The organism is Pseudomonas sp. NPDC087804 (genome assembly GCF_044742965.1).
Lineage (GTDB): Bacteria > Pseudomonadota > Gammaproteobacteria > Pseudomonadales > Pseudomonadaceae > Aquipseudomonas > Aquipseudomonas rustica.
The window spans coordinates 1-55,418 of sequence record NZ_JBIUVN010000018.1 but is presented as its reverse complement, the minus strand read 5'-3'; the positions used below and the strand labels follow the sequence as shown (position 1 = coordinate 55,418).

Here is a 55,418-nt window from a genome sequence, read left to right as displayed (position 1 = left end):
CTGCAGATACGGCGACAGAATCGGCGCCATGCCTTTGAGCACCTGCACGGGCAGCGCCGAGGTGAACTTGAAGTTCTCCGCCGAACGGCCCGGCACAAACGCCGTCAGCGTGCCGAAATGATGGTCGCCGATGTAGAACACGAAGGTCGCGGTGCGGTTGATTGATTTCGAGCTGAGAATCCGCCCGCCCGAGCCAATCGCTTCGATGCGGTTATCACCGGTGCCGGTCTTGCCGCCCATGACCAACGGCGTACCGTCGTCGGTTTTGAAACTGCCGGAAACCCGTTTGGCGGTGCCGGAGTCGACCACTTGCGAAAGCGCCTCGCGCATGGCCGTGGCGACTTCGGATGGCATCACTCGTTTACCGACGTGAGGGTCGTTGGTCACGAGGGTTTCGTACGGCGTGCCGGCGGCGAAATGCAGGCTGTCGATGCGCAAAGTCGGCATGCGCACGCCGTCGTTGAGGATGGTGCCGATCAATTCGGCCAGCGCCGCAGGACGGTCGCCGGAGCTGCCGATCGCGGTGGCCAGCGATGGCACCAGGTGGTCGAACGGGTAACCGACTTTCTGCCAGCGCTGGTGAATTTCAAGGAACGCTTCGATTTCGAGCATGGTGCGAATGCGGCTGTCGCGGGCGCCTTTGTGTTTGCTCTTGAACAGCCAGCTATAGACTTCCTGACGCTCGAACTGGCTGGCTTTGACGATCTGGCTGAAAGTCGCGTCCGGGTTGTGCAGCAGGTAACCCATCATCCACAGATCCAGCGGGTGCACCTTGGCGATGAAGCCCTGATCGGGCAAATCATAGCTGCCCGGGCCGTAGGAATCGTAGAGGCGGATCAAGCGATCATCGGTGAGTTTTTCGTTGAGCTTGGCGCCTTTGAGGTGAGCGCGGACGAAGGTGTTGAAGTCTTCCTGACTGGCATCCGGCAATAGATAACGGTGCACGGCGGCCATGCGGATCGGGGTCGGGCGCATGCTGTCGAGGAAGGTTTCGAGGCGCGCCTGGGTGTCCTTGTTTTTGTACTTTTTCCAGAACTTGAGCTGGAACGCGGTGCCTTCGCGGTCGGCGAAATTGGCCAGGTATTCCTGGCGCCGAGGGTCGCGGTCGTCCTTGAGCAATTCGGCGCTGCTGTTCGGGCCGGAGTAGGTGACGTAGCGCACCACATCGCGCATCAGGCGAATGAACGGCAGGTTGATCGACTCACGCAATGCATCGCGTAGGGTCGGCAGGCGGCCATTGTCTTCCTTGCGAAAGTTGTGGAAAAAGTGCAGCCCGCCGCCAGTGAAAAACGCTTCGCCGGGGCTCGCCGAGTATTTGCGATCAAGCGCGGCGCCGAGCATTTTCGACAGGTCGCGATCCTTGTTCTGCACCAGATAATCGATGACCCAGCGACTCAGGCGATCCTGATCCGGCACCTCGACTTTCTTCAATTCCGGTACCGACATGCCGGCGTATTTGTCGTGCAGCTCGGAGATGATTTGCAGGTAAGTGGTCAGCACGCGCATTTTCGCCGTCGAGCCGAGTTCGAGTTTGCTGCCTTCATTAATGTCGAACGGCTGATCGGTGCTGTCGGTCTGGATGCGCACGCGCGAGCCGTCCGGGGTCAGCTCGAACAGGGTGAAGCTGTAGCGAACCTGGGTGGTGCTGGTGGGCGTCAGCAGACGTTCGCCCATCAGGCCTATTTCGGCGGCGAAGGCCGGGTCGGCGAGTTTTTTCAGGTACTCGGTGGCCTGCATTTGCAGGTCGCCTTGCAGGGTGCTGGTGGCCGAGAGGTCAAGGCGATCGAGGTCGTACAGCGGACGGTTGAGCATGCTCGCCAAGCGGCTGCGGGCGACACTGATGCCTTTATTGGTTTCGATTGGCTGGATGGTCGGCTGAGTTTGCCAGTCGCGATAGGTGACCTTGCTGGCGAGTGCGGCATCGGCCAATGCGCTGTCGATCACGCCGTTCTGTTTAAGCAGACGCAGGTGGCTGTCGGTGAGGTCGGCGAGTTCTTCGCGGCCCTTGGTCAAGTAGTGCGAAGGACGGCGCTGGGCGATCATCAGCGAGAGCATTTCACGCAGGGCCAGACCTTTGTCGGCCATGGTTTTCGGGTCGGTGGCCGGGCTGTTCAGTTGTTCGTTGGCCTTGTTGAAATCGCTGCCGTACCAGACGCGCAAACCTTCGGCCATGCCGTGCACTTCACCGTGCCCCGGGACTGCCGACAGCGGCACACTGTTGAGGTAATCGCGGACGATGTTCTGCCGAGAACCCAAGGTGTCCGGGCCGTCCTGATAGGCGCGCACGCTGGCGGAAATCATCTGGCGGATCTTCTCTGCGCCCGACACGGTCAGGCCATCCGGCGAGTGGCGATATTTTTCCAATTGCGTGGCCAAGGTGCTGCCGCCGGCTGACTGGCCGGGCAGGTGCAGCAACTTCGCCACTTGCGACCACGCCGCCATGCCGAAGCGCGGCCAGTCCACCGCCGGGTTGGCACGGGGTTGTTTAGGGTCGAGCAGAAAGCGGTTTTCAATAAACAACAGACTGCTGACCACCACCGGCGGGATCGCCGCGAAGTTCGAGTAGAGCTGCTGCGGATAGTTGTATTTGTACAGCGGCGCAGCGCGGCAATCGGTGATGGTCAGGCCGGCCTGAATCTTTTCCGAATAGGGCACGAACAGGCCCTTGCCGGTGTAGCTGAGCAGAGCGGGGGAGAAACGGGTCTGCTCGGTGATCACGTAATTGCGCTTGAGCAGACGCGGCAGGAATTCATCGAGGGCGCTGTAACCCAGGCGCAAATCGAAAGGGCCGTTGCCGGGGTAGTGAATCGCTTCACTGGGGCCCGGTTCCAGTTTGTAGGTCAGCGAGGCGGCGAATTTGCTCAACTCACTCGACTGGAAACGCGAGGTGCGCATTTCCTTGGCCGCAGCCATTCCCACCACGATTGCAATAATCAGCAGCAATAACCAGAAAGCCTTCCAGCCATGCCGGGGACGGCGTGGTTTTTCGGGGACAGGCGCTTGATCCACACTCTCAGTCGGAACCACAGATTTACTCGAATCGGTTTGCCACAAAGCGCCCATAGTCGATTGATCCATTCACGCAGATTGATCGGACTTGTTTGAAGCTTAGACGGTGGTTGGCAGTGGTGAAAAAATTGTGACGGGTTGGGGGCGAGAGTTGCTGAATAAATCTGGAAGAGCGGCAGATGGCTGTGGGGTTGGAGATTTTGTGGCGAGGGGATTTATCCCCGTTGGGTGGCGAAGCCGCCCCAAAACCAGCCAATGCAGTTTTTCTGACACACCGCATTGATTGGTTTTGCGACTGCTGCGCAGCCGAGCGGGGATAAATCCCCTCGCCACAGGTTATCTAAACCAATTACAGCCAGCAGGCATCCCACAGTGGATAGTCGCCAATTTTGTTTACCAAACCAGCCCGCAATGGATTGGCCACGATGTACCGGGCGAACGGCAGCAAATCCTCATCATCACGAATCGCACGGTCGTGAAAGCCGCTTTGCCACAACGGCCCTTGTTTCCCGGTTTTCTGATTAACGGCCCGAGTACAGAGGGCCTTTATTCCGCCAATGACCTCCGCGAGCGAACCGCTTTGCAGCTGCACCAGCCAATGGAAATGGTCAGGCATCACCACCCAAGCAATGGACTCTACGCAGCCTTGGTCATGTGCCTTGCGAAGCTCTGCCACCAGCAATCGGCCTGTTTGCCAATCGGCGAAGACGGGTTGGCGCTGGTGAATGACTGAGGTGATGAAGTAGGCGCGACCGGGTTCGGAGAATCGGCCTTGGCGTAGGCGATGTGAGTTGGGTTGTACGGTCATATTGCTTCCTTGCATTGATTGATCACACATCAAGACTAGTGCCCGGTCGTCCGACTCGGATCTGCAATCCCTGAAGGAAATGTCTGAGATAAGTGAAGGACTTGTGGCGAGGGGATTTATCCCCGTTGGGCTGCAAAGCAGCCCCAAATCCAGACACCTCAATCCTTCTGTGAGAATGCATTTGCAGGTTTTGCGACTGCTGCGCAGCCGAACGGGGATAAATCCCCTCGCCACACGAAACCCCATCTGCTGACAGAGTGAACGAAGGCTGGAAATGGTCGGTATAGAGCTATCCAGCCGTCAATATTGCCAAAGCAGGGACATGACGATGCACCAATGCTGTGCAATACTCGGCGCCTTTTTCGGCGGCGAATATTCCTACGTGAAGCAGGGAATGCCTCTCCGCAAACCGGGCTTTTGCCGAGAGTTGTCGCTGAATGTTGTGGTTTATAGAGTGAAAAGCCCTGCCCAAGGCTTTTTATACTGCACGCCCCGCTGATCTTGCAGGTTTTGTCCTACAAGACGCGTTTGCCCACGAGGCCGACGCGGTTTCACGGCAGCCAAGGCTTACCGGCCGACGTTGCGACACTCGGTGGTCATATCCAATAACAAGACGAGGTTGTACCCCATGCCAGTCGGCAATCACCTGCCTCACGGCGAAACCGCTCAGGGCGGTCCGCTCAAACGCGAACTCGGCGAACGGCACATTCGCCTGATGGCGCTCGGTGCCTGTATCGGCGTCGGTCTGTTTTTAGGTTCGGCCAAGGCCATCGAAATGGCCGGCCCGGCGATCATGATTTCCTACATTCTTGGCGGCCTGGCGATCCTGGTGATCATGCGCGCCCTCGGCGAAATGGCCGTGCACAACCCGGTCGCCGGCTCGTTCAGCCGTTATGCGCAAGACTACCTCGGCCCATTGGCCGGCTTCCTTACTGGCTGGAATTACTGGTTCCTGTGGCTGGTGACCTGCGTCGCGGAGATCACCGCGGTGGCCGTGTACATGGGCATCTGGTTCCCCGATGTGCCGCGCTGGATCTGGGCCCTCGCGGCGTTGATCAGCATGGGCTCGATCAACCTGATCGCGGTAAAAGCCTTCGGTGAATTCGAATTCTGGTTCGCGCTGATCAAGATCGTCACCATCATTGCCATGGTCATCGGCGGCGTCGGCATCATCGCTTTCGGTTTCGGCAATGACGGCGTGGCGCTGGGCATTTCCAATCTGTGGGCCCACGGCGGCTTCATGCCTAACGGCGTGACCGGCGTATTGATGTCCCTGCAAATGGTCATGTTCGCTTATCTGGGCGTCGAGATGATCGGCCTGACCGCCGGTGAAGCGAAGAACCCGCAGAAGACCATTCCCGACGCGATCGGCTCGGTGTTCTGGCGGATTCTGTTGTTCTATGTGGGCGCGTTGTTCGTGATCCTGTCGATCTACCCGTGGAATGAAATCGGCACCCAGGGCAGCCCGTTTGTGATGACGTTTGAACGTCTGGGCATCAAAACCGCTGCCGGCATCATTAACTTCGTGGTGATCACCGCGGCGCTGTCGTCGTGCAACGGCGGCATCTTCAGCACCGGGCGCATGCTCTACAGCCTGGCGCAGAACGGTCAGGCCCCGGCCGGTTTCGCCAAGACGTCGAACAACGGTGTGCCGCGTCGTGCATTGCTGCTGTCGATTGCGGTGTTGCTCCTGGGCGTAATGCTCAACTATCTGGTGCCGGAAAAAGTCTTCGTCTGGGTGACCTCGATTGCGACCTTCGGCGCGATCTGGACCTGGGTGATGATCCTGCTGGCCCAACTGAAATTCCGCAAAGGCCTGAGCGCCAGCGAGCGTGCCGGCCTCAAGTACAAGATGTGGCTGTACCCCGTCAGCTCGTATTTTGCCCTGGCGTTTCTGGTGCTGGTGGTCGGCCTGATGGCGTACTTCCCGGACACCCGCGTGGCGCTGTATGTGGGGCCTGCGTTCCTGGTGCTGCTGACCGTGTTGTTCTACGTGTTCAAGCTGCAACCGACGCAAGTCACACAAGGTGCGGCGCGTTCGGCCTCCTGATTCATAGCCTCTGAAACAAAAGATCGCAGCCTTCGGCAGCTCCTACCTTGGAACGTGTTTCCTGTAGGAGCTGCCGGAGGCTGCGATCTTTTGCTTTCTATAAACGAGCCGCACGACCGATTGCCGCAGTAATGCGCCCGCACCGCTCGTCGAAAGAGGCGCCTTACCTGTAATTTCTGACAGTAGACCCCGCTCGATTCCTGACTTAGCGTGAATGCCTGTCAAATCATGGCAAGGAACGCTAATGAAAGGATTTTCAGCATTGATGGTCATCGGCCTGGCCGATGCGTTGATCCACTGGCAGGTATTTTTCGTCATGTGCAGTGCCGGTGGCTTGTCCCAGGCGGCCAGTAACTTCGCTGCGTTTTGCGTGGCGGCGGCGTTCACGCTGTACGTGAACATGCTTTACACCTTCGAGACTGGAACGTCATTGCTCAGCTATCTGCTGTTCATCTGTGTGATGGCTGGCGTGAGTGTGGGCATCGGCTTGATTGGCGATGCTCACGCGCTACACGGGCTGATCACAGTGGCGTCCTTTACCGTGCTGAATCTATTGCTCGGGTACTGTTTTTTCCGCTTTGTATTGTTTCGCGAGTATGAAATTTGAGGCGCCAGCCTGTGGTTAAGACTGGCGCATTCAACGTTATGCCGCCGCGATTTCATTCGGCTCAAAACTGTCCGCCCGCGCCATCTGCCACATCCGCGAATAGAATGCGCCGCTCACTTCGCCCGTGAGCAATTCACCGGGTTTCAAGAACACGTGCAGCTCGGAAAACAGCTTGATCTCGGTCGCCGACATGCGTCGCACCAGATGCTTGGCCGACAGTTGCGACGGATGCTCAAGCCCCGCCGCCGCGAGCATTTCCGCCAGCGCTTTCAGCGTGCTGCGATGGAAGTTGAACACCCGCTGTGCTTTGTCCGGAACCACCAGCGCACGTTGGCGCAAAGCGTCCTGTGTGGCGACGCCGGTCGGGCATTTATTGGTGTGGCAACTTTGCGACTGAATGCAGCCGATGGCGAACATAAAGCCGCGCGCCGAGTTGGCCCAGTCGGCGCCGATGGCCAGCACGCTGGCGATGTCGAAGGCGCTGACGATCTTGCCGCTGGCGCCGAGTTTGATCTTGTCGCGCAGGTTGAGGCCGACCAGGGTGTTGTGCACAAACAGCAGACCTTCGCGCATCGGCACGCCGATGTGGTCGGTGAATTCCACGGGCGCCGCGCCGGTGCCGCCTTCTTTACCGTCAACGACGATGAAGTCGGGGAGGATGCCGGTTTCCAGCATGGCTTTGGCGATGCCCATGAACTCCCACGGATGGCCGAGGCAGAACTTGAAGCCCACCGGTTTTCCGCCCGACAGTTCACGCAGTTGCTGGATGAAATGCATCATTTCGATCGGCGTGGAAAACGCGCTGTGACGCGATGGTGACACGCAGTCTTCGCCCATCATGATCCCACGGGTTTCAGCGATTTCTTTGGTGACTTTGTGTTTCGGCAGGATGCCGCCGTGGCCGGGTTTGGCGCCTTGGCTCATTTTGATTTCGATCATGCGTACTTGCGGGTTTTGAGCTTGGGTGGCGAAGCGTTCCGGGTCGAAACGGCCGTCGCTGGTGCGGCAGCCGAAGTAGCCGCTGCCCAGTTCCCAGGTCAGGTCGCCGCCGTTTTCCCGGTGATACGGGCTGATGCTGCCTTCGCCGGTGTCGTGGGCGAAGTTGCCGAGTTTCGCGCCTTGGTTCAACGCACGAATGGCGTTAGCGCTGAGCGAGCCGAAGCTCATCGCCGAGATGTTGAACACCGACGCCGAATACGGCTGCGAGCACTGCGGGCCGCCGACGGTAACGCGGAAACTGTTCGGGTCACTCAACGGCGCCGGGCGCATCGAGTGGCCGATGAATTCGAAGCCGGACTGGTAAACGTCAATCAGCGTGCCGAACGGTTTGTCGGCGGTTTCGTTCTTCGCTCGGGAATAAACCAGCGAGCGCTGGGCGCGGGAGAAGGGCAGGGCGTCGCTGTCGGATTCCAGCAAGTATTGGCGGATCTCCGGACGGATGCCTTCAACCAGGTAGCGGATGTTGCCGAGGATCGGGTAGTTGCGGCGCACGGCGTGCGGGGTCTGCAGCAGGTCGAACAGACCGATCAGGCTGAGGACGCCGGTGACGGCGGTGATCGGCCACAGCCAGTCGTGGTCGAGAAAAGGCAGGCTGGCGAGGGTGAAAATCACGCAGACGGCAAAGAAGGCGTAGCGGCTCAGGAGTGACAGGCTCATACGGTTTCCTTGGTTCGGACTCAGTGGATTGCAAACCTGTGCCAGCAGGCGGGCTAGCAGGTGGGCCTGCTGGTGGGATCTATTGTGGTGAGGGGATTTATCCCCGACGGGTTGCGTAGCAGCCCCAAAACCATTCACTGCGGTTTAACTGAAAGACCGCATGCATAGACTTCGGGGCGGCTTCGCCACCCATCGGGGATAAATCCCCTCGCCACAGGTGATTCATCGACACAGGAAAGCTGTTTCAGGCGTTTTGTGCCTGAAGAAAAATCGAAAACAGCTCGGACTGGGATTTGATCCCCAGTTTGCTGTACATGTGTTTCTTATGGACTTTCACGGTTTCTACGGAGATTTCCAGCTTACGGGCGATTTCTTTACTGGAGCAACCGCTGAGCATCAAACGCCCGACATCCAGTTCGCGGGCGGTCAGTTGCGCGCCCTTGAGTTGTTGCACCGAAGTTTCCAGTTGCACCCGCCAATCGGCAGAGGCAGGCGCGCCGGTTTCGTTGGTTTCATAGGGTAGACGCTGGCGCAACAGCGCGAGCACCCACGGCTGGATCAGTGACAACAAGGCAATCTGCTCGCTGCTGAAACGCTGTTTGCTGCCCAGCGACAGACACAACGTGCGATCACCTTCGAGCTGACAATTGAACTGGATTTCGTCGGCGACCACATTCAGACGAAAGTATCGCTGGTAATACTCGGTCTGCTCGAAATGCTCGGGTGCGACTTCCCAGAGACGGAATAGCCCTGAACGTGATTGTTCGCGACTGGCGATATAGAACGGGTCGAGCAGGTACACGCCGCGCAGGTAATCTTCGAAAAGGGCGTCCGGGATACCTTCCACGCCGGGGCTGGCGGCGAAGACTTGCGGGTGTTGGTCTGAGCTAAACAGCAGCGCCACCCAGCTATCGAACGGCATGTACTGATCGAGCAAACGCACCAGTTGCGCCCAGAAATTCGGCTTGTCCAGCGCCTCGATCAATTGCCCGACGGCGCGGTGCCAGGTGATGTCGTCGAAGGAAAGTGTCATCGGTTTACCTTGAATGCCCGGCCGGATGCTGCTGCGCATACTGGCCCACTCGATGGCCGGACACAAATCCCGGGCCACCACAAAACCCCTGTAGGCGCTGCCGAAGGCTGCGATCTTTTGATCTTGGTTTTTCCAGGATCAAGATCAAAAGATCGCAGCCTTCGGCAGCTCCTACAGGGGTCTATGGCGTAAGGCGGGTTTGCGTGGGATCCTTTGCGTTTTTCGAAACAAGGATCGTTTTTATGTCGACGCTTTCCGGTGCTACCACTTCCATTATCCGCATCGCCGCCGCTCTGTTGCTTAACGCGAATGGCCAAACTCTATTGGTACGCAAACGCGGCACTACGGCGTTCATGCAACCGGGCGGCAAGATCGAAGCGCATGAATTGCCGGTGCATGCCCTGGCCCGTGAGCTGGAAGAAGAACTGGATCTGCAAATCGATCCGGCGCAAGCAACTTTCCTGGGTCAGTTTTCTGCACCTGCTGCCAACGAACCGGGATGTGTCGTACAGGCTGATATCTTTCAACTGACAATCAACGCCGACGTTTCCCCGGCAGCGGAAATCGAAGAAGTGATCTGGATCGACCCGGCCACTGACGGCGATGTCGTTTTGGCGCCATTGACACGCGATGTGATCCTGCCGTTTTATCGAGCCTCGCTGACCGCCATCGCCTGATCATCCACGCAAAGGACTTTGCCATGATCCCGCTTCAAGACCTGCTGATATTCGCCGCCGCTGCGTTACTGATGGTACTGACGCCGGGGCCGAACATGATCTACCTGATCTCGCGTTCGATCTGTCAGGGGCGCAGGGCCGGGGTCACCTCGTTGCTGGGCGTGGTCGCGGGGTTCTTTGTGCACATGTTCGCGGCAGCCGCTGGTTTGACTGCGGTGTTTCTCGCGGTGCCGATGGCTTATGAAGTGTTGAAGTGGGCGGGTGCGTTGTACCTGCTGTGGCTGGCGTGGCAAGCGGTGAAACCCGGTGCGCGTTCGCCGTTTGAGGCACAGCAATTGCCGCCAGACTCGTCGCGCAAACTGATCACCATGGGTTTTCTCACCAGCGCGCTGAACCCGAAGATTGCGGTTTTTTACCTCTCAGTGTTTCCGCAATTCATCACGCCTGAACACGGCTCGGTGTTCACCCAAAGCCTCATCCTCGGGCTGACGCAGATCAGCGTGAGTTTCACCGTCAATCTGCTGATCGCATTGTTCGCGGCAGGAATTGCGTCGTGGTCCGTGCGCAATCCGACGTGGCTGGCGATGCAGCGTTATTTCATGGGTTTTGTGTTGGCCGGGTTGGCCGTGCGATTGATGCTTGAGCAACGAAGGGCGGCTTGAGCATGTGGATAGAACGGCTGGATGCCAGTCATGCCCTGGCTTATCGGGAGTTGATGCTGGAGGCTTACGATCGCCATCCGCAGGCGTTTACCTCCAGCGTGCGTGAGCGCGCGGTGATGCCGTTGAGCTGGTGGGAAGGGCGGCTGACCAGCAAGCTCGATGTGGTGCTTGGGGCCTTCGAGGGTGGCACGCTGGCCGGGATTGTCGGGCTGGCGTTTGAACCTCGGGAGAAGGCTCGGCATAAAGCCACGTTGTTCGGGATGTATGTGTCGGCGGATTTTCGACAGCACGGTTTGGGCTATGAACTGGTGCAAGCGGCATTGGCCGAGGCGCAGAATCATCCGGCGTTGAAGGTCGTTCAATTGACCGTCACTGCCGGGAATGACTCGGCGTTCGAACTCTACGAGCGATGCGGCTTTATCCAGTTTGGTCTGGAGCCATTAGCGGTGCGGGTTGGCGAAGACTACTTCGACAAGATCCATATGTGGCGTGAACTGACTCAGGCATAAAAATCAAAAGATCGCAGCCTTCGGCAGCTCCTACAGGGTTTTGTGTAGGAGCTGCCGAAGGCTGCGATCTTTTGATTTGGGTTTTAGCGAACTGCGCTAACCCCATCCAATGTCGAGAATGAAGTGTCCTTCGCCGTCAGCAAGAAATCGCGCATGTACGGCGCATCCAGCATGTCCGCGCGGATTGCTGCGTACAGCGTGGCAAACAGACCTTTCTCGCCCAGCCGCTTGGCCTTCACGTAACCGCGCGAGCTGTATTCGTGCAGCGCCCAATGCGGCATGCCGCACACGCCACGGCCACTGGCGACCAGTTGCATCATCATCACCGTAAGCTCTGAAGTCCGTACCTGCGCCGGCTCAATATCCGCCGGTTCTAGAAAGCGCGTGAAGATGTCCAGCCGATCACGCTCCACCGGATAAGTGATCAATGTTTCCGTGAGCAAATCCTCCGGCACGATGTACGGTTTGCTCGCCAGCGCATGCTGATTGGCCACCGCCAGCATCGCTTCATAAGTGAACAGCGGTACATAAGTGATACCAGCGATTTCCAGCGGATCGGACGTCACCACCAGATCCAGATCGCCCCGCGCCAGCGCCGGCAGCGGTGCAAAGGAGAAACCCGAAGCCAGATCGAGTTCGACTTCCGGCCAGGCATCGCGGAACTGGTCGATGGTCGGCATCAGCCACTGAAAGCAGCTGTGGCATTCGATCGCCATGTGCAAACGCCCGGCGGTGCCACCGGCCAAGCGGCTGATGTCACGCTCGGCGGCACGCAGCAGCGGCAGGGTCGCATCGGCCAGTTGCAGCAGGCGCAAACCGGCGCTGGTGAAACGCACTGGTTTGGTCTTGCGCACGAACAATTGCATGCCCATGCGTTCTTCCAGTTCCTTGAACTGGTGGGACAGCGCCGACTGCGTCAGATGCAGACGATCCGCCGCGTCGACGAGGCTGTCAGCCTCGCGCAGGGCATGCAGGGTTTTCAAGTGGCGGATCTCAAGCACCGATGGCTCCATGAACAAAATTTGCTGATTCAGCGATGGTGGTGAGTTTGTCTCATGTTGGCGGGGCTGTCGACCGCGTCTGATCGAGAGGCGCAATGACCGCTCGGCACTCTTCATCAAACTGTCACGCAACTGTGGCAGCGCGCTTGAACAAACTTCATCAGACTCGCGCTCTACTGGGGTTCTGCGTTTCGGTGTTTTTCATGCACAAGTTGTTTTTATCAGTCGCGGCCATGTTGGCCGCGCTTTTGTTCGGTGCGCCGTCGATGGCGGCCGCGCGTTGCGATGTCAACGTGCCGACCGAGCACGTCGATTTGCAACAAGTCAGCATCGCTTATCAGAGCATTGGTCGCGCGTCGGATCCGGCGTTGCTGCTGGTGATGGGCCTGGGCGGGCAGTTGATCCACTGGCCGGATGAGGTGGTGGTCGCGCTGTGTCAGCAGGGTTTTCGGGTGATCCGCTATGACAACCGCGATGTCGGATTGTCGACCTGGCGCCAGGCGCCGGAAGAGGCCAATCTGACCTTCGAAGTGCTGCGCTACAAACTCGGGCTGCCGGTGTCGGCGCCGTACAGCCTGACGGACATGGCAGATGATGCGCTGGGGCTGATGGACGCGCTGCATGTTGAGCAATTCCACGTCTTGGGCGCGAGCATGGGCGGCATGATTGCTCAGCACATGGCGGCGATGGCGCCGCAGCGGGTCGAGAGCCTGACGTTGATCATGACCACTTCTGGCGCTGAAGGCTTGCCGGCGCCGAGTGCGGCGCTGGTGCAGTTGTTGTCGCGGCGTGGCGCACCGAATCGGCAGGTGGCGCTGGAGCAGCAGGCGGATTTGCTGGCGGCGCTGGGCAGCCCGGCGGTGACCGATGATCGGCAGAATTTGCTGCAACAGGCAGCGGCTTCCTATGACCGCGCGTTTAATCCCGAGGGTGTAAAGCGGCAGATCATGGCGATCCTCGCCGAGCCTAGCCGTGTCGCGTTGCTCAACCAGTTGCGCGTACCGACGCTGGTGGTGCATGGCACGGCCGATCCGTTGTTGCCGGTGATGCATGGTGTGCATCTGGCGGCGCATATTCGTGGCAGTCAGTTGAAGCTGATTCCGGGATTGGCGCATCGGTTCCAGGAGGCGTTCAAGGAACCGTTGTTGGCGGCGGTGTTGCCGTATTTGCAGGCGCATCGTGAAGACACTTCGCATTGGGCGCAGATTGAGCCGGTGGAGGGGGGGAATTTGCTGTAACCATCGGATGTGTGGCGTTAATGAAGGCCTCTTCGCGAGCAGGCTCGCTCCCACAGGGGAGTGCGTTCCAAATGTGGGAGCGAGCCTGCTCGCGAATGGGCCAACAGGGACACCAAAAAACCCGGGTCAGGTGTATCGTGCAAACTTTCCCGCACGATTTCCCCTGCGAGGTGTTTGATGAATTCCGCTCTGAAAATCGATTTTGTCAGCGACGTGTCCTGCCCGTGGTGCGTCGTTGGTTTGTATGGCTTGCTGGAAGCGCTGGAAATCCTGCGCAACGAAGTGCAGGCCGAGATCCGCTTCCAGCCGTTCGAGCTGAACCCGAAAATGGGCGCCGACGGGCAGAACATCGCCGAGCACATTCAAGAAAAGTACGGCTCGACGCCGGAGCAATCGCAGAAGAATCGCGACGCGATCCGCGCTCGTGGTGCAGAACTGGGGTTTGCTTTTCGCACCGATTCCAACAGCCGCATTTACAACACCTTCGATGCGCACCGTTTGCTGTATTGGGCGGAGCTTGAGGGTTTGCAGTTGCCGTTGAAGGAGGCGTTGTTCAAAGCGTATTTCAGCGATGGAGGCAATCCTTCCGATCACGGCCAACTGGTGCAGATTGCTGAGAGTGTCGGGCTGGATCGCCAGCGGGCCGAGGCGATTCTGGCGTCGGACGAATTTGCCGATGAGGTGCGCGAGGAGGAGCAGTTGTGGCTGCAGCGGGGAGTGAGTTCGGTGCCGACGGTGGTGTTTAACGGCCAGTACGCGGTGACGGGTGGGCAGCCGGTAGAAACATTTGTCGGGGCCATTCGGCAGATCATGGCCGAGTCAAAAGGCGGCACCGTCAACGGCTAAACACCAACCCCTATAGGAGCTGCCGAAGGCTGCGATCTTTTGATCTTTTAAACAGCAAGATCAAAAGATCGCAGCCTTCGGCAGCTCCTACAGTGCATCGGTGTTCGTCAGCTGTGCAGGCGCACCCAAACCGTCACCAGCACGGTCGCCGCCATCAACCAAGCCACTGCTGCCACCGCCAACGAAGCCTCCAGCCGCATCCGGTCTACCATCACATACAACGTCGCCAGATAGACGAAGTACGGAATGATCGACCACATCCCGAACACGATCGTGGTCTTCAAATCCTCAATCGAGCGCCCCTTGCCAACGATGTAATGCGCAATCAGCGCAAACGTCGGAAACAGCGGCACCAATCCGGCGATGTAGTAATTTTTGGTCTTCGACAGCGCCGCGATGATCAGCACCACCGCTGCGCCCAACAGCGCTTTGAAAAACAGATCCACGTCGTTCTCGCTTAATGGCTCAGGCCGTATTTTTTTACTTTGTCGAACAGTGTGGTCTTGGCCATGCCCAGTTCCAGACTCGCCTGAGTCAGGTTGCCGCCGCTGCGCTGCAATGCATCGCTGAGCAGGTTGCGTTCGAAGGCTTCCACCGCTTCGGCAAAGCCGAGGCCTTGTCCGCCGCTGTTGGTACCGGACTTTTTGAACGCCGGCAAACCGAGGGCAAAGCGCTCGGCAACGTTACGCAATTCACGCACGTTGCCCGGCCAGTCGTGGCTCATCAGGTTCGACAAGGTCTGGTTGTCCAGCTCCGGCAGCGCGCGGTCGAAGCGCAGGGCCGATTGCTGAGTGAAGTGTTCAAACAGTTGCAGAATGTCTTCGCGGCGCTCTCGCAGGGGCGGCAATTCCAGCGTCACCACGTTGAGGCGGTAGTACAAATCGCTGCGGAATTCGCCAGCCTTGCTCGACTCGTCGAGGTCGGATTTGGTCGCCGCGATCACCCGGCAATCCACCGCCACGCTCTGGTTCGAGCCGAGGCGTTCGAGGGTGCGTTCCTGCAACACGCGCAGCAATTTGATCTGCAACGGCAGCGGCATGCTTTCCACTTCATCGAGGAACAGCGTGCCGCCGTCGGCGTGTTCGATTTTGCCGATGCGCCGTTTGCCGGCACCGGTGAAGGCGTTGGCCTCGTGGCCGAAGATCTCACTTTCGAAGAGGTTTTCCGGCAGACCACCGCAGTTCAGCGCGACGAACTGTTTGCTGTGGCGCCGACTGAAATCGTGCAGGCAACGGGCGACCAGTTCTTTACCGGTGCCGGTTTCGCCTTCGATCAACACGTTGGCCGAGGTGTCGGCGACGTTGGCGATCAGTTCGCGCAGGTTCTGCATGGCCGGCGAACGACCGATGATGCGTCCTTCGAGCGAATCACGTTCGGCCAGTTGCCGACGCAGCGACGACACTTCGCGAGCGAGGCTGCGTTGCTCCAGCGCACGTCGCGCAACATCGACCAGACGTTCAGGCGAGAACGGTTTTTCCATGAAGTCGTAGGCGCCTTTCTGCATCGCGCCGACGGCCATGGAAATGTCGCCATGCCCGGTGATCAATACCACCGGCAGGCTGCGGTCGCGCTGCTTGAGGCGCGTGAGCAGTTCGAGGCCATCGATGCCCGGCAGGCGAATGTCGCTGATGACGATGCCGGCAAAATTGTCGCCGACCCGCGCCAGCGCTTCTTCGGCACTGCCGACGCCGACGCAGGGAATGTCTTCCAGCGTCAGCGCTTGTTGGCAGCCGAGCAGCACATGGGGGTCGTCTTCGACGATCAGCACACTGAGTTCTTGGTTCATATTGGCTCGGCGGGAGTAGGGCTTACCAACGGTAAACTGAGGACGAAAGTGGTTCCGCCGCCGCCCGGGTGTTCGACACCCAGATGGCCGCCGGTGGCGGCGGCGAGGCTGGCGGAAAGCGTCAGGCCCAGACCCAGGCCTTGTTCGCCGGGTTTGGTGGTGAAGAACGGTTCGAACAGATGCTTGCGCGCCTCGGCGTCGATGCCGTGACCGTTGTCGCGCACGCGCAGGCGATATTTGCCGTTGAATTCTTCGCCCTCCAGCCACAGTTCGGGCTGCGGTTGCGCCTGCATCGCATCGAGGGCGTTGCCGACCAGATTGACCAGAATCTGTTCGAGGCGAGTCTGGTCGATCTGCACTTGCACGTCGATGAACTGCCGATGGATTTGCAGCGCCGCATGTTCAACACGCGCACCGAGCAATTGCAGCGCGGCGTCCACGGCTTTGCCGAGACTGGCCTGACCCTGATTGTCACCCCGACGGGCGAACGAACGCAGGCTCGCGGTGATTCGGCCCATGCGGTCGATCAGGTCATTAATAGTCTTGAGGTTGGTGCTGGCGACGTCGAGCTGACCGCGTTCCAGAAAACGTACGGTGTTGCCCGAGAGCGTGCGCATCGCGGCCAGTGGCTGATTCAATTCGTGGGCGATGCTGGTCGACATCTGGCCGATGGCGGCGAGTTTACCGGCCTGCACCAGTTCATCCTGCGCGCGGCGCAAGGTCTCTTCGGCTTGACGGCGTTCGCGGATCTGACTCTTCAAGCGCTCGTTGCTGGCGCGCAGGTCGGTGGTGCGTTCGGTAATCCGACGCTCCAGTTGATTGTTGGCTTCCTGCAAGGCTTCGCGGGCGGCGAGGCGGGTGGCGATCACTTTGCGCCGCTCGTTCCAGGCGATCAGCAGGAAGGCGACCAGTGCAAACGCCACCGCAACGAGAATGCCTTGGTTGATCGCTTCGCGGCGCAAGTCCTGCAGCGGCGTGAGCAGGGTGAAATTCCACGGCGTGTCGCTCAATGGCCGGGTCTGCGCCAGGTAGCTGATGTCGTCCTCGCCTGACTGCACTTCGCTGTTGGCCGGGAAGGTGAGTTTCTCCACACCTTCGGCCAATGTTTCGCGGGCCAGCGGTTGCAGTTCGTTGAGCGGGAACCAGTAGTACTGCAGGCTGCGGGCGAGTTTTTCTTTGGTTTCCTCGCTCAGCGGAATCACTGATTTGAGCCGGCGTGCCGGATCGCTGGAGAGAATGATGATGCCGTTTTCGTCGCTGACAAACGCCTCGAGACGCGCGCGCTGCCAGCGTTCTTCCATGGCTTCCAGACGCACTTTGACCACGGCGACGCCGATGATCTTGCCGTGCTCTTCGAGGCCGTGGGCGAGGTAGTAACCGGGTTCGCCGTTGGTGCTGCCGATGCCGTAGAAACGCCCGGGCTCACCGCGCACGGCTTTCTGGAAATAGGCACGGAAGGACAGGTCTTCACCGAGGTAACTGTCGACATCGCGCCAGTTGCTGGTGGCCATGACGCGGCCGGTGGTGTCCATGACGTAGATGGCCCGACTGCGACTGCGCCGGTTCAGGCCTTCAAGGTAAGCGTTGACCGTTTGCCGGTGTTCCGGGGTCGGGTCGGCCAACAGCCGCGACACACTGGTTTCGAGTTCCAGCAGGCTGGGCAGGTAGGTGTATTTGCTGATCTCGCTTTCGACCGCGCGGGCGTTCAGTTCGAGCTGGCGCTGGCCGTTTTCGCTGAGGTTGCGAATGCCAAAGTGCTCACTGACCCAGAACCCGGCGTAACCCAACCCGATCATCAAAATGATGATCAGCGGCGGCAGGAACAAATGACGAATCAGACGGGGCTTCACGGCAAGTGATGGCGGCGCGGCGCGATAGAGATTGGGGTCGCATTTCATCACAGATGCCTTGGGTCAACCACAACACTTGTTTGTGAATCACCGCTGGTTTGGAGGTGGACTCTGTGGCGAGGGGATTTATCCCCGATCGGCTGCGCAGCAGTCGTCAAACCCTTGCATGCGGTTTGACTTTGAACTGCTGGGGCCGCTTCGCAGCCCATCGGGGATAAATCCCCTCGCCACAGGGGATCTCATTGTCAGGCAGCCCGCACCCCACAGACAGGGTGCGGGTGTGTTGCTTTTAGTGCTGCAGGATTTTCTCGAGGAAGTGCTGCGCGCGTTCGGAGCGGGCTTTGATGTCGCCGAAGAACTCCTCTTTCGGGCAGTCTTCGATGATCTTGCCGGCATCCATGAAGATCACGCGATCCGCCACTTTGCGCGCAAAACCCATTTCGTGGGTTACGCACATCATGGTCATGCCTTCGTGAGCCAGTTGCACCATCACGTCGAGCACTTCGTTAACCATCTCCGGGTCGAGCGCCGAGGTCGGTTCGTCGAACAGCATGACGATCGGATCCATCGCCAGCGCACGGGCAATTGCCACACGCTGTTGCTGACCACCGGACAGTTGCCCCGGATGCTTGTGCGCGTGCGCCGACAGGCCAACGCGCTCGAGCAGTTGCAGACCTTTTTTGGTCGCCTCTTCCTTGCTGCGGCCCAACACTTTGATCTGCGCGATGGTCAGGTTTTCGGTGATGGTCAGGTGCGGAAACAGTTCGAAATGCTGGAACACCATGCCGACGCGCGAACGCAGTTTCGGCAGGTTGGTCTTCGGATCGGCAATCGACGTACCGTCAACCACGACGTCGCCTTTCTGGAACGGCTCCAGCGCGTTGACGCATTTGATCAGGGTCGATTTACCCGAACCGGACGGGCCGCAGACCACGATCACTTCGCCTTTTTTGACCTCGGTGCTGCAATCCGTCAGTACCTGGAAGTCCCCATACCACTTGTTGATGTTCTTGATAGAGATCATACGGCGAACCTTTTTTGCAGACGCTTGACCAGCAGCGAGGCGGAAAAGCTGATGATGAAGTAGACGACACCGGCGAAGATCAGGAACTCGTTGGAGCGGCCAATGATGTCGCCGCTGGAGCGGGCGGAGTTGAGGAAGTCCACCAGACCCACGGTGTAAACCAGCGAGGTGTCCTGGAACAGGATGATCGACTGTTGCAGCAGCAACGGCGTCATCTTGCGGAACGCCTGAGGCAGGATGATCAGACGCATGGTCTGGCCATAGGTCATGCCCATCGCCTGTGCAGCGGCCATCTGACCTTTGGGGATCGACTGCACACCGGCGCGGACGATTTCGCAGAAGTACGCGGCTTCGAACATCATGAAGGCGACGACGCAGGAGGTGAACGCGCCGATCGGCGTGTCTTCACCGGTAATCCAGCGCAGCACGAACGGCACCGCCAGGTAGAACCAGGTGATCACCAGCAGCAGCGGGATCGAACGGAAGTAGTTCACATAAGCGCCGGCCACGCGTGACAGCAGTTTGCTCGACGACAGGCGCATCAGCGCCAGGATCGTGCCGAGCACGATGCCGCCGACGACGCCCATGACCATCAACTGCAAGGTCATCACCATGCCGTTCCACAGGCCCGGGATAGCGGGGATGATGCCGCTGAAATCGAAGTCCATTATTTGCCCCCCACGGAGATCAGGCCAGGCACCGCGACTTTCTTCTCGACCACGCGCATCAGCAGCATCAGGCTCATGTTCAGGGTGAAGTAGATCAGCGTGGCCAGGGTGAAGGCTTCAAACAGGTTGGCCGAAAATTCGGCGGTCTGTTTGGTTTGTGCCAGCAATTCCATCAAACCGATCAAGGACGCCACGGAGGAGTTCTTGAAGACGTTGAGGAATTCCGAGGTAAGCGGCGGAATGATGATGCGGTAGGCCTGGGGCAGCAGCACGTTCCAGTAGATCTGCGGCAGCTTGAAACCCATGGCACGCGCGGCGGATTCCTGGCCGCGTGGCAGCGCCTGAATACCGGTACGCACTTGCTCGCAAACACGCGCAGCGGTGAACAAGCCCAGGCACACGACAACGCTCAGGTAAGCCGAGGTGGTCGGGTTGAGGTCTTGTTTGTACCAGTCCTGCAGGTTTTGCGGCAGCAGGTCGGGCACCAGGAAGTACCAGATGAACAGCTGAACCAGCAGCGGCACATTACGAAACAGTTCCACGTAGCAGGTCGCGATGCCCGATACGATGCGGTTTGGCACAGTGCGCATGACCCCCAGAATGGAGCCCAGCAGCAAGGCGATGATCCATGCCACGATGGCAATGGCAATGGTCCAGCCCAAACCAGTGACGTACCAGTCGAGATAAGTCTCGCTGCCGACGCCGGTGGACTTGAAGAACACGCCCCAGTCCCAGTTGTAATTCATTAGGGTCTCCCCTCGAGATCGATCGATGTACAAGCACCCGCTCGGGGAAAATCCTTTCCCGTTCGACGTTGAACGCCGGGCACACGCGATCGGCTCGAAAACCGCCAGGTCGAGTGTTCCACAGTACAGCCAGCAGGTAGTAACAGACGCCTGAGGGAGGGTGACTCCCTCAGGAGATAAGGTTAGTCAGGAATCAGATTTTTACGTCAGGCGCCGGCTTGTCGCTCGGGGTGGCGATCAGATCTTTTACCTTGTCGCTCATCGGGAAGTTCAGGTTCAGGCCTTTCGGTGGGATCGGGCTCTCGAACCATTTGCTGTAGATCTTGTTGATCTCGCCAGACTTGTACAGCGCAACGATGGCGTCATCGACGGCTTTCTTGAAGGCCGGGTCGTCTTTACGAACCATGCACGCATAGGCTTCGAAGGACTGTGGAGTACCGGTGATGATCCAGTCGTTCGGCTTCTTGGCCTTGGCTTCTTCGCCGGCCAGCAGAGCGTCGTCCATCATGAAGGCAACGGCGCGGCCGCTTTCCAGCATGTTGAAGGATTCGCCGTGGTCTTTGGCGGAGATGATGTTCATGCCCATCTGCTTGTCGGCGTTCATCGCTTTGATGATGCGCTCGGACGTGGTGCCAGCGGTGGTCACGACGTTTTTGCCTTTGAGGTCGGCGAAGTCAGCGTAGGACGGCTTGCCATCCTTGTCTTTCTTGACCAGCAGACGGGTGCCGATTTCGAAGATGTTGACGGTGAAGTCGACTTGCTGAGCGCGTTCGGCGTTGTTCGTGGTCGAGCCGCACTCGATATCCGCGGTGCCGTTCTGGATCAGCGGGATACGGGTTTGCGAGGTCACCAGGTTGTATTTGACCTGCAGATCGGGCTTGTTCAGGTCTTTTTTCAGGGCTTCAACGATAGCCACCTGAATGTCGTGGGAGTAGCCCACTGGTTTGCCGGAAGCATCTGCAATGTAGGAAAACGGAATGGAGCTGTCGCGGTGAGCGAGCGTGATGGTGCCCGAATCGTTGATTTTCTTCAGGGTGCCGGTGAGTTCGGCGGCGAAAACTGGCGTGCTGATCAGAGCGGCAGCAATGGCTGCGCCCAGGATATGGGGAACGATGCGCATCAAATTTTCCTCGACATTGTTTTTTTTATGGAGCCAGTTCGTCGGCCCTTTTGTGCTTCGAATGCCTGATGGCTCCTGAAGTGTTGGCACAACAGGCATTCGTCGAGAGAGTGTAGAGCATGACTCGTGCCAGACCAGTGACGAATGGATAAGTAGATGATTTATAAGGAGATTAAAGTTTTATGGCGGATTTTTTTGTGAGGAGTGATCCGGTTTACCGAATTGACCGGGGAGTCTCGTTCGGAAAACCGAACGAGTTTTTGTAGGAGTGAGCCTGCTCGCGATGGCGGTGTGTCAGGCGCCAGCTATGTTGATTGACACACCGCCATCGCGAGCAGGCTCACTCCTACAGGGGTGGCGGTGTGTCAGGCAAACAAAAAAAGCCCCTGAACCTTACGATTCAGGGGCTTTTTGTTTAACCAATGTTCAAATCACGCCGCTTCAATCTTGCTACGGTTCTGCTCAACCTTACCCAGATACGCCGCAAGCTTCTCCTGCTCCGCCGGAGTGGTAAACAACCCCAGCTTGCTACGACGCCACAGAATGTCGTGCGCCGTGGTCGCCCACTCTTCGCTGCACAGGTAATCGACTTCACGGGTGTAGAGCCCGCCGCCAATGTGTTCGCCCATGTCGGCGAGGGTTTCAACGCCCTCGAGCATGCGCCAGGTGCGGCTGCCGTACGTGGTCGACCAGCGACGCGCGATCTCGCTCGGCACAAAGTCGTACTTGTCGCGAATCAGCGCGCTCAAGGCTTGCGGCGTGGTCATGTCTTCGCCGCCGGGCAGGGTGGCGGCGGCCGTCCAGCTCGGGCGCATCTGGGTGAAGAACGGCATCAGTTGCGCCATCGCCGATTCGGCGAGTTTGCGGTAGGTGGTCAACTTGCCGCCGAACACCGACAGCAGCGGCGCTTCTTCAGTGCTGCCGGACAGCGCCAAGGTGTAATCGCGAGTAACCGCCGACGGGTTGTCGGATTCGTCGTTGCACAGTGGGCGCACACCCGAGTAGCTGTGCTGAATGTCTTCGCGGCTGACTTGTTTCTTGAAGTGTGCGTTGACCACTTTCAGCAGGTAATCGGTTTCGCCGTCGGTAATCGCCACTTTCGCCGGGTCGCCGGTGTATTCACGGTCGGTGGTGCCGATCAGGGTGAAGTGGTTGTTCAAGTACGGAATGGTGAAAACGATGCGCTGATCTTCGTTTTGCAGAATGTGCGCGTGATCGCCTTCGTACAATTTCGGCACGATGATATGGCTGCCTTGAATCAGACGGATGCCGTACGGCGATTCCATCTTCAGATCGTCACGAATGAACTTGGCAACCCACGGGCCGGCGGCGTTCACCAGCGCTTTGGCGGTGATCGAAAAGAGGCTGCCGTCGGCACGTTCCAGGTTCAGGTGCCACAAACCTTTGGCGCGACGGGCGCTGACGCAACGGGTCTGGGTGTGCACGTGGGCGCCTTTTTCGCGGGCGGCCATGGCGTTGAGTACCACGAGGCGAGCGTCGTCGACCCAGCAGTCGGAGTATTCGAAGCCTTTCTTGATTTCGCTTTTCAGTGCGCTGTCGGCGCCGAACTTGAGGCTTTTCGAACCTGGCAGTTTTTCGCGCTTGCCGAGGTTGTCATACAGGAACAGGCCGGCACGAATCATCCACGCCGGACGCAGGTGCGGACGGTGCGGCAACACGAAGCGCATTGGCTTGACGATGTGCGGGGCTTTGGCCAGCAGCACTTCGCGCTCGGCCAGTGCTTCGCGCACCAGACGGAATTCGTAATGTTCGAGGTAGCGCAGGCCTCCGTGGATCAGCTTGCTGCTGGCCGACGAGGTGTGGCTGGCGAGGTCGTCCTTTTCGCAAAGGAACACCGAGAGACCGCGACCGGCGGCATCCGCTGCGATCCCCACCCCATTGATCCCGCCGCCGATAACGGCGAGGTCGTAGATCTCGGAGATAGGGGGCGTACGCAAGGTAGATGTGGACATCGGCTGGCCTCAGGCTCTTTTGATTTTCTATATTGGAAATCGAACATGAATGTTCATTTGCGAAAATGGTAGCCGATAAACACGCGCACAGCCAGTCGACTTCGATTGAAAAAACTCATCGAAGGGCGGGGAAAGGAAAATTTTCGAACATTAAAAGCAAAAGATCGCAGCCTTCGGCAGCTCCTACAGGTCAAGTGAACCCATGTAGGAGCTGCCGAAGGCTGCGATCTCTTGATCTTGAGGGTTTTTAAACCACTTCCAACCGAATCTTGTGCTGACTCAACAACTGCGCCAGAGCCGGCACAGGCTGCTGATCGGTCACCAAACAATCAATCAGACTGATCGGGCCAAGACGAATCATCGCATTGCGCCCAAACTTGCTCGAATCCGCCGCCAGAATCACCTGCCGCGCATTGGCAATGATCGCCTGCGAAACCCGCACTTCCTGATAATCAAAATCCAACAAACTGCCGTCTTCATCAATCCCGCTAATCCCGACCAGCGCGAAATCAACCTTGAACTGATTAATGAAATCCACACTCGCCTGACCGACCACACCGCCATCACGACGAACATTTCCGCCAGTCAGCAGCACATCAAAATCATCCTTGGCACTGAGCATCGACGCCACGTGCAAGTTATTGGTGATGATCTTCAAATGGTTGTGATTGAGCAGAGCGCGGGCAATCGATTCGGTGGTGGTACCGATGTTGATGAACAGCGAGGCGTGATCGGGGATCTGTGCGGCGATGGCTTCACCGATGCGTTGTTTTTCATCGCGCATTTGATCGGCGCGCATCGCATAGGCAGTGTTTTCGACGCTGGAATCATAGGCGGCGCCGCCGTGGTAGCGACGGAGCAAATTGGCTTCCGCGAGCTGATTGATGTCGCGGCGGATGGTTTGCGGAGTAACAACGAACAGCGTGGCCATTTCCTCGATGCTCACATAGCCGCGTTCGCGAACCAGCTCGAGGATTTGCTGCTGACGGGGAGGCAGATTCATGGGGCTTCCTTTGGGCTGCCGTGCAAAATTTGCCCATGATGCCGCAGGAATCTCCTCCCTGCCAGTTACAAGCCTTTACAAGTACTCAGGTTGGCTTATTCAGCGTCTTCACGCGCCCAGTCACGGGTGCGGCTGACGGCTTTTTTCCAGCCTTTGTACAGCTTCTCTTTCTCGACTTCGTCCAGGCTCGGTTCGAACTCGCGCTCGATCACCGCTTTGCCGCGCAGCTCTTCCAGGCTGCCCCAGAAACCGCACGCCAGACCAGCCAGATACGCCGCACCGAGTGCCGTGGTTTCGCGCATTTGCGGGCGCTCGACCTGAGTGCCGAGGATGTCGGCCTGGAATTGCATGAGGAAGTTGTTCGCCACCGCACCGCCGTCCACGCGCAGGGCTTTCAGGCGTTCGCCGGAGTCCTGTTGCATGGCGTCGAGCACGTCGCGGGTCTGGTAGGCGATCGATTCCAGCGCGGCGCGGATGATGTGATCCACGCGAACGCCGCGCGTCAGGCCGAACAGTGCGCCACGGGCGTACGGATCCCAGTAAGGAGCGCCCAGGCCGGTGAAGGCTGGCACCAGGTACACGCCGTTGCTGTCCTTCACTTTATTGGCGAAGTATTCGGTGTCGTGGGCGTCGTTGATGATTTTCAGCTCATCACGCAGCCACTGCACGGTCGAACCGCCGTTGAATACCGCGCCTTCCAGGGCGTAAGCGACTTCGCCGCGCGGGCCGCAAGCGATGGTGGTGAGCATGCCGTGCTGCGATTTCACCGCTTTGTCGCCGGTGTTCATCAGCAGGAAGCAGCCGGTGCCGTAGGTGTTTTTCGCCTGACCTGGTTCTACGCACATTTGACCGAACAGCGCCGCTTGCTGGTCGCCGGCGATACCGCCGATGGCGATGCCGCTCTTGGTGTGGCCGTAGATTTCCGATGACGCCTTCACTTCCGGAAGCATCTCGCGCGGGATGTCGAGGATCTCCAGCATCTTCGCGTCCCACTCCAGCGAGTGAATGTTGAAGAGCATGGTGCGCGAGGCGTTGGTGTAGTCGGTAACGTGCACCTTGCCGCCAGTGAATTTCCAGATCAGCCAGCTATCGACGGTGCCGAACAGCAGTTCGCCATTGCGCGCACGCTCGCGGCTGCCTTCGACGTTGTCGAGGATCCACTTCAGTTTGGTGCCGGAGAAGTACGGGTCGGTGACCAGGCCGGTGGTGTCGCTGATGTATTGCTCATGGCCGTCGCGCTTGAGCTGCTGGCAGATCTCGGTGCTGCGGCGGCACTGCCAGACGATGGCGTTGTAGACCGGGCGACCGGTGGTCTTGTCCCAGACCACGGTGGTTTCACGCTGGTTGGTGATGCCGATAGCCGCGACCTGGTCGTGGTGCAGACCGGCCTGTGCCAGCGCTTCAACCATCACCGCACTCTGGGTGGCGAAGATTTCCATCGGATCGTGTTCGACCCAACCGGCTTGCGGGTAATGCTGAGCGAATTCGCGCTGCGCGGTGCAGACCACGTTCGCGTCGCGGTCAAAAATGATCGCGCGAGAGCTGGTCGTACCCTGATCGAGGGCAATGATGTAGTTCTTATTCTGAATGTCGGTCATGTCGATTGCCTTGGACGAAATAAGGGTGATTGGGCCGTGGCGCAGGCTCGGATGGGCAGGAGCCTGCGCCGACTGTTTCAAGAAGTTCTTGGTTTGCCGTCAATGGCCGGTTCTGCATCCTTTGTAGCAGGTGTGGCGCCGGTCAGGTGACGGGCGATGAGCCCGCGATACCCGGCAGCGCCGAGGCAGGCACCGACAATCGGTGCAAAAATCGGAATCAGGAAGTACGGAATATCGCGGCCGCCAGTGAAGGAAATTTCACCCCAGCCAGCGAAGAAAGTCATCAGTTTCGGACCGAAGTCACGCGCCGGGTTCATCGCAAAACCGGTCAGCGGGCCCATCGAGCTGCCGATCACCGCGATCAGCAAGCCGATCAGCAGCGGCGCCATCGGGCCTCTTGGCAGACCATTGTTGTCGTCAGTCAGGGCCATGATCACGCCCATCAGGATCGCGGTGATGATCATCTCGACCAGGAATGCCTGGGCGGTGGACAGCACTGGATTCGGGAACGTCGAGAACACCGAGGCCAGCTCAAGGCTGGCGGCCGAGCCGCGAACCATTTGGTGAGTTTGTTCGTAATCGAAGAAAAGATTGCTGTACAGCGTGTAAACCAACAGCGCGCCGCAGAAGGCGCCGGCGATCTGCGCAAGAATATAGAAGGGCAGTTTGCGCTTTTCGAAGTCGGCGAAGATTGCCAGGGCGATGCTGACAGCCGGGTTCAGGTGCGCGCCGGAAACCCCGGCCGTGAGGTAGATCGCCATGCTCACGCCGACACCCCAGATGATGCTGATTTCCCACAGGCCGAAGCTGGCGCCCGCGACTTTGAGCGCGGCGACACAGCCAGTGCCAAAAAAGATCAGAAGTGCAGTACCCAGAAATTCGGCCATGCATTGGCTCGAAAGCGATGGTTGCTGTAAAGCAGTTGTCATTGAAAACCTCAATTTTTGTTGTTGTCTGGCGCTATTGCCGACAGGGCAAGGCGCGATTTTCACCGGGTCGGAATCCCCATTCGTTTCCCGGTTTACTGCTGAGTGCTGCAATGATGATAATTCTTACATTATTCAGATTCGAAAAAATATAGACAAGAAACAAACCTGTCAAAGGTCGAAAGTGAACCGTCAGTCACAATAGAACTATCAGTCGCATGAATGACTCACCGGGTGACCGCTTTCTTAGCGTTGTGAATTACCTGCAAAGCCGCGTAATTCGGGGCCGGGATAGAGCCTTTTACGGCTCGATGTCCTAAAATCCGGCGCAGGATTTTCTGCCATTGCCGAGCCTGGAGCTGCCATGACCCCTGCGTTGGACTTGTTAAAAAAAGTTCGTGCCGAACATCGCGTGCACAGTTACGAACATGATCCAAAGGCCGCGTCCTACGGGCTGGAGGCTGCGGAAAAACTGGCGCTTGAGCCAGCGCAGGTGTTCAAAACCTTGCTGGCGGCGAGTGAAAAAGGTGAGCTGCTGGTGGCCGTAGTGCCGGTCGTCGGAAGCCTCGACCTCAAAGGTCTGGCGCAGGCGGCGGGGGTGAAAAAAGTCGAGATGGCTGACCCGGCAGCGGCGCAGCGATCCACCGGTTATCTGCTGGGCGGTATCAGTCCGTTGGGGCAGAAAAAGCGTCTGCGCACCTTCATCGATAATTCGGCTCAGGCTTTTGCGACTATTTATGTCAGCGCCGGCCGGCGTGGGCTGGAAGTCGAATTGGCACCCGCCGTGCTCGCTGAACACACCCAGGCCAAATTCGCCGACATCGGTCGTGCGTAACGTCGGCTGATTCTGTATGAAGACAATTGGCCGGTTCTGTCGCTGGCGCTGATCCTGCCCGCATTGCATGCTCTGCCGACTGACTTAAGGAGAAGGTTATGCAGCTCGAGTTTCATCAGGTTGACGCATTCAGTGAGCGGCCGTTCAGTGGCAACCCGGCTATGATTTATCGGCTGGATGCGTGGCTCGCCGATGATTTGATGCAAAAGATCGCGGGTGAACACAACCTGGCGGAAACCGCGTTTCTGGTGCGCGAAGGTTCGGCCTGGCATATCCGCTGGTTTACTCCTACCACTGAAGTGCCGCTGTGCGGCCATGCGACGCTGGCCAGCGCTTATGTGTTGTTCGAGATCTATAAGGAAACGGCCGAGCGTATCGACTTCACCTGCAAGTCCGGGCCGTTGAGCGTGACGCGGGCAGACGGGCGTTTGTGGCTGGATTTCCCCTCGATCGTGCCGTCAGAGATTGGCGTGACCCTGGATGTCGAGCGGGCGCTGGGCGTTGAAGCGGTTGATGTGCTCGGCTCGAACGAACTGTTTGTGGTGCTGGAGTCGGAGCAGGCCGTACTCGATTGCAAGCCGGATATGGTCGCGCTGGCCAAACTGCCGTGGCTCGGTGCAATCGTCACCGCGCGGGGCAATCAGCACGATTTTGTCTCGCGCTATTTCGCCCCGGCGATTGGCATCAATGAAGATCCGGTGACCGGGTCGACGCACTGCAGCTTGATTCCGTATTGGTCAAAACGTCTGGGCAAATCGAGCCTGACCGCGTGCCAGCGCTCGGCGCGAGGCGGGGAGTTGTTTTGTCGGCTGGAGGGTGAACGGGTGAAGATTGGCGGGCATGCAACGCTCGTCGCGAGCGGCACCCTGTTATTGGGATAAACCCAAAACCAAATGTGGGAGCGGGCTTGCTCGCGAAGGCGTTGTGTCAGTCGCCATTATCGTCGACTGACACAACGCCTTCGCGAGCAAGCCCGCTCCCACAGTTTTGATCCAGGACTGATCAGAGGGCGGTGTTGTAGCGGCGGACGCCGTTCTCAACTGCCGGGATCTGCGCAGCAGTGCTGCCGGAGGCCTGGAACAGCACCAAGTGTTCAGCCGCAACCCGAATCCCCACCTCTGCACCGACCTGATGATCAGCATGGCTCGGGAAAATCGATTCCAGCTGCGCACCCGTCGGCAGTTGCAGGCGATACAAGGTCGAAGCACCAAGGAATGTCTTGCCAACAATCCGTGCCTTCAACCCACTGTCCGGTGCATAAACAATGTCATCCGGACGCAGCAACACATCCACCGCCCCGCCTATCGGCCAGGTATAAGCCCGATTGCCGCGCAGTTCGCCCAACTCAGTCTGCACCGATTCCGGGCTGCCAAGCTGGCCGCGAATGAAGTAACCCTGACCGATAAAACTCGCCACAAATGGTGTCGCCGGTTCGTGATACAGGTTGTACGGCGTGTCCCACTGTTCCAGCCGACCTTCCTTGAACACGCCCACGTGATCGCTGACGGCAAAGGCTTCTTCCTGATCGTGGGTGACCAGAATCGCGCTGGTGCCACGGGCCTTGAGAATGTCGCGCACCTCATGGCTGAGCTTGCGGCGCAGCTCGCCATCGAGGTTGGAGAACGGCTCATCGAGCAGTAGCAATTGTGGCTCCGGCGCCAACGCACGGGCGAGGGCGACACGTTGTTGCTGACCGCCGGACAACTCGTGCGGGAAACGCTTGCCGAGATTTTTCAGGTTGACCAGTTCCAGCAGCTCTTCGGTGACGCGCTCCTTGTTCGGATGCTTGCGGATACCAAAGGCAATGTTGTCGGCGACGCTCAGGTGCGGGAACAGCGCGTAGTCCTGGAACACCATGCCGATCCGGCGCTTCTCCGGCGCCAAGGTGAAACCGGCGCTGGAAATGGTCTCGCCGCCAAGGGTGATTTCACCTTCGTGCACCGGTTCAAAACCGGCGATGGCGCGCAGGGTGGTGGTCTTGCCGCAGCCGGACGAGCCGAGCAGGCAGCCGATGTCACCGGCGTTGAGGTGCAGATTGAGGTTCTGCACCACGCGTTGATCTTGATAGCCGCAAGCGAGGTTGCGCAGGTTCAGCAGTAATTCATGGCTCATGCGTGGTGATATGCCGGTTCAACGAGGAACTCGAGCAGGGCCTTCTGTGCGTGGAGACGGTTTTCTGCCTGATCCCAGGCGACGGAGCGCGGGTCATCAAGCAGGTCGAGACTGATTTCTTCGCCACGGTGCGCCGGCAGGCAATGCATGAACAACACGTCCTCGGCAGCGAGGTCGAGCAGCGCACGGTTGACCTGAAACGGCGCGAACAGCTTGAGGCGCTTGGCAGTTTCCTCTTCCTGACCCATCGAAGTCCAGACGTCGGTGCTCACCAGATGCGCGCCGCGCACGGCGTCTTGCGGATCACGGACGATGGTCACGCGATCGCCGGCCTTGGCGACGAATTCCGGGTTCGGCTCGTAACCTTCCGGGCACGCGATGCGCAACTGGAAGTCGAACTGAATCGCCGCTTCTATATAGCTGTTGCACATGTTGTTGCCGTCGCCGATCCAGGCCACGGTTTTGCCCTGGATCGAACCGCGATGTTCAAGGAACGTCTGCATGTCGGCCAGCAACTGGCACGGGTGCAGGTCATCGGACAGGCCGTTGATCACCGGCACGCGCGAGTTGGCGGCGAATTCGGTCAGGGTGCTGTGGGCAAAGGTACGGATCATCACCGCATCGAGCATGCTCGACATGACGATGGCGCAGTCACCGATCGGCTCGCCACGGCCCAGTTGGGTGTCGCGCGGCGAGAGGAAGATCGCCTGACCGCCGAGCTGGATCATGCCGGCCTCGAAGGAGATCCGGGTGCGGGTCGAGGATTTCTCGAAGATCATGCCCAGCACGCGGTTTTTCAGAGGCTCGAACAGTACGCCGCGGTTACGCAGGTCCTTGAGCTCAACGCCTCGACGGATCACGCTGACCAGCTCTTCGGGCGTGCAATCCATCAGGGAGAGAAAGTGCCTTGCGCTCATCATTGACTACCTTTTTGCTACAAACCGCAGATGCTCAAAGCCTTGTTTAACGGAACAACGGGCGAGACCTGCGGCGTAAGCCGCACGGGGCGACGAAATAGGGGGAGGCGCGATATTGACATTAAATGTCGCGTTTTTCCAATAGGCTACGGTTTTGCAGGATTCGGAGAGCGGACAGGATGTTGCAGTCGCGCATTTGAAGCCGGGTTCAGGACAGCAGCGAGTCCCTTTGTACACTGGCCTCGCAGGGCTTGGCAATCCGCCGTGGCGGGGATCGGGTCGCTTGAGTCGGTTTACGACCGTGGCGGCATGCCATCACTTGGTCGGATGCTCAGGTTGAAACATTTGCTAAAGCAAAGTGCTGGGTTATAAATAAGTTTCGAGCGACGCAGGAAGCCTCCGCATGGAATCGAAAGAAAAATTGTTAATGGAATTGCTGGGCCACACGGCTCGCTCTCTGACCCATCTCACCGCGTCAATGACCTCAATGTCCTTCGAACTGCTGCGCAGCGAAGACGACGTGGTCAAATCCGCCGGCCGCCATATGATTGACCGCATGGCGACCATCAGTGCCGGGCTCGACGAGCATTGGCGATTGATCGGCGAGCTCACCGGCGTACACGTCGCTCACGAGCAGATCGAAACCATCCAGGAAATCCAGCTGGCCGCGCCGCCGCAACTGCCCTCCAGTTGAGTGAGGCGGTCTATCGGCGCACCTGATAGCCGTCGATTCACAAGACGAACGTCGCTGGCGCCTGACCCGCGACGGGGCCATAGTTTTGTTCCCGCGGGCGTCATTGCCCGCCCAGAACAAGACAGAGACTGGCCATGACCAAGACTCTCCATCACCGTGCCTGCCACCTGTGTGAAGCCATCTGCGGCCTGACCATCGAGACCACTGAAACCGATGGCCACGTGGCGATCACCTCGATCAAGGGTGATGCGCTCGACACCTTCAGCCGTGGCCATATCTGCCCCAAAGCTGTCGCGCTGCAAGACATCCAGAATGATCCGGATCGCCTGCGTCAGCCGATGCGCCGCGTGGGTAGCGAATGGTTGCCGATCGACTGGGACGAGGCGTTTGCGCTGGTGGCCGAGAAACTGGCGGCGATTCAAGAGCGTCACGGCCAGAACGCGGTGGCGGTCTATCAAGGCAACCCGAGCGTGCATAACTACGGGCTGATGACCCACAGCAATTATTTCCTTGGATTGCTGAAAACGCGCAATCGCTACTCGGCGACCTCGGTCGATCAGTTGCCGCATCACCTGAGCAGCTATCTGATGTACGGCCACGGCTTGCTGCTGCCGATTCCAGACATCGATCACACCGATTTCATGTTGATCCTCGGCGGCAATCCGCTGGCCTCTAACGGCAGCATCATGACGGTGCCAGATGTTGAAAAACGTTTAAAAGCGATCCAGGCACGCGGTGGTAAAGTCGTGGTCGTTGATCCACGGCGCAGCGAAACGGCGGCGATGGCCGATCAGCATTTGTTCGTGCGCCCCGGTGGCGATGCCGCATTGTTGTTTGGTGTGCTCAACACATTGTTCAGTGAAGACCTGACCCGCGACAGTCATTTGCCGGTCGATGGATTGGACGACGTGCGCGCTGCGGTGGAGACGTTCACCGCCGAGGCCATGAGCCCGCTGTGCGCCGTTCCCGCCGAGCAGATCCGCCAACTGGCGCGTGATTTTGCTGCCGCGCCGAGTGCGGTTTGCTATGGCCGGATGGGCGTTTCGACTCAAGCCTTCGGCACTCTGTGCCACTGGGTGGTGCAACTGATCAATCTGGTTACCGGTAACCTCGACCGGGTGGGTGGTGCGCTGTGCACCGAGCCGGCCGTGGACTTGGTGGCGTCGACGTCGGGCGGGCATTTCAATAAGTGGCAAAGCCGTGTTTCCGGGCGTCCTGAATACGGCGGAGAGCTGCCGGTCTCGGCACTGGCCGAAGAGATGCTCACCGAAGGCGAGGGCCAGATCCGCGCGCTGATTACTGTGGCGGGTAACCCGGTGTTGTCGACGCCGAACGGGCGGCAACTGGAGCAGGCGCTGGATGGCCTGGAGTTCATGGTCAGCATTGACCTTTATATCAACGAAACCACGCGTTACGCCGACCTGATCCTGCCGTCGACGTCGGCACTGGAGAACGATCACTACGACACCACGTTCAACTTGTTCGCGGTGCGTAATGTCACTCGCTTCAACCGCGCGATCCTCGCCAAGCCTGAGGGCGCGCTGCATGACTGGGAGATCTTTGTCGGTCTGGCCAAAGCCTTCGCCGAGAAAACCGGCAAGGAGCTGAAACCGACCATGCCGCCGGCGAAGATGATTGATATGGGTTTGCGGATGGGCATGTACGGTGAGGCCTCCGAGCATAAACTCTCGTTGGCGACACTGTTCGCTCATCCTCACGGCATTGATCTGGGCGCGTTGAAAGCCAATCTGGCGCCGCGCCTGAAAACGCCGAACCAGCACGTGCAGGCCGCGCCGCCAGAGATCCTCGCTGACCTCGCACGGTTTGCCGCGCTGCAAGCTCCGGCCGCCGACGAGTTGTTGATGATTGGCCGCCGACATGTGCGCAGCAACAATTCGTGGATGCACAACTATCACCGGCTGGTGAAAGGCAAGCCGCGCCATCAGTTGCTGATGCATCCGGACGATCTCGCCAGTCGTGGGCTCAACGATGGTCAGTGGGTGCGCGTCAGTTCGCGGGTCGGGCAGATTGAAGTGGAAGTGCTCGGCAGTCTGGACATGATGAAAGGCGTGGTCAGCCTGCCGCACGGTTGGGGCCATGCGCGCCCGGGTGTGCAGATGACGATTGCCAGTGGCCAGCCAGGTTCGAGCGCCAATGACCTGACCGATGAGTGCCAGCTCGACGAATTGTCCGGGAATGCCGCGTTGAACGGCGTGCCGGTCACCGTGGCGGCGGCTTGAACGTGACCGTCGGGGAGACCGAGCATGGCGCTCGGGATTCCGTTACAATGCGTCACCGTGCCGACCCGTGAGTCGGAAAGTTCAGCCGAGGTGCTCCATGGATATCATCGAAACGATTAAAGAGCAGATTGCCAACAACACCATTCTGCTTTACATGAAAGGCTCGCCGAATGCCCCACAGTGTGGCTTCTCCGCGAAAGCTGCGCAGGCTGTCATGGCGTGTGGCGAAAAGTTTGCGTACGTGGACATCCTGCAGAACCCGGAAATCCGCGCCAACCTGCCTAAGTACGCCAATTGGCCGACTTTCCCACAACTGTGGGTTGGCGGTGAGCTGGTCGGCGGTAGCGACATCATGACCGAGATGGCTGCAGACGGTTCGCTGCAAACCACCATCAAGTCGGCTGTTGAAGCGGCAGCGGCGAACAAGTCCGAAGCCTGATGCTTTTGTTGTAGGAGCAAAGCTTGCTCGCGAAAAACGATAACGCGGTGTGTCTGTAGCACCGCGGCGCTTTCTTCGCTGGCGAGCCATGCTCCTACAGAAAAGCCAATAAAAAGCCCCGCACCTCGAAAGAGGGCGGGGCTTTTTAGTGCGTCCGAAAAGTTATTGCGAGTTGCCGGTGCAATCTAAAAAGATCGCAGCCTGCGGCAGCTCCTACTCTTCGCCCATCTGCGATTGCAGATAGTTCTCAAGACCGACTTTGCCGATAAGACCCAGTTGGGTTTCCAGCCAGTCGATATGTTCTTCTTCGGATTCAAGAATGTCTTCGAGCAGTTCACGGCTGCCGAAGTCACCGACGGTTTCGCAATGTGCGATCGCAGCTTTCAGGTCAGCGTGGCCGGTCTTCTCGATACGCAGATCGCACTCCAGCATTTCCTGGGTGTGCTCGCCGATGTGCAGCTTGCCCAAGTCCTGCACGTTCGGCAGGCCTTCGAGGAACAGGATGCGCTTGATCAGCTTGTCCGCGTGCTTCATCTCGTCGATGGATTCTTTGTATTCGTGCTTGCCAAGCTTGTTCAGACCCCAATCTTCATACATGCGCGCATGCAGGAAGTACTGATTGATCGCGACCAGCTCATTGGCAAGGATCTTGTTGAGATGCTGGATGACTGTAATGTCGCCTTTCATGATCGGAGTCCTGCCCTGTATTCGCTGTATATACGGCAGAGTTTGAGCTTCGTATTTATAAGTGTCAAACCTAAGTTATTGAATAATATATAAAAATTAATCGGAATAAGAATGTTTGTGTTCCGCGTCTGGAGCCTAAGCAATTGATTTACAGGCATAAAAAAACCGGACATAAGTCCGGTTCTTTGAAATGGGGTGTTATTACGCGGCAGTAAATTCTACCGGATAGGGGATCGCGGCCTGGGCGGTTTGCAGCTTGGTCAGGGTTTCGCGAACGACTTCCTTGGCAAGGCAGGCACATTTGCCGCATTGGCTGGCGACGCCGGTGGCCTGACGAACTTCTTTATAGCTGCAGCAACCTTCATAGATCGCTTCGCGGATCTGTCCGTCGGTGACGCCAGTGCAGAGACAAACATACATAAGTGAGAACCGTCGCTGGTTGTGACTCAATTGCGATGGATCTTAATGTTAACGAGAATGATTGTCAAAGTGCTTTCCGACCGCTTCAGCGGATTAACAGCTACGACTGACGAACGGTATTTGCTGGCTATTTGCCTGGCCCTGTAAATGCAGCACGGTTCTGCGCCTGCTTTAAAAAACCGTTAAGGACAGGCCAAATTCGCAGTGTATGATGGTCGGCCCTTGCGAAGGGGGTTCGTGTCACAGGGCTGTCGTCTGAGGATGGCAGGCTGGCGCAAACCCTGAACTTCAAGTTTCTACACCAGGAGATATCAATGAGCGTACTCGTAGGCAAACAAGCCCCTGACATCACCGTCACGGCCGTACTCGGCAATGGCGTGATCGTTGACAGCTTCACCCTGTCTTCGGCCATCAAAGGCAAATACGGCCTGGTGTTCTTCTACCCACTGGACTTCACCTTCGTCTGCCCGTCCGAGCTGATCGCTCTGGACAACCGCATGGCTGACTTCAAGGCCCGCAACGTTGAAGTGATCGCTGTGTCGATCGACTCGCACTTCACTCACAACGCATGGCGCAACACTCCAGTGAACAATGGCGGCATCGGCCAGGTGAAATACACCATGGCTGCCGACATGAAGCACGACATCGCCAAGGCTTACGACGTTGAATCCGAAGGCGGCGTAGCGTTCCGTGGCGCGTTCCTGATCGACGACAAAGGCGTTGTCCGCTCGCAGATCATCAACGACCTGCCGCTGGGCCGTAACATGGAAGAGCTGATCCGTCTGGTCGACGCTCTGCAATTCCACGAAGAGCACGGCGAAGTTTGCCCTGCCAACTGGAAAAAAGGCGACAAAGGCATGAACGCTTCGCCAGAAGGCGTTGCGGCATACCTGACCGAGAACGCTGCTGCCCTGTAAGGCGCAACGTCGAGGTACAAAAAAACCGGCCCTAGTGGCCGGTTTTTTTATGCTCGGGATTGTGAGCAGCAATCTCTCGGCATTATTTGTTTCAAATGCCCGGGAAAAAATACTGGATGACTGAACAGTGGTTGGATAGGGTGATGGTCGAGCGATAACGGGTGAAGAGGGCGATTGCCCTGGCCTGAATCGCGCCTCACTTCAGTAAGGACGGTGCAATGGATTGCATGATGCAGAAGGGGATTCAAATGCCGAGTAGCTTGGACGTTGCGGATTATTTCCTCTGCCTGGAAGGGCATGAGGGCGAGATCTCCAATCTCAAGATTCAAAAAATGGTTTATTACGCGCAAGGGTTCAGTCTGGCAGTCCATGGCGAGGCTCTCTTCCCTGAAAAGCTGGAAGCGTGGATGCACGGGCCAGTGGTTCCGGATCTGTATCGAAGATTCAGCCAATTTGGATCGAGTGCCATTCCTCCTCCAAGTGATTTCAATCCCGATGTTTTCAGTACGAAACAACAAACTCTGCTCAACGAAGTGTTCGACGTTTATGGCCAATTCTCGGCGTGGAAACTGCGTCAGTTGACGCATGAAGAGGCTCCATGGCGTAGAAATTTCAAGGAAGGGGAGTTCAGCCGAGAAATTCCCGCCTGCGAGATGCAGGAGTATTTCCGGGAGCATTTGGTGAACTGAAAAATGGCCAAGTTCAAACGCAGGGAACGCGATGCGGCGGTGATAGTAACGGCACGGACGTCCACAATCGAAATGGACTCATCGGAAGCCCGACCTCCGGTTTTCTCATTTGAGTATTTGCAGAATGGCTGGTGCATTCAGGATTGTGAGGCCGTCGAACGGTCGAAAATGCTTGAGCGTCTCAGGATCCTGGGAAAGATGCCTTGGAGAGAATTGCGCAAGGAGCATAGGCATCGGTATGGATGTGAAACAATTGAGAGAAACAGCCTGAAAGTGGGGATACCTGCTTTTTTAACAGGTGATGTCAGGTTGTTGGTGTTTCGGGCTTTCGAGCGTGTAGCGATGGTGGGTTACAAGAACCATCGGGTGTTTTACGTCGTGTGGATTGATCGAGAATTTAAGCTCTATAAGCATTAACAAAAAAACCGGCCCAAGTGGCCGGTTTTTTTTATGCGAGGGATTTACTCAACGAGGATCAGTCGTCGAAATCTTCCCAGCCGCCCATCTGTTTCCAGCGGTTGACGATGCCACAGAACAGCTCAGCGGTTTTCTCGGTGTCGTAACGCGCGGAGTGCGCTTCACGGCCGTCGAAGTCGATGTCGGCTGCCTGACAGGCTTTCGCCAGTACGGTTTGACCGTAGGCCAGACCGGCCAGTGTCGCGGTGTCGAAGCTGGAGAACGGGTGGAACGGGTTGCGCTTCATGTCCAGACGCGCGACCGCAGCGTTGAGGAAGCCGAGGTCGAAGCTGCTGTTATGGCCAACCAGAATCGCACGCTTGCAGCCGTTGGCCTTCAGCGCTTTGCGAATGCCACGGAAGATGTCGGTCAGCGCGGTTTCTTCGCTGACGGCCATGCGCAGTGGGTGATCGAGCTTGATCCCGGTGAACTCCAGCGCTGCTGCTTCAATGTTGGCGCCTTCGAACGGCTCAACGCGGAAGAAGTAGGTGTGGTCCGGGTAAACAAAGCCCTTTTCATCCATGGCGATGGTGGTCGCAGCAATCTCCAGCAACGCGTCGGTGGCCGAGTTGAAGCCACCGGTTTCTACGTCGACGACAACCGGCAGGTAGCCGCGAAAGCGTGCTGCCATCGGGTGACGGGAACCGCCGCCGCCACTTTGACCGTCCAGTTCGTCGTCGAAATGGTCTTCACTCACGCGTGTTCCTCCAGCAGGCGCCAGCGCAGTTTTTCACCGGCGCGCAGCGGGATAACGGTCAGCTCGCCGAAGGGCAGGCTGGTCGGGGCGGTCCATTCTTCACGAACCAGGGTGATGCGATCAGTGTTCGCCGGCAGGCCGTAGAAGCGCGGGCCGTTGAGGCTGGCGAAAGTTTCGAGTTTGTCCAGGGCGTTACGCTGTTCGAAGGCTTCGGCGTACATTTCGATGGCGGCGTACGCGGTGTAGCAGCCGGCGCAGCCGCAAGCGGCTTCCTTGGCGTGCTGGGCGTGCGGTGCCGAATCGGTGCCGAGGAAGAACTTCGCGCTGCCGCTGGTGGCGGCGTCGAGCAGGGCTTCCTGATGGGTATTGCGCTTGAGAATCGGCAGGCAGTAGAAGTGCGGCCGAATCCCGCCCACCAGCATGTGGTTGCGGTTGTAGAGCAAGTGGTGCGCGGTGATCGTGGCACCAACGTTGGCCGAAGCCTCGTTGACGAACTGCACGGCGTCGGCGGTGGTGATGTGTTCAAACACCACTTTCAGTGTCGGGAAACGCTCGACCACGCGGCGCATGTGCTCATCGATGAAGATCTTTTCGCGATCGAACACATCGACGTCGCCACGGGTGACTTCACCGTGGATCAGCAGCGGCATGCCGACTTCGGCCATGGCTTCGATCGCCGGCAGAATCTTGTCGATGCTGGTCACGCCGGAGTCGGAGTTGGTGGTTGCGCCGGCCGGGTACAGCTTGGCGGCGTAGACAAAACCACTGGCCTTGGCTTCACGAATTTCTTCGGGCTGGGTGCGGTCGGTGAGGTACAGCACCATCAGCGGCTCAAAGCGACTGCCGGCCGGGCGGGCAGCGAGAATCCGCTGGCGATAGCCGTCGGCTTCAGCGGCGTTGCGCACCGGAGGTACCAGGTTGGGCATGATGATCGCGCGGCCAAAAGTGCGCGCAACATCGGCAACGGTATTGGTCAACACGGCACCATCGCGAAGATGAATGTGCCAGTCGTCGGGACGCAGCAGGGTCAGGCGGTCGGACATGAGGGGATTCCAGGCGGGTCAAACTGAGGCGAATGCTACCGGAAAAGACTCTTGCAGGCACTCGCTATCAAGTTTTGCGGGAACCTTCCGATATCCCGTAGGTATGCCGTAAACATCGTGTGAATCGGTCTTTGTGTTTCAGAAGCCAATGGAGCCTCCCGTGCGCCAGCGTTATTTAGCCTTGCTCAGTGTGTTTGCCAGCCTCCCCGCGATGGCGCTCACGTACCAGACACGTCTGGAGAACATTGAGTGGACGGTCGCCGGCGACAAGTTCGAATGCCGCCTGACACAGCCAATTACAGATTTCGGCTCGGGTGAGTTCGTGCGCAAGGCCGGCGAGCAGGCGATATTCCGTCTGAACGCCTACAACGCCATGCTGGGCGGCGGTTCGGCGACGTTGCTCGCAGCGGCGGCGCCATGGCAGCCGGGACGCGGCGATATCAATCTGGGCAGCGTCAGGATTGGCAGCGGTAATGTCTTGTTTAACAGTTCGCAGTCCCAGGCCGGTGGTTTGATCAGCGGTCTGCTGGACGGTCGCAGTCCGGTCGTGCGTCGCGCGTCGGGTGATGGTCGGGTCTCGGAAGTGCGCCTGTTGCCAGTCAAATTCAGCAAAGCGTTTAACGACTATCAAACCTGCGTGGCGAAATTGTTGCCGCAGAATTTCGATCAGGTTAAACAGTCGCAAATCGGTTTTCCCGGCGAAGGCACCGATCTCGACGCCGCCGCCAAAGCCAAACTCGCGGTCATGTTGGAATATATGAAGGCTGACCCGACGGTGAATCACATTGAGCTCGACGGCCACTCGGACAACAGCGGCAACCGTCTGACCAACCGTGAACTGTCGCGCCGCCGGGCGCTGGCGGTGGTCGACTACTTCAAGGCCAATGGCATTCAAGAGTCGCAGATCACCGTGCGTTTCCACGGTGAGCAGTATCCGGTGGTGCCCAACACCAGTGCGGCGAACCGGGCGAAGAACCGCCGGGTCAATGTGCACCTTGCGCGGGTCACGCCGACCGCAGCTCCGGCGCCGCAAGCGAGTACACCTGCGAGCACTGCAGCAACTTCCTGACCCGCCGGTCATCGTCGCGCTCTCGACAGATTCTGTCGCTTTGTCGTCTTAAGCTGTCGCGCCTCTGTAAATTATCGCGTTTGGGCGGTAGACTCCTCGGCTTTCCGTAGAACCCCGTGGAGTGATGGCATGGCGGACGTAAACAAGGTCGTTCTGGCGTATTCCGGCGGCCTGGACACTTCGGTGATCCTCAAGTGGCTGCAGGATACTTATAACTGTGAAGTGGTGACTTTCACCGCTGATCTCGGTCAAGGCGAAGAGGTCGAGCCGGCCCGCGCCAAGGCTCAGGCCATGGGCGTCAAAGAAATCTACATCGACGATCTGCGCGAAGAATTCGTGCGTGATTTCGTGTTCCCGATGTTCCGCGCCAACACCGTTTACGAAGGTGAGTACCTGCTGGGTACCTCCATCGCACGTCCGCTGATCGCCAAACGTCTGATCGAAATCGCCAACGAAACCGGCGCTGACGCCATTTCCCATGGCGCCACCGGCAAGGGCAACGACCAGGTACGTTTCGAGCTGGGTGCCTACGCGCTCAAGCCGGGCGTAAAAGTGATTGCCCCTTGGCGTGAGTGGGATCTGCTGTCCCGCGAGAAGCTGATGGACTACGCCGAGAAGCACGCGATCCCGATCGAGCGTCACGGCAAGAAGAAATCCCCGTACTCGATGGATGCCAACCTGCTGCACATCTCCTATGAAGGCGGCGTGCTGGAAGACACTTGGACCGAGCACGAAGAAGACATGTGGAAATGGACCGTCTCCCCGGAGAACGCTCCTGATAAACCGCAGTATCTGGAACTGACTTACCGTAACGGCGACATCGTTGCGCTGGACGGCGTCGAAATGACCCCGGCCACTGTTCTGGCAACGCTGAACAAGATCGGCGGCGAGCACGGCATCGGTCGTCTCGACATCGTTGAAAACCGTTACGTCGGCATGAAATCCCGTGGCTGCTACGAAACCCCGGGCGGCACCATCATGCTGCGCGCTCACCGCGCCATCGAATCGATCACCCTGGATCGCGAAGTCGCTCACCTCAAAGACGAGTTGATGCCGAAGTACGCCAGCCTGATCTACACCGGTTACTGGTGGAGCCCTGAGCGTCTGATGCTGCAACAGATGATCGACGCGTCGCAGGTCAACGTGAACGGTGTTGTGCGTCTGAAGTTGTACAAAGGCAACGTGATCGTCACTGGCCGCAAGTCCGACGATTCGCTGTTCGATGCCAATATCGCAACCTTCGAAGAGGACGGCGGTGCTTACAACCAGGCCGACGCGGCGGGCTTCATCAAGCTCAACGCGCTGCGCATGCGTATTGCTGCCAACAAGGGCCGCAAGCTGTTCTAAGCCCCTCGGGCCTGGAATGAAAGGGCAGCCTTGTCATCGCGACAAGGCTGCCACTGTTCAAACCCTTCCTGCTTTTTGCGTTATCTGTGTTCTTCACGATATTCGCCCGCCTTTTAATCTCCTCTCAAAATTGTCGTGATCTGCTGGCTGACGTTGTAGGCGATGTAGAGCGTGTTCGCTGTGCCTTTTTTCGTCTGTTTGCCGGGGCTGAGCCTTATTTGCTTGAGCAAGGCCTCTGACGCGGGATCAGTCAGAAATACCATGAACCTTACCAATGGCCTGCTGGTGACTGTCAGACTTGCCTGCAACTGATCGAATTGCGCCTTGCTGTTCATCGGTCGTACATCAATAACCCGCAGCGCGTTCATGGGTTTGGGCAAATGCACGTGATGTTCGATCCACGGCGGCGTCGCCCAATCGCTGGGAGTGGGTGGATCGGGTACGTTGCCGGTACGCTCGGACGTTTTCGAAAGAGGATCGAGTTGATGGTCGCCGGATCTAAGGTCTTCAAACGCTTTCAGAAAGTTATCATCCTTGTCGAAGTCAGACGGCGCGTAAAGCGATCGGTAGTTGAAGTTCAGGGTAATAAAAAACAAAAACAACAAATAAAATGGAAAGCTGATTAAAAACCATATGTAAATTTCACGCTCATTGTTATCCAGAAAGGGTAGTGATACCGCTGCGGAAGTTTCCGAAATAAACGCGAAGATCGCGATAATCGTCATTGGGTTGGAGATTTTCTTTTTAAAGTTCCGCATGGCGTTGGCTCTATTGATTTTGAGGTCGCTGATTTGATTAAGTGTGTGGTTAAAGTTTTGCGGCTTTAATGTTTATATTAAAAATTGCTGTGTGGGTAGAAGTGTCTTGTTTCAGATTTTTTGCAAAGCGAAGTTAGTTGCCGATATTCTCTGAGGCGCGAGAGCAAGCAGCTTTTCAGAGCTGTATCCGCATGCCCAATGGCTTGGACGGCGGCGTATTTTTGGGGCAGGCAACGGATCTGTATGAAAATTTTGTACTAAAAATATCAGCGGGTTAAAACGCGCCTGAATGAAGCGAGGAATGCACGTACAGCCCATTCGATAGCAGCAAGTGTATTTCTTGTAGGAATAATCCTCATTGGTTGTAGGGAATGTCTTGCGCTGCAAGTGCAAGAGAACTGCGCTGTGCCACGAGCGAATTGACTAGGCTATTGTGCGGGCTCTAAAAATCGAACAGCGAAATTGGACCTGCCCATGAATAAAGTGCTGATCGTGGATGATCACCCCGTCATTCGTCTCGCGGTACGTATGCTGATGGAGCGTCATGGCTACGAAGTGATTGCTGAAACCGATAATGGTGTCGATGCATTGCAACTGGCGCGCGAACAAATGCCGGATATCGTGATTCTGGACATTGGAATTCCAAAACTGGACGGCCTGGAAGTTATTGCACGGCTAAGTTCGGTGGCCATGCCGATGAAGGTTCTGGTGCTGACCTCACAGGCTCCCGGACACTTCTCCATGCGTTGCATGCAGTCGGGCGCGGCGGGTTATGTGTGTAAACAACAGGATCTGACGGAGTTGCTCAGCGCCATCAAAGCCGTACTCTCCGGTTACAGTTATTTTCCGAATCAAGCGCTGCATACCGTGCGTACCAGTCTGGGCAATGCCAGTGAAGCCGATATGGTCGATCGCCTTTCCGGACGAGAGATGATGGTGTTGCAACAGTTGGCGCGGGGCAAAACCAACAAGGAGATCGCCGACGGCATGTTTTTGAGCAATAAAACGGTCAGTACGTACAAGACCCGTTTATTGCTGAAACTCAATGCTCGCTCACTGGTTGACCTCATCGAGCTGGCGCAACGCAACGGACTGGTCTGAGCATGACCAACGTTGACGTAATCATGGGCGATCGAATTCAGCGACCAGTGGAAAGTAAAAAGCCTCCGTTTCGGGAGGCTTTCAAGTGTCAGTCATCAAAATCGTACTCGGCCAATTGCTTTTGCAGTCGGCGCTCCTCCAGCAGGTTATCGATGGTGCGGCGTTTACTCAGATTGGTCTTGGCGACCTCGACTACCGGTTCGGCATCATCAGCGTCCGCGGCCACAAAATCTTCGTCAGCTTCTTCCAGTTGCTCTTTGCTGGTACTCATAGGTTAACTCCAGGCTAAGAGGGGCCTTTGGCGCTCCTTATATCGACATTCCTGCGGCGGGTAAAAAAGATTTTTTCAATCGACGAATCGATAAACCCAATAGCCAGTCAATCGTCGGAGGTTTTGGCTTTGTATTCGCACAGATCTTCGATTCGACAGCTGCCACAGCGCGGCTTGCGGGCCAGACACACATAGCGTCCGTGAAGAATCAGCCAGTGATGGGAATCGAGCAGGAATTCCTTGGGTACAAATTTCATCAGCTTCTTTTCCACCTCAACCACATTTTTGCCGGGGGCGATGCCGGTGCGGTTGCTGACGCGGAAAATGTGCGTGTCGACGGCCATGGTCAATTGGCGAAACGCGGTGTTGAGCACCACGTTGGCGGTTTTACGGCCAACGCCGGGCAGGGCTTCGAGCTCTTCGCGGGTCTGTGGGACTTCACCGCCATGAAGTTCGACCAGCATGCGGCAGGTCTCGATGACGTTTTTCGCCTTGCTGTTGTAGAGGCCGATGGTCTTGATGTATTCGGACAGGCCTTCGACGCCCAAGGCGTGAATGGCGGCGGGCGTATTGGCGATCGGGAACAGTTTCGCCGTGGCCTTGTTGACGCCGACGTCTGTCGACTGCGCCGAAAGAATCACCGCAATCAGCAGTTCGAAGGGCGAGGAGTAGGCCAGTTCAGTCTTCGGCTCGGGATTGTCTTCATGCAGTCGGCGAAAGATCTCAAGACGTTTTGCAGCATTCATGGGCGATGCGTTTCCTTGGAAATAGAGTTCGGGCGCGTCCACGCCTGACGGGCCGCGAGCAGCAGCCCCAATACAATAAAGGCGCCAGGCACCAGGGTTGCCAGATGCAGCCCTTCGCCGAATAAAACAAGACCTGAGCCATGCGCGGACAACCCACGGCCAAGGCTTCCCTGCCCGATGAGTTCACGCAGCGCGGCGAGCACCAGCATCAAACCGCCAAACAATGCGCAAAGCTTGAAGCGCTGCGCCAGCGGTTGGCGGAAGAAGCCGTTGCGCTCGAGCACCACGCACTGCAAGGCGATCAATCCGCCATAAAGGCCGAACGACTGATGCCACGCCAGGAACCAGCGTTGCGCCAATAGATCGGCACAACTGGCCAACGTTGCAGCAAGCAACACACCGGCCAGCAAGGCACTTCCATCTGTCAGGCGCGAACGCAGCGGTGACATGCCCAAAGCATAAATGCCGACCACAACGACGAACATCAACATCGTGCCCAACGCACCGGCCAAAGAAACGGTGGTGCCCAGCAATAGCACCAGCATCAGTGAGTTGGACAGGCTCATGGTTCGCTCCCCAGCAATGCGCTTCGATGCTCGTCAAAGTAGCGCAATGCATCGTGGATCGCGTTGATGGTTGCGCGGGAAGTAATGGTCGCCCCGGCCATTTGGTCGAATTGCCCCTGATCTTTTTTCAATGCCCAGCCAGCGTCATTCGGTTCGCCGCGTGATTTGCCGGTGAACGTTTGCAGCCAGCTGTTCGGCCAGTCGCCAATGGGCCCGCCGAGTGCCGGGGTTTCGTTTTGCTTGAGGGTTTTCACGCCGAGCAATTTGCCGTTGGTATCGATGGCGATCAGCAATTCGATGGCAGCGGCGTAACCTTCGGTCTGATTGCGCAGTAACACTGCAACGGTCTGGCCATTCCTGGTTGCACGGTAACCCGCTGTAAGCGTGCTGTGGCTCAGCCCCATATCGGTCAGCGGAAGCGGCTGTTCCAGCGGTTGGTTGTCGTAGCTGTCGGCGGGCAGCACGTCGAGCAGTTTGCGGTTGTCGGCCAAACGTTGTTCGGCAGCAATCTGCGGAGCACTGTTGCGTTGCAGCAGATACGTCGTGCCGATGCCGATCACCGCCAACAGCAATAACGTCAATGCGCTGCCCGTGCGGTTCATGGGCTCACCTGTGGCTGACGGCTAGCGGCAAACCGTTCCAGCGCCGGCACGCAAAGGTTCATCAACAGCACGGCAAACGCGACGCCATCGGGGTAACCGCCCCACGTGCGAATCAGATAGGTCAGCAGGCCGACGCCGAGGCCAAACAGCAGTCTGGCAAGCGCCGTTCTGGCACCCGAGACAGGTTCGGTGATGATGAAGAACGCACCGAGCATGGTCGCGCCGCTGAGCAGGTGAAATAGCGGCGATCCATGGGAGTCCGATCCCGATCCGTTCCAGCACAGCAGGCTGATCACAAAAAGGCTGGCGAGCATGCCGACCGGCGCGTGCCAGGCGATCACTCGCCGCTGCAGCAAAAACAGCCCGCCGGCGAAAAACGCCAGATTCACCCATTCCACGCCGCGACCGCCGAAACGCCCGAAGGCCGAATCACTGGCGAACAGCTCATCCATGGTCAGGCTTTTGTTGATGCGCAGACTGTCCAGTGCGGTGGCCTGCACCCAGGCGTCCGGCGCCTGACCGATGTAGAAAACCTGTTGAAAGCTTGTCGTCAGATCCAAGCCATGGGCCGGCCAATGAGTCATCGGCTGTGCAAACATCACCATCGCCAAAGCAAAACCGAGCATCGCCGGGTTGAACGGATTTTTGCCGACACCGCCGTACAAATGCTTGCCGAACAACAGCCCCGCAGCCACCGCCGTCACCGTCAGCCACCACGGGCAATAGGGCGGCAGCGCGACGGCGAGTAATGTTGCACTGACGATCGCGCTGCCATCACTCAGCGTCGGCTGTAAGGGCTGACGGCGCAGTCGAGTGGCAATCGCCTCGACGATCAACGCCGTGGTAACAGCCAGAATCAGGTTGATCAACACGCCCCAACCGTACAACCAGAACAACGCCAGCAGCGCCGGCAGCAGGGCCAGCAGCACAAGCTTCATCGCTTGTTGCAGGCGCTCGTCGGGTGCCTCAAGGGGCGACATGGTCTTGCACCTGGCGCTCGGCGGTTTGCAGGCGGGCGCGGGCCTTGTCGAGGATGTCGTCGGGCGTGTCGGCGCGGCGTTCGAGTTTGTTGAGATCGGCGCGGGCGTAGGCCAATTCGGTTTTTAGCTGGCGAAGTTGACTGTCGATCGGGCGTTTTTCGACGCGCACCAAGTCAGGCACTGGTTGATCGCTTGTGGCTTCGGCGTCGTGCAAGGCCTGCTCGGCGTCGCGCAGTGCGTGTTCCAGTGCGGCGATCTGCTCCGGTGATGCTTCGGCGGTTTGCGCTTTTTTCAGCTCGGCGCGGCGCATCGCCAACTGGATTTTCGCGCGCTTCAGGTCAGCATCTTTAGCGGGGGCCGGTGCTGCAACTGCCGGGGCGCTGCTTTCCAGTTGCGCCAAGGCCTGTTCCGCCGCTTCAAATTGTTGCTGGAGCACGATCAATTGCGACTGTTGCTCGAAGGTCGGCGGATGGCCGAAAGCTTTCAGCGATTTGTGCAGTTGCGCACGGCTCATCGCCACATCGATCTTGGCTTTTTTCAGTGCGGCATCGGCGGTCGCGGTTTTCTGGGCGCGTACGCGCTCCAGCGCAGCCTGCACTGGATCCGACGCGGTCGCCTCAGGCTGAGCAGCACGTTTGGCGCGTGCTTCACGTTCGGCCTGCTTTTGCTGTTCTTCGCGCAGCAATCGGTCATTGCGGCGCTCGAATCGCAGGCGCGCGTGATCGCGTTTGGCCGCGCGCGCACGTTGTTCTTCAAGACTGAAGGCCAAGCCGCCGACCACCGGCAACGTGCTCAAAGGCAAAGGATGCATTTCAATGCAATCCACCGGGCACGGCGCGACGCACAGGTCGCAGCCGGTGCATTCATCGATGATCACCGTGTGCATCAATTTCGCCGCGCCGACGATGGCATCGATCGGGCAGGCCTGAATGCACTTGGTGCAGCCGATGCATTCGGCTTCGCGGATATAGGCGACTTGCGGCGGCGCCGAACCGCGACTGATATCGAGTTCCAGCACCGGCACTTTCAACAGCTCGGCCAACGCTGCGATGGTTTCATCGCCACCGGGCGGGCATTTGTTGATCGGCTCGCCGTCAACGATGCCTTGCGCATAGGGTTTACATCCGGGATGGCCACACTTGCCGCATTGGGTCTGCGGCAGAAGCGCATCGATGCGTTGAATCAGACTCATGTTTTGATCAGTCCACTGAATCCGAGAAAAATCACTGCGATCAATCCGGCGCCGATCAAGTCGATCGGCAAGCCGCGAAAGGGCAGGGGAATGTCGTTGTCGGCGGTGCGCTCACGCAAATCGCAGAACAGGCTCAGCACCAGCCAGAAACCCAGCCCGGCGCCGAGGCTCAGCGCTGTCGCGTGCAGCAGGCCTTGATCGTTTTGCGCATTGATCAGCGCCAGTCCAAGCGCACCGGCATTGCCCAACAACAGCGGCCATAACCCTTCGAAAGGCAAATTCGGCCGCCAGCGCGCCAACAGTTTCAACAGCGGTGCGATCAGCAGCACGCTCACCGGCAGAAACACGAACAGGCGCAGCGCCTCAAGTTGCAGCGGCACCAGCAGCCAATGCCAGATCGCGTAACCGATGACGCCGACGATCAACATCAGACACAACGTCGCCAGCCCCAGCGCATGCACCTGCCGACGACTCCCCGCCAACAGCGGATCGACGCCCAGCGGCCAGTGCAACACGAAGTTGTTGAGCAGCGCAGCACTGATGAGCGTAAGCACAAGTTCGGTCATGGTTCTGCCAGCGAAACGGGCGGCTGTCTCTTAAGGTTAGGCATTATCCGGCCAGATATGAAAAATCCCACAGGCATGCCGGGCACGCCTGTGGGATCGATTCACCGCCGAGTGTTACTTGATGCGTTGACCCGGCTTGGCGCCGCTGTCAGGGCTCAGCAGGTAGATTTCTTCACCGCCAGGGCCAGCCGCCATGACCATGCCTTCGGAAATACCGAACTTCATTTTCCGTGGCTTGAGGTTGGCGATCATCATGGTCAGACGGCCGTCGAGCTTGGACGGATCCGGATAAGCGCTCTTGATGCCCGAGAACACGTTGCGTTGCTCGTCACCGATATCCAGGGTCAGGCGCAGCAGCTTGTCGGCACCTTCCACGTGTTCGGCTTTAACGATCAGCGCGACGCGCAGGTCGATCGCAGCGAAAGCGTCGAAGTCGATTTCCGCCGACAGCGGATCCTTGGCCAGTTCGCCATTGCCCGCAGGGGCGGCGGCACCGGTGTCGGTCTGGCTGGCGGTCAGGTCTTCTTTCGAGGCGTCGGTCATGGCTTGGACTTTTACCGGGTCGATGCGGGTCATCAACGGCTTGAACTCGTTCAGTTGATGATTGGCCAGCAGGGTCGCGTGATCGTTCCAGGTCAGCGGGGCGACGTTGAGGAACGCCTCGGCATCGGCGGCCAGCAGCGGCAGCACCGGTTTGAGGAAGATCACCAGTTGGCGGAACAGGTTGATGCCGGTGGCACAGATCGCCTGGACTTCATCGTGTTTGCCTTCCTGCTTGTTCAACGACCACGGCGCCTTGTCGGCAATCCAGGCGTTGGCGCGGTCGGCGAGACCCATGATTTCACGCATGGCGCGGGCGAAGTCGCGGGCTTCATAGGCATCGGCAATGCTTGGCGCGGCGGCGAGGAAAGCCTCGGTCAGCTCTGGCGCAGCGTTGTTGTCGACCAACAGGCCGGCGTTGCCTTTTTGAATGAATCCGGCGCAACGGCTGGCGATGTTGACGACCTTGCCGACCAGATCGGAATTGACCTTCTGCACGAAGTCTTCCAGGTTCAGATCGAGGTCATCGACGCCACGACCGAGTTTGGCCGCGTAGTAATAGCGCAGGTATTCCGGCGACAGGTGATCCAGATACGTGCGGGCCTTGATAAAGGTGCCGCGGGATTTGGACATCTTCTGGCCGTTGACGGTCAGGTAGCCATGTACGTTGATGCCGGTCGGCTTGCGGTAACCCGCGCCTTCAAGCATGGCTGGCCAGAACAGTGCGTGGAAGTTGACGATGTCCTTGCCGATGAAGTGGTACAGCTCGGCGCTGGAGTCCTTGGCCCAGAACGCGTCGAAATCCAGCTCCGGCGTGCGGTCGCACAGGTTCTTGAAGCTGGCCATGTAGCCGATCGGCGCGTCCAGCCACACGTAGAAGTACTTGCCAGGCTCGCCCGGAATCTCGAAACCGAAGTACGGCGCATCGCGGGAGATGTCCCACTGTTGCAGGCCAGCGTCCAGCCATTCGGCGATTTTGTTGGCGACGGCGTCTTGCAGGGTGCCGCTGCGGGTCCAGGTTTGCAGCATTTCCTGGAAGTCCGGCAGTTTGAAGAAGAAGTGCTGGGAATCCTTGAGCACCGGGGTGGCGCCAGAGATCGCCGACTTCGGATCCTTCAGATCAGTCGGGGCGTAGGTCGCACCGCATTTTTCGCAGTTGTCGCCGTACTGGTCTTCGGTGCCGCATTTCGGGCAAGTGCCCTTGATGAAGCGGTCGGCCAGGAACATTTTCTTTTCCGGGTCGAAATACTGGGTGATCGAGCGTTGAGCGATGTGCCCGGCGTCACGCAGCTTGATGTAGATCTGGCTCGACAGCTCACGGTTTTCTTCGGCGTGAGTGGAGTGGAAGTTGTCGAAATCAACCAGGAACTCGGCAAAGTCGGCGCTGTGTTCAGCCTGCACGTTGGCGATCAGTTGTTCCGGGGTGATGCCTTCCTTTTCCGCGCGCAGCATGATCGCCGAACCGTGGGCGTCGTCGGCGCAGACGTAGATGCATTGATTGCCGCGATGATTCTGGAAGCGCACCCACATATCGGTCTGGATGTATTCCAGCATATGGCCAAGGTGAATCGAACCGTTGGCGTAGGGCAGGGCGCTGGTGACGAGGATCTTGCGTGGTTCGGACATGTGGGGCTTCGCTACTTGATGAAACGGAGGTCGGCCACTATAAAGCGCTGGCGCATATTTTTCACCCCTGCGCCGCTGGGTACTTTGAGTGCATTTGTGGCGAGGGGATGTATCCCCGTCCGGCTGCGCAGCAGTCGTAAAACCAGAGAGCTCGGTCTACCTGATACACCGAGCTTTGCGATTTTGGGGCGGCTTCGCCACCCAGCGGGGATAAATCCCCTCGCCACAATGGTTTTCCAGCTCAAGTAATCTGTTCGCCTCAAATCGGTGTCCAGCGTACGATACCCACCATCTTTTCCCAGTCTTGTTATCGGAGTTGCCCATGAGCGCCGTCACTCGCGCAGCGGTGGAAGCCGTCCTCAGCCAATACACCGACCCCTACCTGAACCAGGATCCGGTCAGCGCCGGTTGCGTGAAGAACATCGAGATCGTCGGTGATCGCGTCAATGTGCAGCTGGAAATCGGTTACGCCGCCGGTCTGTTCAAGAGCGGCTGGGCGCAATTGCTGCAACTGGCCATCGAAAACCTCGACGGCGTGGTGATTGCCAGGGTTGAAGTCAACACGGTGATCGCCGCGCACAAGGCGCAGGCGCAGATCCCGGGCCTGGCCAACGTCAAGAATGTGGTTGCCGTGGCCTCCGGCAAGGGCGGTGTGGGCAAGTCGACCACCGCCGCCAACCTCGCGCTGGCGCTGGCCCGTGAAGGCGCCAAGGTCGGTATTCTCGACGCCGATATCTATGGCCCGAGCCAAGGCATCATGTTCGGCATCCCCGAGCGTACCCGCCCAGAGGTCAAGGATCAGAAGTGGTTCGTGCCGCTCAAGGCCCACGGTGTCGAAGTCATGTCGATGGCGTTCCTCACCGACGACAACACGCCGATGGTCTGGCGCGGCCCGATGGTTTCCGGCGCGTTGCTGCAACTGGTCACGCAAACCGCGTGGGGCGATCTGGATTATCTGGTCATCGACATGCCGCCAGGCACCGGCGATATCCAGCTGACCCTGGCGCAGAAGGTTCCGGTGGCCGGTGCGGTGATCGTCACCACGCCGCAGGATCTGGCCCTGCTTGACGCGCGCAAAGGCGTGGAAATGTTCCGCAAGGTCAACATTCCGGTGCTGGGCGTGGTGGAAAACATGGCCGTGCACATCTGCTCGAACTGCGGGCATGCCGAGCATCTGTTCGGTGAGGGCGGCGGTGAGAAACTGGCGACGCAGTACGGCGTTGAGCTACTGGCTTCGCTGCCGTTGTCGATGCTGATCCGAGAACAGGCCGATGGCGGCAAGCCAACGGTGATCGCCGAGCCGGACAGCCAGATTGCCATGGTTTACCAGGAACTGGCCCGCCACGTTGGCGCGCGGATTGTGTTGCAGGAAGCGGTATCGCCGGCGATGCCGAACATCACCATCAGCGACGATTAATGACCTGAAACACGAACCCTGTAGGAGTGAGCCTGCTCGCGATAGCGGAATAACATTCAACAGATTTGTTGAATGAATGACCGCAATCGCGAGCAGGCTCACTCCTACAGTTGGTTTTGCGGTGTGGGTTAGATACGCAGGCCGCCGTCCATCTCCAGAATCCGCCCGGTGTAGTAGTCGTTCTCGAAGATATACGCCGCCGAATGCGCGATCTCTTCCGGCTTGCCCATGCGCTTGAGCGGAATCCCCGAAGTCATCTTCTCCAGCGCTTCCGGCTTCATGCCCAGGGTCATCTCGGTTTCAATGAAACCCGGCGCAATCCCTGCCACACGAATCCCGTAACGCGCCAATTCCTTAGCCCAGGTCACCGTCGCCGCTGCCACACCAGCCTTGGCCGCCGAATAGTTGGTCTGGCCAACGTTGCCCGCCCGCGAGATCGACGAGATGTTGATGATCGCGCCGCTGTTCTTCAGCTCAACCATTTTCGCCGCCACTTCACGGGTGCACAGGAACACGCCGGTCAGGTTGACGTCGATCACGGCCTGCCACTGTGCCAGGCTCATCTTGGTCATCTCGCCGTCCTTGACCTTCAACAGCAGGCCGTCACGGAGGATCCCGGCGTTGTTGATCAGGCCGTGAATCGCACCGAAATCGGCGGCCACCTGAGCGACCATGTGCTCGACCTGTTCTTCATTGGCGACGTTGCACAGATAGCTGCGCGCCTCGACGCCCTTGGCTTTACACGCCGCGACCGCGTCGTCGAGTTTTTCCTGATTGAGGTCGACGAGCGCAAGCTTCGCGCCCTTGCCAGCGAAATACTCGGCCATGGAGCGGCCCAAACCCTGGCAACCGCCAGTGATAATGATTACTTTGTCGTTGAGTTGCATTCGCATGCCCCGATAGCAGGTCTGAGTAGTTTTTATTGTTAGCGACTCCCGATCTGCACCGGCCGTGGCTGGTTTGCACATGAGAATTGCTCGATGGCGTGACCGAAACTTTCTTCCGGGCGCCTGTCCGTTTTTTCGACGGATTCTATTTAAGGAGTCATAAATTGAGCGTTGAAGTGGCCAAGAATGCCCGAGAATTGCTTCTCAAGGAATACCGTGGAGTGCTGTCGACGCACTCCAAATCGATGCCCGGTTTTCCGTTTGGCTCCGTGGTGCCGTACTGCCTCGACGAGCAGGGCCGCCCGCTGATCCTCATCAGCCGCATCGCCCAGCACACCCACAACCTGCAGAAAGACCCGAAATGCTCGCTGTTGGTGGGTGAGCGTGAAGCCGACGACGTGCAAGCCGTTGGTCGCCTGACCTATCTCGCCGAAGCGCAAAAGCTCGAAGACGGCGCTGCGATTGAAGCCGCCGCCGAGCGTTACTACCGCTACTTCCCGGATTCGCAGAACTACCACAAGGCTCACGATTTCGATTTCTGGGTGCTGACCCCGGTGCGCCATCGTTACATCGGCGGTTTCGGCGCGATTCACTGGATCGATCAAGTGACGCTGGCCAACCCGTTCGCCGGCAAGGGCGAGATCAGCATGGTCGAGCACATGAACAGCGACCACGCCAAAGCCATCGCGCACTACGTCGACCTCGCCGGTCTGCCGAAAACCGTGCCGGCGCAATTGGCGGGCATCGACACCGAAGGCATGCACCTGCGCATCGGTCAGGCGCTGTACTGGCTGCCGTTCCCAGCACCCTGTAATACGCCGACACAAGTGCGCGAAGCCTTGGTTTCTCTGGCTCACGCCGAGGTCTGGCCAAAAAATGAAGTGGCCGACGCTTGAATTCACGAAAGGCCGACGTCATCTAAGGCTTACTGCAAGGCATTTCTTGCGTTGAGGAAACTTTGATGCGCCCTTTTCTGTTGCTCTTTCTGCTGTTTCCGGTGCTGGAGCTGTTCGTATTCGTCAAAGTGGCAGGGGCTATCGGGTTTTTCCCGGCCCTGCTGCTGATCATTGTCGGCTCGATGTTCGGTGTGTTCGTACTGCGCGTCGCCGGTCTGGCCACGGCACTGCGTGCCCGTGAAAGCCTGAACCGCGGCGAACTGCCTGCGCAAACCATGCTCGAAGGCCTGATGTTGGCACTGGCCGGTGGTCTGTTGATTCTGCCGGGCTTTATCAGCGACGTCGTCGGTCTGGTCATGCTGCTGCCGTTCACCCGTCGTCTGCTGGCGAACAAAATGCGCCAGCGCGCCGAAGAACAGGCCATGCGTCAGCGCGCCTTTGCTGACGACCTGCAACCGCGTGGCGGCCCTGCGCCGCGTCAGCCTCTGGGCCGCGAGGGTGATGTGATCGAAGGCGAGTTCGAACACCGCGACCCGAAGTAACGTCTGCATCGACACGGCACCTTCGGGTGCCGTGTTCGTTTGGGGCTGATTTTGTCCGCAGAATCCGCGAAATTTTTTTCGCCTCGCCCTTGTAATAAGCTTATGCGCCCTTATGTATCGGTCACCGAAAGGTTTCTGGCATTTGCGCCAGTCAGTCTTCCGCGTCTCGCTTGACGAGGCGCAACCGGCGAAGGCCGGATTTGTTAAACCCGCCGGGACTACACCGGCCGATGAAAACCACAATTAGGAGAGATCGACAATGAAGCTTCGTCCTCTGCATGACCGCGTCGTAATCCGTCGCAGCGAAGAAGAAAAGAAAACCGCTGGCGGTATCGTCCTGCCAGGTTCGGCTGCTGAAAAAGCCAACCACGGTGTGATTCTCGCTGTAGGCCCGGGCAAAGCTCTGGAAAACGGCGAAGTGCGCGCACTGTCCGTTAAAGAAGGCGACAAGGTTGTGTTCGGTCCTTACTCCGGCAGCAACACAGTGAAAGTCGACGGCGAAGACCTGCTGGTAATGAGCGAGAACGAAATCCTCGCTGTTATCGAAGGCTGATACCCCCGTTCATTTTCCCGCTACTACAAAGTATTTAAGGAATATCGATCATGGCTGCTAAAGAAGTTCTGTTTGGCGATTCCGCCCGTAAAAAAATGCTCAAGGGCGTCAACGTCCTGGCTGACGCAGTAAAAGCGACCCTGGGCCCGAAAGGCCGTAACGTGATCATCGAGAAGAGCTTCGGCGCTCCGACCATCACCAAGGACGGCGTTTCCGTCGCCAAAGAAATCGAACTCGAAGACCGTTTCGAAAACATGGGCGCGCAGCTGGTCAAAGACGTTGCCTCCCGTGCCAACGATGACGCTGGTGACGGTACTACTACCGCTACCGTTCTGGCTCAGTCGATCGTCAACGAAGGCCTGAAAGCCGTCGCTGCCGGCATGAACCCGATGGACCTGAAGCGCGGTATCGACAAAGCGACCATCGCTATCGTCAAAGAGCTGAAGAACCTGTCCAAGCCTTGCGCTGACACCAAGGCAATCGCTCAGGTAGGCACCATCTCGGCCAACTCCGACAGCTCCATCGGCGACATCATTGCCGAAGCCATGGAAAAAGTCGGCAAAGAAGGCGTGATCACCGTTGAAGAAGGCACTGGCCTGGAAAACGAACTGTCGGTTGTTGAAGGCATGCAGTTCGACCGTGGCTACCTGTCCCCGTACTTCGTCAACAAGCCAGAAACCATGGTTGCCGAGCTGGACAGCCCGCTGATCCTGCTGGTCGACAAAAAGATCTCGAACATCCGCGAAATGCTGCCAGTACTGGAAGCCGTTGCCAAAGCCGGCCGTCCACTGCTGATCGTTTCCGAAGACGTTGAAGGCGAAGC

Annotated in this window: 55 protein-coding genes (1 of these 55 running past the window's edge); 23 read left to right on the top strand and 32 right to left on the bottom strand. The window is 58.3% G+C overall.

Annotated elements, in window-relative coordinates:
• Window positions 1-3,063: the 5' portion of a transglycosylase domain-containing protein gene (locus ACIOMO_RS20015; RefSeq protein WP_401243101.1), read on the bottom strand. Its footprint begins 51 nt before the window's first position; 3,063 of the gene's 3,114 nt are visible here — the first part of the coding sequence; its start codon is at window positions 3,061-3,063; its stop codon lies beyond the left edge, outside the window.
• A gap of 295 nt (window positions 3,064-3,358) precedes the next feature.
• Entirely contained in the window at window positions 3,359-3,817 is a 459-nt protein-coding gene (locus ACIOMO_RS20010) for an REP-associated tyrosine transposase (protein ID WP_401243098.1), read from the bottom strand.
• Between the two features lie 628 nt (window positions 3,818-4,445).
• Between ACIOMO_RS20010 and ACIOMO_RS20005 the strand changes: the two genes are divergently transcribed.
• Window positions 4,446-5,867, top strand: a complete 1,422-nt coding sequence (locus ACIOMO_RS20005) for an amino acid permease (RefSeq protein ID WP_053123460.1) — start codon at window positions 4,446-4,448, stop codon at window positions 5,865-5,867.
• 244 nt (window positions 5,868-6,111) lie between these two features.
• Window positions 6,112-6,474 (top strand): polysaccharide synthesis protein GtrA, encoded by a 363-nt coding sequence (locus ACIOMO_RS20000; RefSeq protein ID WP_053123458.1) that lies wholly within the window; start codon window positions 6,112-6,114, stop codon window positions 6,472-6,474.
• A gap of 36 nt (window positions 6,475-6,510) precedes the next feature.
• On the opposite strand, the gene ACIOMO_RS19995 is transcribed toward ACIOMO_RS20000, so the two are convergent.
• Window positions 6,511-8,130 (bottom strand): FMN-binding glutamate synthase family protein, encoded by a 1,620-nt coding sequence (locus tag ACIOMO_RS19995; RefSeq protein WP_212546298.1) that lies wholly within the window; start codon window positions 8,128-8,130, stop codon window positions 6,511-6,513.
• 244 nt (window positions 8,131-8,374) lie between these two features.
• A complete protein-coding gene (locus tag ACIOMO_RS19990) occupies window positions 8,375-9,163 on the bottom strand; it encodes a response regulator transcription factor (protein WP_401243163.1) in 789 nt (262 codons plus the stop codon).
• A gap of 242 nt (window positions 9,164-9,405) precedes the next feature.
• On the opposite strand from ACIOMO_RS19990, the gene ACIOMO_RS19985 reads away from it, so the two are divergent.
• Genes ACIOMO_RS19985 through ACIOMO_RS19975 form a run of 3 tightly spaced genes read left to right on the top strand, consistent with a single transcriptional unit; the run spans window position 9,406 to window position 11,011 of the window.
• On the top strand, window positions 9,406-9,840 hold the full coding sequence (locus ACIOMO_RS19985) for an NUDIX domain-containing protein (protein ID WP_159815115.1): 435 nt from the start codon (window positions 9,406-9,408) through the stop codon (window positions 9,838-9,840).
• Between the two features lie 23 nt (window positions 9,841-9,863).
• Window positions 9,864-10,502 (top strand): LysE family translocator, encoded by a 639-nt coding sequence (locus ACIOMO_RS19980; RefSeq protein WP_401243093.1) that lies wholly within the window; start codon window positions 9,864-9,866, stop codon window positions 10,500-10,502.
• A 2-nt stretch (window positions 10,503-10,504) separates the two neighbouring features.
• The gene (locus ACIOMO_RS19975) at window positions 10,505-11,011 is read left to right on the top strand and encodes a GNAT family N-acetyltransferase (protein WP_401243160.1); all 507 of its coding nucleotides are present in this window, start codon (window positions 10,505-10,507) and stop codon (window positions 11,009-11,011) included.
• Between the two features lie 83 nt (window positions 11,012-11,094).
• Here ACIOMO_RS19975 and metR read toward each other — a convergent pair whose 3' ends face one another.
• Complete coding sequence (gene metR, locus ACIOMO_RS19970; RefSeq protein ID WP_008087231.1) at window positions 11,095-12,012, bottom strand: transcriptional regulator MetR; 918 nt, start codon at window positions 12,010-12,012, stop codon at window positions 11,095-11,097.
• A 203-nt stretch (window positions 12,013-12,215) separates the two neighbouring features.
• Here metR and ACIOMO_RS19965 point away from each other — a divergent pair, with 203 nt between their 5' ends.
• Both ACIOMO_RS19965 and ACIOMO_RS19960 read left to right on the top strand, forming a co-directional pair.
• On the top strand, window positions 12,216-13,250 hold the full coding sequence (locus tag ACIOMO_RS19965; protein ID WP_401243089.1) for an alpha/beta fold hydrolase: 1,035 nt from the start codon (window positions 12,216-12,218) through the stop codon (window positions 13,248-13,250).
• Window positions 13,251-13,427: 177 nt separating this feature from the next.
• Window positions 13,428-14,096 (top strand): DsbA family oxidoreductase, encoded by a 669-nt coding sequence (locus tag ACIOMO_RS19960; protein WP_401243086.1) that lies wholly within the window; start codon window positions 13,428-13,430, stop codon window positions 14,094-14,096.
• Window positions 14,097-14,203: 107 nt separating this feature from the next.
• Here the strand turns inward: ACIOMO_RS19960 and ACIOMO_RS19955 are convergent, their stop codons facing one another.
• The 11 genes from ACIOMO_RS19955 to ACIOMO_RS19905 all read right to left on the bottom strand — a co-directional run bounded on the left by ACIOMO_RS19955 (window position 14,204) and on the right by ACIOMO_RS19905 (window position 26,793).
• Window positions 14,204-14,542 (bottom strand): GlpM family protein, encoded by a 339-nt coding sequence (locus tag ACIOMO_RS19955; RefSeq protein ID WP_008079444.1) that lies wholly within the window; start codon window positions 14,540-14,542, stop codon window positions 14,204-14,206.
• Between the two features lie 11 nt (window positions 14,543-14,553).
• Entirely contained in the window at window positions 14,554-15,882 is a 1,329-nt protein-coding gene (locus ACIOMO_RS19950) for a sigma-54-dependent transcriptional regulator (RefSeq protein WP_401243083.1), read from the bottom strand.
• Window positions 15,879-17,780, bottom strand: coding sequence for an ATP-binding protein (locus ACIOMO_RS19945; protein WP_401243080.1), 1,902 nt, complete (start codon window positions 17,778-17,780; stop codon window positions 15,879-15,881). The genes ACIOMO_RS19950 and ACIOMO_RS19945 overlap by 4 nt, the downstream gene beginning before the upstream one ends.
• Window positions 17,781-18,021: 241 nt before the next feature.
• Window positions 18,022-18,756 carry an amino acid ABC transporter ATP-binding protein gene (locus ACIOMO_RS19940; RefSeq protein WP_053123439.1) on the bottom strand — a complete coding sequence of 245 codons (735 nt, stop codon included), beginning with the start codon at window positions 18,754-18,756 and terminating at the stop codon, window positions 18,022-18,024.
• On the bottom strand, window positions 18,753-19,424 hold the full coding sequence (locus ACIOMO_RS19935; RefSeq protein ID WP_003227756.1) for an amino acid ABC transporter permease: 672 nt from the start codon (window positions 19,422-19,424) through the stop codon (window positions 18,753-18,755). Before ACIOMO_RS19935 ends, ACIOMO_RS19940 begins: the two co-directional genes overlap by 4 nt.
• Window positions 19,424-20,170, bottom strand: a complete 747-nt coding sequence (locus ACIOMO_RS19930; protein ID WP_053123437.1) for an amino acid ABC transporter permease — start codon at window positions 20,168-20,170, stop codon at window positions 19,424-19,426. The genes ACIOMO_RS19935 and ACIOMO_RS19930 overlap by 1 nt, the downstream gene beginning before the upstream one ends.
• A gap of 193 nt (window positions 20,171-20,363) precedes the next feature.
• A complete protein-coding gene (locus ACIOMO_RS19925; RefSeq protein WP_053123435.1) occupies window positions 20,364-21,290 on the bottom strand; it encodes a glutamate/aspartate ABC transporter substrate-binding protein in 927 nt (308 codons plus the stop codon).
• A gap of 431 nt (window positions 21,291-21,721) precedes the next feature.
• Window positions 21,722-23,263 carry a glycerol-3-phosphate dehydrogenase gene (gene glpD, locus ACIOMO_RS19920; protein ID WP_401243075.1) on the bottom strand — a complete coding sequence of 514 codons (1,542 nt, stop codon included), beginning with the start codon at window positions 23,261-23,263 and terminating at the stop codon, window positions 21,722-21,724.
• Between the two features lie 247 nt (window positions 23,264-23,510).
• On the bottom strand, window positions 23,511-24,266 hold the full coding sequence (locus ACIOMO_RS19915; protein WP_007916700.1) for a DeoR/GlpR family transcriptional regulator: 756 nt from the start codon (window positions 24,264-24,266) through the stop codon (window positions 23,511-23,513).
• Between the two features lie 95 nt (window positions 24,267-24,361).
• Window positions 24,362-25,864 carry a glycerol kinase GlpK gene (glpK, locus tag ACIOMO_RS19910; RefSeq protein WP_212546291.1) on the bottom strand — a complete coding sequence of 501 codons (1,503 nt, stop codon included), beginning with the start codon at window positions 25,862-25,864 and terminating at the stop codon, window positions 24,362-24,364.
• Between the two features lie 77 nt (window positions 25,865-25,941).
• A complete protein-coding gene (locus ACIOMO_RS19905) occupies window positions 25,942-26,793 on the bottom strand; it encodes an MIP/aquaporin family protein (protein ID WP_053123429.1) in 852 nt (283 codons plus the stop codon).
• A gap of 361 nt (window positions 26,794-27,154) precedes the next feature.
• On the opposite strand from ACIOMO_RS19905, the gene ybaK reads away from it, so the two are divergent.
• Window positions 27,155-27,625 (top strand): Cys-tRNA(Pro) deacylase, encoded by a 471-nt coding sequence (gene ybaK, locus ACIOMO_RS19900; RefSeq protein ID WP_053123427.1) that lies wholly within the window; start codon window positions 27,155-27,157, stop codon window positions 27,623-27,625.
• A gap of 98 nt (window positions 27,626-27,723) precedes the next feature.
• Window positions 27,724-28,506, top strand: coding sequence for a PhzF family phenazine biosynthesis protein (locus ACIOMO_RS19895; protein WP_159815123.1), 783 nt, complete (start codon window positions 27,724-27,726; stop codon window positions 28,504-28,506).
• A gap of 121 nt (window positions 28,507-28,627) precedes the next feature.
• On the opposite strand, the gene ACIOMO_RS19890 is transcribed toward ACIOMO_RS19895, so the two are convergent.
• Window positions 28,628-29,737, bottom strand: a complete 1,110-nt coding sequence (locus ACIOMO_RS19890) for an ABC transporter ATP-binding protein (protein WP_159815398.1) — start codon at window positions 29,735-29,737, stop codon at window positions 28,628-28,630.
• The gene (gene argF / locus ACIOMO_RS19885; RefSeq protein WP_100845205.1) at window positions 29,734-30,654 is read right to left on the bottom strand and encodes an ornithine carbamoyltransferase; all 921 of its coding nucleotides are present in this window, start codon (window positions 30,652-30,654) and stop codon (window positions 29,734-29,736) included. Before argF ends, ACIOMO_RS19890 begins: the two co-directional genes overlap by 4 nt.
• Window positions 30,655-31,057: 403 nt before the next feature.
• Between argF and ACIOMO_RS19880 the strand changes: the two genes are divergently transcribed.
• The 3 genes from ACIOMO_RS19880 to grxD all read left to right on the top strand — a co-directional run bounded on the left by ACIOMO_RS19880 (window position 31,058) and on the right by grxD (window position 34,027).
• On the top strand, window positions 31,058-31,348 hold the full coding sequence (locus ACIOMO_RS19880; protein WP_053123421.1) for a hypothetical protein: 291 nt from the start codon (window positions 31,058-31,060) through the stop codon (window positions 31,346-31,348).
• 134 nt (window positions 31,349-31,482) lie between these two features.
• Window positions 31,483-33,588 carry a molybdopterin oxidoreductase family protein gene (locus tag ACIOMO_RS19875; RefSeq protein ID WP_401243070.1) on the top strand — a complete coding sequence of 702 codons (2,106 nt, stop codon included), beginning with the start codon at window positions 31,483-31,485 and terminating at the stop codon, window positions 33,586-33,588.
• A gap of 97 nt (window positions 33,589-33,685) precedes the next feature.
• On the top strand, window positions 33,686-34,027 hold the full coding sequence (grxD, locus tag ACIOMO_RS19870) for a Grx4 family monothiol glutaredoxin (RefSeq protein WP_007916674.1): 342 nt from the start codon (window positions 33,686-33,688) through the stop codon (window positions 34,025-34,027).
• A gap of 213 nt (window positions 34,028-34,240) precedes the next feature.
• Here grxD and bfr read toward each other — a convergent pair whose 3' ends face one another.
• Both bfr and ACIOMO_RS19860 read right to left on the bottom strand, forming a co-directional pair.
• Complete coding sequence (gene bfr, locus ACIOMO_RS19865) at window positions 34,241-34,714, bottom strand: bacterioferritin (RefSeq protein WP_042560739.1); 474 nt, start codon at window positions 34,712-34,714, stop codon at window positions 34,241-34,243.
• A gap of 201 nt (window positions 34,715-34,915) precedes the next feature.
• A complete protein-coding gene (locus ACIOMO_RS19860; RefSeq protein ID WP_003227725.1) occupies window positions 34,916-35,134 on the bottom strand; it encodes a bacterioferritin-associated ferredoxin in 219 nt (72 codons plus the stop codon).
• A 314-nt stretch (window positions 35,135-35,448) separates the two neighbouring features.
• Here ACIOMO_RS19860 and ACIOMO_RS19855 point away from each other — a divergent pair, with 314 nt between their 5' ends.
• The 3 genes from ACIOMO_RS19855 (at window position 35,449) to ACIOMO_RS19845 (ending at window position 37,157) form a co-directional block, all read left to right on the top strand.
• On the top strand, window positions 35,449-36,051 hold the full coding sequence (locus ACIOMO_RS19855) for a peroxiredoxin (RefSeq protein WP_401243067.1): 603 nt from the start codon (window positions 35,449-35,451) through the stop codon (window positions 36,049-36,051).
• A gap of 218 nt (window positions 36,052-36,269) precedes the next feature.
• Window positions 36,270-36,740: a Panacea domain-containing protein gene (locus tag ACIOMO_RS19850; protein ID WP_007916669.1), complete on the top strand. Its 471-nt coding sequence runs from the start codon at window positions 36,270-36,272 to the stop codon at window positions 36,738-36,740.
• Between the two features lie 3 nt (window positions 36,741-36,743).
• Window positions 36,744-37,157: a hypothetical protein gene (locus tag ACIOMO_RS19845; RefSeq protein WP_042704962.1), complete on the top strand. Its 414-nt coding sequence runs from the start codon at window positions 36,744-36,746 to the stop codon at window positions 37,155-37,157.
• Window positions 37,158-37,215: 58 nt separating this feature from the next.
• Here the strand turns inward: ACIOMO_RS19845 and rnt are convergent, their stop codons facing one another.
• Window positions 37,216-37,893 (bottom strand): ribonuclease T, encoded by a 678-nt coding sequence (gene rnt / locus ACIOMO_RS19840; protein ID WP_007916667.1) that lies wholly within the window; start codon window positions 37,891-37,893, stop codon window positions 37,216-37,218.
• The gene (pyrC, locus tag ACIOMO_RS19835; protein ID WP_401243062.1) at window positions 37,890-38,936 is read right to left on the bottom strand and encodes a dihydroorotase; all 1,047 of its coding nucleotides are present in this window, start codon (window positions 38,934-38,936) and stop codon (window positions 37,890-37,892) included. Before pyrC ends, rnt begins: the two co-directional genes overlap by 4 nt.
• Before the next feature lie 160 nt (window positions 38,937-39,096).
• On the opposite strand from pyrC, the gene ACIOMO_RS19830 reads away from it, so the two are divergent.
• Both ACIOMO_RS19830 and ACIOMO_RS19825 read left to right on the top strand, forming a co-directional pair.
• The gene (locus ACIOMO_RS19830; protein WP_400650510.1) at window positions 39,097-40,005 is read left to right on the top strand and encodes an OmpA family protein; all 909 of its coding nucleotides are present in this window, start codon (window positions 39,097-39,099) and stop codon (window positions 40,003-40,005) included.
• A gap of 129 nt (window positions 40,006-40,134) precedes the next feature.
• On the top strand, window positions 40,135-41,352 hold the full coding sequence (locus ACIOMO_RS19825) for an argininosuccinate synthase (protein ID WP_053123414.1): 1,218 nt from the start codon (window positions 40,135-40,137) through the stop codon (window positions 41,350-41,352).
• Window positions 41,353-41,465: 113 nt separating this feature from the next.
• On the opposite strand, the gene ACIOMO_RS19820 is transcribed toward ACIOMO_RS19825, so the two are convergent.
• Window positions 41,466-42,110, bottom strand: a complete 645-nt coding sequence (locus ACIOMO_RS19820) for a hypothetical protein (RefSeq protein ID WP_053123412.1) — start codon at window positions 42,108-42,110, stop codon at window positions 41,466-41,468.
• A gap of 474 nt (window positions 42,111-42,584) precedes the next feature.
• Here ACIOMO_RS19820 and ACIOMO_RS19815 point away from each other — a divergent pair, with 474 nt between their 5' ends.
• The gene (locus ACIOMO_RS19815) at window positions 42,585-43,211 is read left to right on the top strand and encodes a response regulator transcription factor (RefSeq protein ID WP_053123410.1); all 627 of its coding nucleotides are present in this window, start codon (window positions 42,585-42,587) and stop codon (window positions 43,209-43,211) included.
• 88 nt (window positions 43,212-43,299) lie between these two features.
• Here ACIOMO_RS19815 and ACIOMO_RS19810 read toward each other — a convergent pair whose 3' ends face one another.
• The 8 genes from ACIOMO_RS19810 to metG all read right to left on the bottom strand — a co-directional run bounded on the left by ACIOMO_RS19810 (window position 43,300) and on the right by metG (window position 50,300).
• On the bottom strand, window positions 43,300-43,482 hold the full coding sequence (locus tag ACIOMO_RS19810) for a PA3496 family putative envelope integrity protein (RefSeq protein ID WP_212546280.1): 183 nt from the start codon (window positions 43,480-43,482) through the stop codon (window positions 43,300-43,302).
• 107 nt (window positions 43,483-43,589) lie between these two features.
• Entirely contained in the window at window positions 43,590-44,228 is a 639-nt protein-coding gene (gene nth / locus ACIOMO_RS19805; protein WP_159815393.1) for an endonuclease III, read from the bottom strand.
• Window positions 44,225-44,794 carry an Rnf-Nqr domain containing protein gene (locus tag ACIOMO_RS19800; RefSeq protein WP_401243056.1) on the bottom strand — a complete coding sequence of 190 codons (570 nt, stop codon included), beginning with the start codon at window positions 44,792-44,794 and terminating at the stop codon, window positions 44,225-44,227. Before ACIOMO_RS19800 ends, nth begins: the two co-directional genes overlap by 4 nt.
• Complete coding sequence (locus tag ACIOMO_RS19795; protein ID WP_401243053.1) at window positions 44,791-45,396, bottom strand: RnfABCDGE type electron transport complex subunit G; 606 nt, start codon at window positions 45,394-45,396, stop codon at window positions 44,791-44,793. Before ACIOMO_RS19795 ends, ACIOMO_RS19800 begins: the two co-directional genes overlap by 4 nt.
• Window positions 45,393-46,376 carry an RnfABCDGE type electron transport complex subunit D gene (locus ACIOMO_RS19790; RefSeq protein ID WP_401243050.1) on the bottom strand — a complete coding sequence of 328 codons (984 nt, stop codon included), beginning with the start codon at window positions 46,374-46,376 and terminating at the stop codon, window positions 45,393-45,395. Before ACIOMO_RS19790 ends, ACIOMO_RS19795 begins: the two co-directional genes overlap by 4 nt.
• The gene (gene rsxB, locus ACIOMO_RS19785; RefSeq protein WP_401243047.1) at window positions 46,363-47,568 is read right to left on the bottom strand and encodes an electron transport complex subunit RsxB; all 1,206 of its coding nucleotides are present in this window, start codon (window positions 47,566-47,568) and stop codon (window positions 46,363-46,365) included. The genes ACIOMO_RS19790 and rsxB overlap by 14 nt, the downstream gene beginning before the upstream one ends.
• A complete protein-coding gene (locus tag ACIOMO_RS19780) occupies window positions 47,565-48,134 on the bottom strand; it encodes an electron transport complex protein RnfA (protein WP_282355497.1) in 570 nt (189 codons plus the stop codon). Before ACIOMO_RS19780 ends, rsxB begins: the two co-directional genes overlap by 4 nt.
• A 114-nt stretch (window positions 48,135-48,248) precedes the next feature.
• The gene (metG, locus tag ACIOMO_RS19775) at window positions 48,249-50,300 is read right to left on the bottom strand and encodes a methionine--tRNA ligase (protein WP_401243045.1); all 2,052 of its coding nucleotides are present in this window, start codon (window positions 50,298-50,300) and stop codon (window positions 48,249-48,251) included.
• Between the two features lie 322 nt (window positions 50,301-50,622).
• Here metG and apbC point away from each other — a divergent pair, with 322 nt between their 5' ends.
• Window positions 50,623-51,717, top strand: coding sequence for an iron-sulfur cluster carrier protein ApbC (apbC, locus tag ACIOMO_RS19770; RefSeq protein WP_159815386.1), 1,095 nt, complete (start codon window positions 50,623-50,625; stop codon window positions 51,715-51,717).
• 128 nt (window positions 51,718-51,845) lie between these two features.
• Here apbC and ACIOMO_RS19765 read toward each other — a convergent pair whose 3' ends face one another.
• A complete protein-coding gene (locus ACIOMO_RS19765; RefSeq protein WP_053123391.1) occupies window positions 51,846-52,604 on the bottom strand; it encodes an SDR family oxidoreductase in 759 nt (252 codons plus the stop codon).
• A 164-nt stretch (window positions 52,605-52,768) separates the two neighbouring features.
• On the opposite strand from ACIOMO_RS19765, the gene ACIOMO_RS19760 reads away from it, so the two are divergent.
• From ACIOMO_RS19760 to groEL, 4 genes are all read left to right on the top strand, one after another.
• Window positions 52,769-53,500 carry a HugZ family protein gene (locus ACIOMO_RS19760; RefSeq protein WP_053123387.1) on the top strand — a complete coding sequence of 244 codons (732 nt, stop codon included), beginning with the start codon at window positions 52,769-52,771 and terminating at the stop codon, window positions 53,498-53,500.
• A gap of 65 nt (window positions 53,501-53,565) precedes the next feature.
• A complete protein-coding gene (locus tag ACIOMO_RS19755; RefSeq protein ID WP_212546271.1) occupies window positions 53,566-54,042 on the top strand; it encodes an FxsA family protein in 477 nt (158 codons plus the stop codon).
• A 259-nt stretch (window positions 54,043-54,301) separates the two neighbouring features.
• A complete protein-coding gene (locus ACIOMO_RS19750) occupies window positions 54,302-54,595 on the top strand; it encodes a co-chaperone GroES (RefSeq protein ID WP_007916610.1) in 294 nt (97 codons plus the stop codon).
• Between the two features lie 50 nt (window positions 54,596-54,645).
• Window positions 54,646-55,418 (top strand): chaperonin GroEL (gene groEL, locus ACIOMO_RS19745; RefSeq protein WP_401243041.1); only part of this gene is annotated, 773 nt, incomplete at its 3' end.

What these genes read in the sequence shown, in the direction of transcription:
- ACIOMO_RS20010 (WP_401243098.1), bottom strand. Translation starts at nt 3,817, where the DNA reads ATGACCGTACAACCCAACTCACATCGCCTACGCCAAGGCCGATTCTCC.
- ACIOMO_RS20005 (WP_053123460.1), top strand. Translation starts at nt 4,446, where the DNA reads ATGCCAGTCGGCAATCACCTGCCTCACGGCGAAACCGCTCAGGGCGGT.
- ACIOMO_RS20000 (WP_053123458.1), top strand. Translation starts at nt 6,112, where the DNA reads ATGAAAGGATTTTCAGCATTGATGGTCATCGGCCTGGCCGATGCGTTG.
- ACIOMO_RS19995 (WP_212546298.1), bottom strand. Translation starts at nt 8,130, where the DNA reads ATGAGCCTGTCACTCCTGAGCCGCTACGCCTTCTTTGCCGTCTGCGTG.
- ACIOMO_RS19990 (WP_401243163.1), bottom strand. Translation starts at nt 9,163, where the DNA reads ATGACACTTTCCTTCGACGACATCACCTGGCACCGCGCCGTCGGGCAA.
- ACIOMO_RS19985 (WP_159815115.1), top strand. Translation starts at nt 9,406, where the DNA reads ATGTCGACGCTTTCCGGTGCTACCACTTCCATTATCCGCATCGCCGCC.
- ACIOMO_RS19980 (WP_401243093.1), top strand. Translation starts at nt 9,864, where the DNA reads ATGATCCCGCTTCAAGACCTGCTGATATTCGCCGCCGCTGCGTTACTG.
- ACIOMO_RS19975 (WP_401243160.1), top strand. Translation starts at nt 10,505, where the DNA reads ATGTGGATAGAACGGCTGGATGCCAGTCATGCCCTGGCTTATCGGGAG.
- ACIOMO_RS19965 (WP_401243089.1), top strand. Translation starts at nt 12,216, where the DNA reads ATGCACAAGTTGTTTTTATCAGTCGCGGCCATGTTGGCCGCGCTTTTG.
- ACIOMO_RS19960 (WP_401243086.1), top strand. Translation starts at nt 13,428, where the DNA reads ATGAATTCCGCTCTGAAAATCGATTTTGTCAGCGACGTGTCCTGCCCG.
- ACIOMO_RS19950 (WP_401243083.1), bottom strand. Translation starts at nt 15,882, where the DNA reads ATGAACCAAGAACTCAGTGTGCTGATCGTCGAAGACGACCCCCATGTG.
- ACIOMO_RS19945 (WP_401243080.1), bottom strand. Translation starts at nt 17,780, where the DNA reads ATGAAATGCGACCCCAATCTCTATCGCGCCGCGCCGCCATCACTTGCC.
- ACIOMO_RS19940 (WP_053123439.1), bottom strand. Translation starts at nt 18,756, where the DNA reads ATGATCTCTATCAAGAACATCAACAAGTGGTATGGGGACTTCCAGGTA.
- ACIOMO_RS19935 (WP_003227756.1), bottom strand. Translation starts at nt 19,424, where the DNA reads ATGGACTTCGATTTCAGCGGCATCATCCCCGCTATCCCGGGCCTGTGG.
- ACIOMO_RS19930 (WP_053123437.1), bottom strand. Translation starts at nt 20,170, where the DNA reads ATGAATTACAACTGGGACTGGGGCGTGTTCTTCAAGTCCACCGGCGTC.
- ACIOMO_RS19925 (WP_053123435.1), bottom strand. Translation starts at nt 21,290, where the DNA reads ATGCGCATCGTTCCCCATATCCTGGGCGCAGCCATTGCTGCCGCTCTG.
- glpD (WP_401243075.1), bottom strand. Translation starts at nt 23,263, where the DNA reads ATGTCCACATCTACCTTGCGTACGCCCCCTATCTCCGAGATCTACGAC.
- ACIOMO_RS19915 (WP_007916700.1), bottom strand. Translation starts at nt 24,266, where the DNA reads ATGAATCTGCCTCCCCGTCAGCAGCAAATCCTCGAGCTGGTTCGCGAA.
- glpK (WP_212546291.1), bottom strand. Translation starts at nt 25,864, where the DNA reads ATGACCGACATTCAGAATAAGAACTACATCATTGCCCTCGATCAGGGT.
- ACIOMO_RS19905 (WP_053123429.1), bottom strand. Translation starts at nt 26,793, where the DNA reads ATGACAACTGCTTTACAGCAACCATCGCTTTCGAGCCAATGCATGGCC.
- ybaK (WP_053123427.1), top strand. Translation starts at nt 27,155, where the DNA reads ATGACCCCTGCGTTGGACTTGTTAAAAAAAGTTCGTGCCGAACATCGC.
- ACIOMO_RS19895 (WP_159815123.1), top strand. Translation starts at nt 27,724, where the DNA reads ATGCAGCTCGAGTTTCATCAGGTTGACGCATTCAGTGAGCGGCCGTTC.
- ACIOMO_RS19890 (WP_159815398.1), bottom strand. Translation starts at nt 29,737, where the DNA reads ATGAGCCATGAATTACTGCTGAACCTGCGCAACCTCGCTTGCGGCTAT.
- argF (WP_100845205.1), bottom strand. Translation starts at nt 30,654, where the DNA reads ATGAGCGCAAGGCACTTTCTCTCCCTGATGGATTGCACGCCCGAAGAG.
- ACIOMO_RS19880 (WP_053123421.1), top strand. Translation starts at nt 31,058, where the DNA reads ATGGAATCGAAAGAAAAATTGTTAATGGAATTGCTGGGCCACACGGCT.
- ACIOMO_RS19875 (WP_401243070.1), top strand. Translation starts at nt 31,483, where the DNA reads ATGACCAAGACTCTCCATCACCGTGCCTGCCACCTGTGTGAAGCCATC.
- grxD (WP_007916674.1), top strand. Translation starts at nt 33,686, where the DNA reads ATGGATATCATCGAAACGATTAAAGAGCAGATTGCCAACAACACCATT.
- bfr (WP_042560739.1), bottom strand. Translation starts at nt 34,714, where the DNA reads ATGAAAGGCGACATTACAGTCATCCAGCATCTCAACAAGATCCTTGCC.
- ACIOMO_RS19860 (WP_003227725.1), bottom strand. Translation starts at nt 35,134, where the DNA reads ATGTATGTTTGTCTCTGCACTGGCGTCACCGACGGACAGATCCGCGAA.
- ACIOMO_RS19855 (WP_401243067.1), top strand. Translation starts at nt 35,449, where the DNA reads ATGAGCGTACTCGTAGGCAAACAAGCCCCTGACATCACCGTCACGGCC.
- ACIOMO_RS19850 (WP_007916669.1), top strand. Translation starts at nt 36,270, where the DNA reads ATGGATTGCATGATGCAGAAGGGGATTCAAATGCCGAGTAGCTTGGAC.
- ACIOMO_RS19845 (WP_042704962.1), top strand. Translation starts at nt 36,744, where the DNA reads ATGGCCAAGTTCAAACGCAGGGAACGCGATGCGGCGGTGATAGTAACG.
- pyrC (WP_401243062.1), bottom strand. Translation starts at nt 38,936, where the DNA reads ATGTCCGACCGCCTGACCCTGCTGCGTCCCGACGACTGGCACATTCAT.
- ACIOMO_RS19825 (WP_053123414.1), top strand. Translation starts at nt 40,135, where the DNA reads ATGGCGGACGTAAACAAGGTCGTTCTGGCGTATTCCGGCGGCCTGGAC.
- ACIOMO_RS19820 (WP_053123412.1), bottom strand. Translation starts at nt 42,110, where the DNA reads ATGCGGAACTTTAAAAAGAAAATCTCCAACCCAATGACGATTATCGCG.
- ACIOMO_RS19815 (WP_053123410.1), top strand. Translation starts at nt 42,585, where the DNA reads ATGAATAAAGTGCTGATCGTGGATGATCACCCCGTCATTCGTCTCGCG.
- ACIOMO_RS19810 (WP_212546280.1), bottom strand. Translation starts at nt 43,482, where the DNA reads ATGAGTACCAGCAAAGAGCAACTGGAAGAAGCTGACGAAGATTTTGTG.
- nth (WP_159815393.1), bottom strand. Translation starts at nt 44,228, where the DNA reads ATGAATGCTGCAAAACGTCTTGAGATCTTTCGCCGACTGCATGAAGAC.
- ACIOMO_RS19800 (WP_401243056.1), bottom strand. Translation starts at nt 44,794, where the DNA reads ATGAGCCTGTCCAACTCACTGATGCTGGTGCTATTGCTGGGCACCACC.
- ACIOMO_RS19795 (WP_401243053.1), bottom strand. Translation starts at nt 45,396, where the DNA reads ATGAACCGCACGGGCAGCGCATTGACGTTATTGCTGTTGGCGGTGATC.
- ACIOMO_RS19790 (WP_401243050.1), bottom strand. Translation starts at nt 46,376, where the DNA reads ATGTCGCCCCTTGAGGCACCCGACGAGCGCCTGCAACAAGCGATGAAG.
- rsxB (WP_401243047.1), bottom strand. Translation starts at nt 47,568, where the DNA reads ATGAGTCTGATTCAACGCATCGATGCGCTTCTGCCGCAGACCCAATGC.
- ACIOMO_RS19780 (WP_282355497.1), bottom strand. Translation starts at nt 48,134, where the DNA reads ATGACCGAACTTGTGCTTACGCTCATCAGTGCTGCGCTGCTCAACAAC.
- metG (WP_401243045.1), bottom strand. Translation starts at nt 50,300, where the DNA reads ATGTCCGAACCACGCAAGATCCTCGTCACCAGCGCCCTGCCCTACGCC.
- apbC (WP_159815386.1), top strand. Translation starts at nt 50,623, where the DNA reads ATGAGCGCCGTCACTCGCGCAGCGGTGGAAGCCGTCCTCAGCCAATAC.
- ACIOMO_RS19765 (WP_053123391.1), bottom strand. Translation starts at nt 52,604, where the DNA reads ATGCAACTCAACGACAAAGTAATCATTATCACTGGCGGTTGCCAGGGT.
- ACIOMO_RS19755 (WP_212546271.1), top strand. Translation starts at nt 53,566, where the DNA reads ATGCGCCCTTTTCTGTTGCTCTTTCTGCTGTTTCCGGTGCTGGAGCTG.
- ACIOMO_RS19750 (WP_007916610.1), top strand. Translation starts at nt 54,302, where the DNA reads ATGAAGCTTCGTCCTCTGCATGACCGCGTCGTAATCCGTCGCAGCGAA.